Genomic DNA, 57,204 nt, shown 5'->3' with positions numbered 1-57,204 from the left:
GGACGCGGCAAACCTTACGACTGCCTTGTGGGCGTCAGCGGCGGACGCGACAGCACGTATACCCTTTTGACAGCCAAAAAACTGGGTCTGCGCCCGCTGGCCGTGCATTTTGACAACGGCTGGAATTCCGATATCGCCGTTTCCAACATCCGCAAGGCCGTCTCGCGGCTCAACGTAGACCTGCATACGGTAGTGGCGGACTGGGAAGAGTTCAAGGATTTGCAGCGAGCCTTCCTGCTGGCTTCGGTACCCGATGCCGACATTCCGACGGACTACGCCATTTACTCGGTCCTCTACCACACGGCAGCCCGCGAAAATATCGGCTACATCCTCAACGGGCATTCGTTCCGGACGGAAGGTACTTCGCCCATCAGCTGGACCTACATGGACAGCCGGTATCTGCGGGATGTGCACCAGAAATTCGGTCGCGGCGTCATCCGGAGCTTCCCGGTCATGTCGCTGCGGAACCTGCTCTGGCGCAGTTTCGGGCAAGGAATCCGGGAAGTGCGGCTGCTGGCCTACCTGGATTACAACAAACGGCAGGTAGACGAGGTGCTGGCCCGGGAACTCGATTGGGTGTATTACGGCGGCCATCACCACGAAAACCTGTTCACGCGGTTCTTTCAGTCGTATCTGCTGCCGCAGAAGTTCAATATCGACAAGCGGAAACCAGAACTGTCGGCGCTGGTCCGCTCGGGGCAGATTTCCCGCGCAGAAGCCGTGATGGAGCTGGAGGCCAGCGCGTACGAATATGACCCGAGTGTGGTGGAGTACGCCATTGCCAAACTCGGCTGGACACCGGCCGAATGGGAAGAGGTTTTCCGGCAGCCCGCCCGGTCACATAAGGATTTCCGGACGTACCTGACCCTCATCCGACGCCTCCGGCAACCCATCCGGATGGCGTGCCGATTTCGCTTTTTACCGCATATCCTGTACCTGAAATACGCCAGTTAAACCGCTGTCCGTCAGCCTCAGGCAGTCTTGACGACCAGACCGATTCGTACTTTTATGATTACCATCATCGACTACGGCATGGGTAACCTCCGCTCCGTGCAGAACAAGTTCCGCCGACTGGGCGTCGACTGCCGGATCAGTGCCGACCCGAAGGAAATTTCCTCCGCCAAAGGGCTGATTCTGCCGGGCGTAGGTCACTATGGCCGGGCCATGGATAAATTACAGCACCTCGAGCTGCTCGATGTGCTGCGCGAACGGGTGCTGGGCGAGCAGACGCCGGTCATGGGCATCTGTCTGGGAATGCAGTTACTGACCAGCGGAAGCGAAGAAGGCGACGCGGCGGGACTGGGCTGGATTCCGGGTCATACCGTTCGGTTTCGGCTGCAGTCGGAGCCGGAGCGGAAAATACCGCATATCGGCTGGAACAGCGTCCGGGCGGCGAAAAGCCATCCCGTCCTCGACGGCCTGAAGACGGAGAAAGAAATGTTCTATTTCGTTCATTCCTACCATGTTGTCCCGGAAAATGAGACCGATACGCTGCACACTACTGTGTACGGCTACGAGTTTGTTTCCGCCATTCAGCGCGACCATATTTTTGGTTTTCAGTACCATCCGGAGAAAAGCCAGGATGCAGGCGTACAGATCTTCCGCAATTTCATCAACCTGGTAAACGCGCCCGCTTATGTATAGACCCCGTGTGATTCCGTGTCTGTTATTGCAGGGAAAAGGGCTGGTCAAGAGCGTCCAGTTCAAGAACCACCGCTACATCGGCGACCCGATCAATGCCGTCCGGCTGTTCAACGACCTGCGGGCCGACGAGCTCATTTTTCTGGACATCAACGCCACGACCGATAACCGAACCATCGACCCTGAACTGGTGCGGCAGATTGGCGACGAAACCAACATGCCGTTCACGGTGGGCGGCGGCATCCGGACGCTCCAAAGCATCGAAACGCTCATTAAAGCCGGGGCCGAACGGGTCTGCCTCAACTCGTACGCGCTCGAAAAACCAACCTTCGTGCAGGAAGCCTCCGACGAATTCGGAGCGTCGACCATCGTCGCCTGCCTCGATGTCAAACGGAATTTCTGGCGAAAAGAGACTGTCTGTACCCGGGCGGGTGCCCATTCGACGGGGCTGAACCCGGTGACCTGGGCGCGGCAGCTGGCCGATCTGGGTGTGGGCGAGATCGTCGTGCAGTCGATCGAACACGACGGCATGATGAACGGCTACCACCTTGACCTCGTCCGCACGATTTCCGAAGCGGTGCCGGTGCCCGTGGTGGCGCTGGGCGGCGGCGGCAGCTTCACCGATCTGAAGCGGGCCGTCACCGAGGGCAAGGCGTCTGCCGCCTCGGCGGGCAGTCTGTTTGTCTTTCACGGACCCAGGCGGGCGGTGCTGGTCAATTTTCCGACCGCCGATGAATTGCAGGAATTAGAACGGTAACCGCCTATGCGTGCCGCAAAACCACATACCCCATGAAAATTCTCATTGACCTCGGCCACCCCGGCCACGTTCACTATTTCCGCAACGCGGCCCGACTTCTTCAGGAGCGCGGCCACGACGTGCTGTTTACGGCCCGCGACCGGGATGTTATTTTCCGGCTCATGGATGCCTATAACCTGCCCTATTTTTCGCGCGGCGCGGGTGGGAAGGGCTTTCTGGGCAAGCTGCTGTACCTTTTCCAGGGCGATCTGGCGGTGGCGAAAGTGGCCTCCCGCTTCGGTGCCGACCTGTTCATGAGCTTCGGCTCGCCTTATGCGGCGCAGGCCTCCAAACTGCTCGGCAAACCGCACCTGGCCTTCGACGATACCGAACATGCCAAATACGAGCACGCCATGTACGTGCCCTTCACCGACACCATCGTGACCCCACGGGCCTACCGGAAGGACTTTGGCGGCAAACACCTCCGTTTTGACGGCTCCATTGAACTTTGCCACCTGGCTCCCCCCTACTTTCAGCCCGACGCGCGCGTGCTTCAGGAAGTCGGCCTGACCGAATCGGACCCGTTTGTGCTGCTGCGGTTTGTTTCATGGAGCGCCAGTCACGATGCCGGGCATTCGGGAATCCGCTACCAGCAGAAGATCGACCTGGTAGAACGGCTGCGGCCCCACGCCCGGATTCTGATCTCGTCGGAAGGAGAACTGCCCGCGGAACTGGAACCCTACCGCCTCAGCCTTCCCCCCCACCAACTTCACGACCTGATGGCTTTTGCGAGCCTGTACGTAGGCGAAGGAGGCACCACAGCCAACGAATGCGCCTTTCTGGGCGTCCCCAACCTGCTGATCAATAGCCTGCTCGGAGCGGAAACCTGCCCGGGTGTGAGTACGGAACTGAAAAACCTGGGTGTGCAGGAACATTTTACGGATTTTACCGGCGTACCCGAACGGGCCGTGGCACTGCTCACCCACGACGAACGGCCCCTCTGGCGTGCCCGCCGCGATGACATGCTGGCCCGGTCTACGGACGTGACGGCTCTGATGGTGTGGCTGGCCGAAAACTACCCGTTAAGCGCCGAGTCTCTCCGCAAAAACCCCGAACTCCTGCAACGCTTCCGGCTCGTTTCGAAGGCGGTTCAATAAACCACAGTCCTATCCAGATGCAAACGCTTTTTATACCAACTGCCGACCCGTCCGCCGCCCCGCCGTCTGAGTGGCCGGAAGCGCTGTCGGCGCTTGGATACGGCCCGGAGGATGGAGATGCGCTGCCCCCGCTGCTGCAAACCGGGGCGGGTTTTGCGGTCCTGCGGTCGGCGGATGAAGTTATTTCCGGAGCAAAAACTATCTTGACGCCGCTGCTGAACCGGGTCCCCGATCTGTTTCGGTACCTGCGGACCGCTTATCTGGCCCTTCCCCTGAACGGCCACCTGGTCGTCCGGCTCGAAACCAACGAACACCGGAAGGAACGGCTGCTGCGGTCGCTGCCCGCCGGTCTGAGCCATTTTCGCTACCTGCTCGACTTCCTGCTTCACCGGATGATGCCGCGGATTTATCCGGTCAAACTGATCTACCGACGGCTTTTTACGGCCACCCGGGCACTCTCGAAAGCCGAGGTGCTGGGCCGGTTGTATCATGCCGGATTTACGGTGGAACGGGTTTGCGAACAGAACAACCATCTGCTGGTGATTGCCCGAAAAGCGGTGGACAATCACGTTCCGCCGCCGCCCTCGTCGGAAGGGGTGCTCCTCCGCATGCGCCGCATTGGCTACGGCGGGCTTCCGTTCAATGTCTACAAACTGCGGACGATGCATCCGTATTCGGAACACCTGCAGGAGTACCTGATCCAGACCAGCGGACTGGAAGCGGGCGGCAAGTTCAAAGACGACTTCCGCATCAGCACCGTCGGGAAATTTTTGCGGAAATACTGGCTGGACGAGCTGCCCATGGCCATTAATCTGCTGAAAGGCGACCTGAAGCTCGTCGGTGTGCGGCCCCTCAGCGCCCACTACCTCAGCTTATATCCGGACGAATTAAAACAGGAGCGCGCCAAAACCCGACCGGGCCTGATTCCGCCTTATTACGCCGATCTGCCGGGCAGTTTTCCAGAAATTGTCGAGTCCGAACTGCGGTATCTGCGGGCTTACGCTGCCGCCCCGCTCCGTACCGATCTGCGGTACCTCTGGAAAGTGGTTTATAACATTTTCTGGAAACGAACACGCAGCAAATAAAAGCAATACCCTGATAATCAACCCATCTGACTTTACGCTATCCCTAATCAACACCGCTTATGCTTTTTAAAGGAAAACGACGAGTGCTGGTGCTCGCGCCGCATACCGACGACGGAGAATTTGGCTGCGGCGCCACTATTGCCAAACTGATCAAAGAAGGTTCAGACGTGTTTTATGCCGCTTTTTCGGCCTGCGAACAGTCCGTATTGCCCGAGTTTCCGAAGGACATTCTGGTGACGGAGGTCAAGGCGGCCACCAAAGAACTGGGCATCCCGCCCGAAAACCTGTTTTTGTTCGACTTTCAGGTGCGTACGTTCAACTTCCATCGGCAGTGCATTTTAGACCGGCTGATTGAACTCCGCAAACAGATTCAGCCGGACACCGTCTTCATGCCCGCGCTGGCGGACCTCCACCAGGACCACCAGACCATTGCCCAGGAAGGTCTGCGGGCGTTTAAGTTCTGCTCGATCCTGAGCTACGAAATGCCCTGGAACAACCTGAATTTCAACACCTCCTGTTTTGTACACCTCACCGAGGAGCACGTGGCGACCAAGGTTGCGGCGCTGGCGCAGTACCGTTCGCAGCAGCACCGGCCCTATGCCAACGAGGAATTTATCCGCGCGATGGCACGCATGCGGGGCGTTCAGATCAATACGCAGTACGCCGAAACGTTCGAAACGGTTCGCTGGATTTTATCCTGATTTCAACCCAAAGCCATTATGCTTACGATCAAAGACATACTCGACAAAACGCCTCATCTCCAGTTTGCGGGCAACCCCGGAAGTGCCGTTGAAAAAGTGGAGGAACTCCGCCATTTCAGCGGTTCGCCGACCTCGCTGCTCTGGTGCAACAGCAAAAATCTGCCCCGCCTGAAAACGGTGGAAGCCGGAATCATCATCTGTCCCAAAGGTGTGCTCGACCTCGGACTCAATCCGGCCTGTCATTACATCATGGTCGAAAATCCCCGGCAGGCTTTTCAGCAGGTCGTCGCCACGTTTTTTGCGCCGCCCCGAAAAACCGGCATCTGCAGTACGGCCGCCATCGACCCGAGTGCCCGCATCGGCAAAAACGTTTTCATCGGGCATCAGGTCGTTATCGAAGAAAATGTGGTGATCGGCGACAACACCTTTATCGGCCATCATACCGTGATTTCGGCCGGTACCGTGATCGAGAATGACGTGTACATCGGGGCCAACAACACCATCGGCGGCATCGGTTTCGGGTACGAGAAGGACGAAAACGGCCAGTACGCCCGCATTCCGCATATCGGCAACGTCGTCATCCGGCAGAAGGTCGAAATCGACAACAACACCTGCATCGACCGGGCGGTCATCGGCAGCACGATTATCGAAGAAAACGTCAAGATCGGCAACCTGGTCCACATTTCACACGGCGTTGTGATCGGCCGAAACAGTCTGGTGATTGCCAACAGCATGCTCGGCGGCAGCATCACGCTGGGCGAAAACGTCTGGGTAGCGCCCTCGGCCAATATCCTGAACGGGCTGGAAATCGGTGCCAACTCCCTGATCGGCATGGGCGCCGTCGTGACGAAAAATGTAGAGGAAAAATCCGTCATGGCGGGTAATCCGGCCCGGTCCATTCGCAAAATGGCCTGACGATCCATAACATAACCCTTTGTTTTTTAACCGATCATGAATCCCAGTCCTGCTGATTTTACCGTAAAGATTTACCGGCTGCTGCTTCGCGCCCTGATGGATGGGTCGTATGCGTTTCAGACGTTTGACGAATTTATCCAAACTCCCGCTGAGCGGTCGGTTGTCCTGCGGCACGACGTGGACCTGATGCCGCGGAACTCCCTGGCGTTCGCCCGAATCCAGCACGCGCTCGGTATTCGGGGCGTCTACTATTTCCGGGCGGTGCCGGAGAGCTGGGACGAGCGAATCATCCGGGAAATTGCGGCGCTGGGCCACGAGATCGGCTATCATTACGAATGCCTGACCACCTGCAGGGGCAACCTGGAGCGGGCTATCGAAGATTTTGGTAAAAACCTGACCGCCCTCCGGCAACTGGCCCCGGTTTCGACGGTCTGCATGCACGGCAGTCCGATGTCTCCCTACGACTCCAAAGACCTTTGGAAAACTTATGCCTACGCTGATTTCGGCATTATCGCCGAGCCGTACTTCGATGTTGATTTTCAGAAAGTTGCGTACTTTACCGACACGGGCCGCCGCTGGGACAATGGCGGCGTGAGCGTCCGGGATAAAGTCAACGCCTCCTTCGTCCATAACTTCCGGACTACCCACGACATCATTGCGGCCCTCCGGCAGAACAGCCTGCCCAGGCAGATCATGTTCAATTTTCACCCGCAGCGCTGGAACGACAACCTGCTGCTCTGGACCCGGGAACTGGTGCTGCAACGGGCAAAAAATGAAGTCAAGCGCTACTTTTTCGTCAAAAAATAAGGTTGTCGGCATGAACAGAGACGTGACCAGATTCAGGATTACAGGCTCTCGATGAAGCACGTGCCGCCGGGGAACGCCAGAGGACGCTCCTACCCTAACTTGTCCCGCATGATTTTTGCCAAATTGATGCCCCTATCTTGGTTGCTCCTGAAATTACTTTTGGTGACGTGCGCTGCTCCGGAGCAGCGCACGACTGCCCCTACTGCCCGGCCGGCAGCACCGCCAGAGGCTTCTCCGTTTGTGAGTGCGCCCCGGCTGGAACCGGACCACTGGGTTGACTTCGAGCAGTTTGAACCCGCCGGCGACGGCCTCACGGACGATGCCCCGCGGCTGGCCCAGGCCCTCCGGCGATGCCAGGAAACGCAGGCCGGTCTGCTCATCGACCCCGAAAAAACGTATTATCTGGGTACGCCTATTGACCACCATTTTACCGGTGTGCTTTCCATCAAATCGGCCAAAGCTGGTAAACAGGCCACTTTTGTCCTGCCCGACCAGACACTGATGCCGCTCCGCTTCGCGGCGGTGGACGGGCCTCTGCAAACAGCGCCCGCCGCGGAGATCCGCCCCGGTGATTCGACACTGGTGCTGGTCAATACGGAAGGACTGGTTCCCGGAGACCTGATCCATATCCAGTCGGACGAAGTATGGCCGGTGGAACGGCTCGCCAGAAAAGGCGAATACAATGTGGTCGTCGGCGTTAGCGACACGACGGTTACGCTGCGTCATCCGTGCCAGTATGCTTATGCCCGTACCGAAAAAGTCGTCGTGACTCACGCCCGGTCGGCCACCCTGAACCTGATCGACCTTGCGTTTCACGTCCGCGATTCCGGCGATCATTCCACCGTGGCCGTGGCGGTTTATCACGTACAGCGGGGCCTAATGGATCATGTCCACCTGCGCGATGCCCAGTATGCGGGTACGGAGTGGTTTGGCTGCTACGAGTCCGAGTTCCGGAACTGCCTGCTCGAAAACGCCAATGAACAGGGACAGGGCTACGGCATTGCCCTGATTGGCGGGCTGTACGCCAATGTGCACCACAACACGGCTAAAGGCTGCCGAAAACTCTGTGATTTCTCCGGCGACAACCAGCGCGGCCCAAGCCGAATTGGTCAGGCCCTTGGCAATACGGCTTACGGAGAAGGCATCAACAGCCAGGGCAACGACCTGTTTACGGTGCAATCGTTCTGCATTGCCACGCATGGGGCCGCCGACGGCATACTTATTCAGGGAAACACCGCCATCCATTGCCAGACGGCCTTCCAGTTGCGGGGCATCAACGTCACCCTCGACAGCAATCGGGTACTCGGGCGCTGCATCACGCCCATCGCGCTCGTGGCGGGCCGTGACCATACCGTGACGCGCAACGTGTACCACAGCCAGTTGGGTGAGCTTTCGCCCGCGGACCGCGAAACGGCTGATTGGCAGCGATACCCACGGGGCGTCATCGGCCTTGGACCGGACCTGCTGCCAACCGGTCGGCTCATCATTCGGGACAATCGCTTTGATTTTGTCCGGAACTACGGCATCTACGGCCAGAATCTCCACCAGGCCTGCCTGATTGAAAACAACCACTTCGACCTCAATCTGCTGGGGGATGCCGATCCCGAGCCGGTCCTGGTGTTTCTTGATGGTCAGGCGGCACCGCTAACCGATTTTCACATGCGGAACAACACCTGGACCCTCAGCGGCCGATCCGGTGCGGCCCTGGACTACCAGAGTGTTGTCCGCGGCAAAACCCCGCCTGCTCTGGCCCCAAAGGTCATCGACTGGCCGACCTGTGAATTGCAGGGTGTGCGCGGTTCAGACTTTCTCGTTTTTAAAACCAGACTCCGTTCTCCTGTAGTGGACAAACGAATTGGCCTGAAAATCGACAAGACCGGCTCGGAGGTGCGGGTCAGCGGTACCCTTTTTTTCCAGTTCCAGTGGTCGGACACGCCGCTGCTGGAAGGCTTTCCTCCTTCCAGCAGCGGCCAGAACGTTCCCTTCACGTACCGGGTGGATCGCCAGCCCGGCAGTCTGCAGGCGATGTTGAAGGGCAGCACCGGCCAGTTGCAGTTGGGCGCGCAGGCCGGGTCGCTGGGCTCGTCTTTTGCGGGCGGCGTCCCGTTTCAGGCGGTGCTGGATTTCGGGTACCAGACCAACTAAACGCCGCTCCGGCGCTGGCGGCTTAGGCGCCGGTGGCCGGACGGGCTTCGGGTTTCAGCGTGTACGTCATCATGCGCTGGTCAAAATCCGTCGGCTTCCGCTCGACCGCTTCTTCCAGCCCGTACGCGATTTTGAGCTTTAGATTCAGCGCCCGGATGACCTCCGAGCGAATACGGCGCTGGTTATCCGGCGATTTGTCGGCAATGCCCAGCGCCTGAATCAGTTGCTCGCTGGTCAGGCCTCCCTCCGCGGCGGCCAGAGCTTCATACAGACGGCGTTCAACGGGAGTCAGCGAGGTGGGCGACAGCCCGACCTCCGGCTCAGGCCGTTGACTATCAGCAGGAATGATTTCTGCCGGTGTCGAAAGTTGCGGTTTATCTTCTTTTCTCCGCAAAATTGAAAACCCGGTCAGTCCGGCGATCACGAGTCCCGCCGTCATGCCGACATACAGCCAGTTGGACAGCGGTTTTGACTCCGGTTCGTAGAACGGGCCGATGGGCTGGGCCTCACGCCAGAGGCGGGCAAGGGGCAGTTTGAGTTTATGGGCCAGCGTATGGTCTACGTCGAGGTCCCGATCGTAGTGGTACAGCGTATCATTCAGGCAGTAGGAGCGGTACAGATTTTCGTGGGTAATTCCGGGGGCGTGGTTCAGCAACCGCTGGGCGTCTTCCCATAACCGACACTCATTGGTGACCGGGTTGACCATGATGAACTGATTGCCGGGAGCCTTGTCGTAGCCCAGCAAAAGGTACGTACCGGACCAGAACACCGAAACCGGCCGGTTTTCCGGAGAACATAGCTTCAGAACGCTCGCCGTCACCTGCCCCAGTTTCTGCCAGCGTCTTTCCCGAAAATGAAACGTCCACACGGCAGGATCCCGGTCGCTGGCGCCCCCGTTCTCGGCATCATTATGATAGATGTTGAGGGTTGAAAAATACTGATCACTGGCGGGCAGGTAGCCATTCAGTCCGCTGTTGATGGCCGCCGGTCCGGTCGTTCGCGGCACGATGCTCTCCCATTCACCTTTATCGGCCTTGTAAAAGGTAAGCAGGTTGTTGGTCCGCCAGAAGCCGTAGCCGCCGAAGCTGTAGAGCGTGTCGCGCCGAAGAAACCGGGAGGCGTGGCAGTTGAAGCCGCGAAAGAAAGTGTGGTCCTGTCGGGTCAGCGTCCGGGTTTTCCAGTCAAAACGGTAGACCTGGCCGGTGCAGTCCACCAGTAGCAGGGTCTCTTTCGGGCTTATTCCGGGAAACCGAATCATGCGGGTAACGGCCGGGAAATCCGCTTCTACCACGCCCACGCAGGTAACCTTCCCCACGATTTCCCATTTCCCGGTCATCGTTTCCCGCTCCAGTTGTTTCTGACGGGTATCCAGTCGAAAAAGCCGCCCGTCGGGGTTATCGGGCCAGATCAGGTAAGCGGCGCGGACGGGCCTGAGAGCGGCCATCCAGCAGAGAAGCAACAGAAAGCCAGCACGAAACACGTTTCGCTTCATGGGAGGACTCGTACAATAACGGTTTAGGAAAAGTCTAAGGTACGTATAGAGGTCTTGAGAAGCAAGAATACGTGAGGATGCGTGAGGAACGGGGATAACGCGGTTTTACATGACAATGTGTTTACCAAGGTGTTGGTTTGTGTCGTCCTACATAAATTCAATCACCCATGTTCTTTACAAAAAAGTCCATCCTGCCTTTATGCCTTTTCTTATCCGCGGCACTCTGCCTTCTTTCGTCCTGTGAACCGAATGACGTAACGCTGGAGGAAACCAGTCCGACTACTTATCTGGAAAAGCCTTCGGTTAATCCATCCGGCGTCATCAGCACCCGTCAACTGGGCTTGAAGTTTGACGGAGTGGACGATTACATAGAAATCCCCAAAACCCTGTTCAGCGGTCAGCCAACCGCGGAACTGACCATCGAATGCTGGGTTAAAACGAATGACCACAATCAGGAGGTAGGGCCTATCTTCAACAAATACGCTTACTGGAGCGAAGCGAAAATTGAATACCGTCGGGGTTCGTTGAACTTCTTCTACGCATGGCCACAGCCCCCCAATTATCCAGCCTCGCTATTGACGGGTCAACTGCCTGATGGAAGCTGGACCCATATTGCCGTCACCCTGAAAAACAACCTTTGTAAAGTGTACCGGGACGGCAAACTGGCAGGCAGTACATCCGCGGCTTATCCAATTTCGTGGCAAACCGCTCCGGGGGAATGTACCCTTGCCGCCGGGGAATGGGGGCGGACGATCTACTATTTCAAAGGGATCATTTCCAAATTCAGAGTTTCGCGGATCAGCCGCTACAATGCGGATTTTACGCCTAAAAACGACTTCGTAACGGACACAAATACAGAGTTGCTTTATCGGTTTACAGACACGCGCTCCCAAACGATTAAAGACCACAGCCGTAATGCGAATCATGGAATTATTCACGGAAATCCAACCTGGGTACAGGAGTAAATGAATGCTCAATCCAGCAAAGCCAGTTGCCATTTTACCTAATTCCTCCGTGCTCAAAAAAACCATCAAAGCCTACCGCTCAGCCCTGGAACAGACCATCGACTGGGCCCGGATTGAAGCGGAGCAGCAGGCAACCGCCCGCTACGACACCGCCAGTCGCACGTTTATCGGATATGGGCGGCTGGGCGCCGTGGCGGATTTGATGCCGTCCGGAAAGCTCTGGCATCTGGGCTTTACGGACGGCATCAACCAGGAGGAAATCAGCGAAGACCTGAAGTTCATCGCCGCGTTTGAGCAGGTAGCGGCCAAACGGGATATGTATCCGGGCGAAGGTGACGGCAACCCGCAGCACCTCTACCTCTCCCGCACCTTTCACCGCATGCCGCTTTTTGGCGTAGAATATGCCACGGACGGGCAACAACGGCTTCGGGTCTTCCTCCGGGAAAAGGAAGCCCGGGCCTTTGCCGCCACGCTCCGGCAGTATACCGTATTCCGGGCCCGATTTCTGGTCAAAGTCCTTGGCTTTGAGTCCTCCGGAAAAGAAAACTGGAAACTCGCCGAAAGCCGCCGGGACGTGGAATACAGCGGACCTAACCGAAAAACCGCCCTGTATACCGAGCGCGAAGATCTGAAAAATTAATTCTATTCCGTTTTGACTAAACCGATTTACCGACGATTCCGCGCTGTTTTCGTCCTCCTTGCGTTCGGGCTTCTGAGCGGCTTCGGCTACCGTTTTATGACCTACTCGCGTTTGTCTCCCACGGTAATCCAAAAGGAGCGCCTTCTCCGGCAGCAGCTGCGCGGGCAGGGATACCAGCCGAACTACTGGATCATCAGCGGCTACCGGGCTCCGTGGCTCAACCGCATGCTGCCGCTGGCGTCCAAACGCAGCGTCCACCAGCAGGGGCTGGCCATCGACATCTGGATCTGGGACGTCAACGGCGACGGCCGCAGCAACCGCCGCGACGTAGAAATCTGCGTGAACACCCTCGACCGGATCGACCGGCAGCAGAAAAGCCTGCGCGGCGGCTTGGGCACCTATTACAAAAGCGTGGGGCGCATGGTACACTTCGACGTGGCCGGGCGGAAGCGGCGCTGGGCCGAGTAGTGGAGAAAGCTTTACCAAACGGCAAACCAATTTCGGTTCTTTTCTGTTGCTCTTTGGAATAACCCCTTCACAACGTGACGGAACAGAAAGCTTCGCTTACCGATATTGACCTGACGGGCTTTGAGCAGATTGAAGTGCTCGGCGCCCGCGAACATAACCTCAAAAACATCGACGTGACGATTCCCCGCAACAAGCTGGTGGTCGTCACGGGCATCAGCGGCAGCGGCAAATCGTCGCTGGCGTTTGATACCATTTATGCCGAAGGACAGCGCCGTTACATGGAAAGCTTCTCGGCCTACGCCCGGTCTTTTCTCGGCGACATGGAACGGCCCGATGTGGACAAGATCAACGGCCTGAGTCCGGTCATTTCCATCGAACAGAAAACGACGTCCAAAAACCCGCGTTCGACGGTCGGCACCACCACGGAGATTTACGACTTTCTCCGTCTGCTGTACGCCCGCGCTGGGGAGGCGTTCTCGTACGCCACGGGCCGCCGCATGGAACGACAGTCGCAGGACCAGATCATCGACGCCATTCTGGCCCAGTATTCGGGCAAAAAGCTCGTGCTGCTCGCGCCCGTCGTGCGGGGCCGCAAAGGGCATTACCGTGAACTGTTTGTGCAGATTGCCAAACTCGGCTACACCAAAGTCCGCGTGGACGGCGTCGTGCAGGACATTGTGCCCAAGATGCAGCTCGACCGCTACAAGGTCCACGACGTGGAAATCGTCATCGACCGGCTGGTGCCCAAAGCTGAAACCGGCGACCGCTACCGGCTTTCGCAGTCGGTCCAGACGACCCTGAAACAGGGCAAGGGCGCCATGCAGGTGCTCGACGAAGCGGGTCAGGTGATTTATTTCTCCCAAAACCTGATGGACCCCGAGTCGGGAATCAGCTACGACGAACCTTCGCCGAACACTTTTTCGTTCAACTCGCCCTATGGCTGGTGCCCGACCTGTCAGGGTCTGGGTCAGGTAGAGGAAATCACGGAAGAATCGGTCATTCCGGACAAAAAACTGAGCATCAGCCGCGGTGCCATCGCCCCGCTGGGCGAATACCGCGAACTCTGGTTTTTCCGCGAAATTGAAGTCATTCTGAAGAAATTCAAGCTCAGCCTGACCACGCCGCTCGAAAAATATCCGGACGAACTCATCAAAATCCTGCTTTACGGCACGGACGAAGAAACCGCCCCGCCGCCGGGCAAAAAGGCCGGAGAGGAAACCTTCAAATTTGAGGGCGTCATCAACTTCCTCAAACGCCAGCAGGAGAACGGCTCCGACAAGATTCAGGAGTGGCTCAAGGATTTTATGGTCGTGAAGGCCTGTCCGGAATGCGGCGGCGCACGGCTGAAAAAGGAATCGCTTTATTTCCGGATGGACGATAAGAACATCGCGCAATTGGCGCAGATGGACATCTCGGAGCTTTCCGACTGGATTACCGGGCTGGAAGACCGTCTTTCGGAGCGCCAGAATGTGATTGCCAAAGAGATTCTGAAGGAAATCCGCAAACGCATCGGCTTCCTGCTCGACATCGGCCTCGAATACCTGACGCTCGACCGGCCCCTGCGGACGCTCTCGGGCGGCGAAGCGCAGCGCATCCGGCTGGCCACGCAGATCGGCACGCAGCTGGTCGGCGTCCTTTATATCATGGACGAACCGAGCATCGGCCTGCACCAGCGCGACAACGTCAAGCTCATCGAATCACTGAAAAATCTGCGGGACCTGGGCAATACGGTGCTGGTGGTCGAGCACGACAAGGACATGATGCTCGAATCGGACTACATTCTGGACATTGGTCCGGGCGCGGGCCGTCATGGCGGGCAGGTGGTCGGCCACGGTACGCCGGAGGAGTTTCTACGCAACGGCAGCACCACGGCGGAGTTCCTCAGCGGTCGGCGGGCTATCGAAGTACCGAAGAAGCGGCGCGAAGGCAACGGCCATGCGCTCGTCATCAAGGGCGCTACCGGGCATAACCTGAAAAACGTAACCCTGAAACTGCCGCTCGGCCAGATGATCTGCATCACCGGCGTGTCGGGTTCGGGTAAGTCGTCGCTCATCCACGAAACCCTGTTTCCGATTCTGAACCGGTATTTCTACAAATCGAAACGCGAACCGCTGGCCTTCAAAGCCGTCGAAGGGCTGGAGCATCTGGACAAGGTCATCGAGGTGGACCAGTCGCCCATCGGCCGGACGCCCCGCTCGAACCCGGCGACGTACACGGGCATGTTTTCGGAAATCCGGGCCTTGTTCGCGGAGTTGCCGGAAGCCAAAATCCGGGGTTACAAGCCGGGCCGGTTCTCCTTCAACGTGAAGGGTGGTCGCTGTGAGGACTGCGAAGGCGCGGGCATGAAGAAAATCGAGATGGAGTTTCTGCCGGATGTGCACGTGGCCTGCGAGACCTGCAAGGGCAAACGTTTTAACCGCGAGACGCTGGAAGTGCGCTTCAAAGGCAAATCCATCGCCGATGTGCTGGACATGACCGTCGAACAGGCCCTGGAGTTTTTCGAAGCCCAGCCCAAGATTCTGCGGAAGGTACAGACGCTGAACGACGTAGGCCTGGGCTACATCACGCTCGGGCAGCACGCCACCACGCTTTCGGGCGGCGAGGCGCAGCGGGTGAAACTGGCCGAGGAATTGTCGAAAAAAGACACGGGCAAGACGCTGTACATCCTCGACGAACCAACGACGGGTCTGCATTTTCAGGACATCGCCCACCTGCTCGACGTGCTCAACAAGCTGGCCAACAAGGGCAATACGGTGCTGATTATCGAACACAACCTCGACGTCATCAAGGTCGCTGACCACGTGATTGACCTCGGCCCGGAAGGCGGCACCAAAGGCGGGCAAATCATCGCCGAAGGCTCGCCGGAAAAAGTAGCCAAAGCCAAAGGCAGCTACACGGGTAAATTTTTGAAAATGGAGCTGGCGGGGTGAAACCGTTGAAACGGTTAACGGCACACCGGCGTACGGCCTCTTGGCCCACGGATTAATCCGTGGGCTATTTTTTGTCCTGCCGGACTCTACGATAAACTCCGTTCCGGACTCGCGGGTAAATCCGTTTGGACCCACGGATGAAACCGCTTGAACCCACCGATGAATCCGTTTGGACCCGCCCATGAATGCGTTGAACCCATTGATGAATCCGTTTGGACTCATGGATAAATCCGTGGGCTGGGTAATACGGCATTGCCCACCGATGGATCGGTGGGTAAACGGTGCTCCCGGCTGCGCCCACTAACCGTTTCAACGGTTTCCCGCTGTTACGCCGTCAAGTCCGTACTGGCGCAGAAACCGCTCGTACTCCTCCGAAAAGGTCATGCGCCGGTGGTGCTCCTCCTGGTTCTGAATGTACGCCCGCCTCCGCTCCACCTGCGACTCGCTGACCGAAAACGCGCCGTACCCCGTTTGCCAGGCGAACTTTTGCGGTAGCAGATTCCGCCGGTTGACTTCGTGCGAACTACTGCCTTTGACCTGCTTCATGACATCGGCCACGGACCATTGCGGACTCAGCAGAAACAGGATATGCACATGATCTTCCACGCCGTTGACGCACTCCATCCGACACTGCAATTCCTGCAACTGCTGCCGGATGAGGTCATACAAAACAGGTTTGACGGCCGGACGAACCAACGGCTGACGGTTTTTGGTGCTGAATACGGCGTGAATCCAGAGTTTGGTGTACGGATGGGCCATGACAGAAGGGGGATGAGCCAGTGAAACGGTTCAGCCCACCGATTCAACGGCGGGTTTGCGATTGGGACGGGACATAGCCAAAAAAATTACCGCCCCGTGTTCGGTAAACCCCGCGTTTCCTAACCGCTTTAAACACATTTCCCCCTTCAGCCGTTTAAGTATAGATACCAGTCCATTTTTCAACGCCATGGAAGACAATAATCGCGATACCGAAGCCCGGCAAAGTCCGTTCGATCCGGCGGCCCGGGACCCGGAATTTTACTCGAAAGACCCCTACCAGCACGGCACGTCCGACTATGGCCGGCCTACGGAAGGAACCAATAACGAACAGTTCAACTCCGTATCAGGAATGGACCAGAGCGTCGAAAGCGCCGATCTGATTCGCCAGCTTCGGGAGGACAGCAAGTTCAACGCTGAGCGCGAAGCGCGGCCCGACAGCCACGGCAGCAATCAGGAATGGGATGTAGACCCAGCCGTGATCGAGAAAAGCCGCCGCGATGCAGCCAGCCAGCCGCGCCACATCGAAAGCGGTCTGCCCAGCAGCATGGAAGGACTGCCGGACAACCCGTCCGATGAAGCTCTTTTCCAGCGCCGGGGGGCTACCCTGCTGGAACCCGACGACAACCCGCAGGAAGGCTATGATCCGCACGGGTCGGGTTACAACGAACCGGATTCCAAAAAATAAAATCAAACCCGACAAAGCCGCTTCTTCACCGAAGCGGCTTTTTTGTGCAGTAAAATCCGGAAACATACCGCTTTTTCGTTCGAATAGTACCAGAGTTCCGCCGGTTTTCGGATATTGCTCCCTTGACCGGGGAAGCTCCTGTTTCCCGAACTAAATCTTTATCGTTTTATGAAACGTTTTGTGAAATTCGCTGGCAGCCTGGCCCTTGTCGCCCTGGCCCTGACGGCATTCAGTCCACTCCCTTCTGAAGCTCCGCTCAAACCCAAAAAGAGCAAGTGGGTTAGCCTTTTTGACGGAAAATCGCTGGCCGGCTGGCATAATTACCTCGGCAAGGGTGTGTCTGACAAATGGGTGGTGGAAGACGGCGCACTGGCCTATAGCGGCGGCAACGGCGGCGGCGACATCGTGACCGACAAAGAGTACGGCGACTTCGAACTCGAACTGGAGTGGAAGATTTCGGAAGGCGGTAACAGCGGCATTATCTACCGCGTCCATGAAGACCCCAAATTCAGGTCTACCTACAACACCGGCCCGGAAATGCAGGTGCTCGACAACGAACGCCACCCTGATGCCAAGATGGGACGCAACGGCAACCGCACGGCCGGGTCTCTCTACGACCTGATTCCCACCTCCGACCCCACGGCCGTCAAACCCGTTGGACAATGGAACAAGGTGAAGCTGGTGGTCCATAACGGCCGCGCCGAGCACTGGATGAACGGCAAAAAAGTGGTGGACTACGCTACCTCCGGCCCGGAATGGGACAAGATGGTCAGCGAAAGCAAGTTCAAAGGCTGGGAAGGCTTCGGCAAGTTCAGCAAAGGCCGTATCGCTCTGCAGGACCACGGCGATAAGGTCTGGTATCGGAATATTCGGATTCGCGAACTCTAACCAATTGCGAATGAGCGAATGAGTGAATGAGTGAATAGCTTCGCTAAATTCAGACCCTGCGAAGCTATTCACTCATTCACTCATTCGCTCATTCGCTCATCTACTTATTATGACAACCTCCTCCCGCCGAACGGCTCTGAAGAATATCGCCGGTGGCGCTTTAACCTTGTCTTCGATTTCAACCCTCGCCTCTGGCATGGAACCGCCCAAACTGAAAGGAAATATCCGCCACTCGATCAGCCGGTGGTGTTACCAGAACATTCCGCTGGAAGAACTTTGCCAGATCTGTAAGGACCTCGGCATCGAATCCATCGAGCTGACGGGCCCCGACGAATGGAAAGTCATGCAGAAATACGGGATCACCTCGGCGATGGGACAAACCGCCTGGCCGAAAGGAACCGGTCTGCCCAATTTCTGGAACAACCCGAAAAACCACGACGTACTCGTGGAAACGTACACCCAGCTGATTCCGCAGGCTAAGGACGCCGGGGTTACCAACCTCATCTGCTTCTCGGGCAACCGCAACGGCCTGACGGAGTACCAGGGTCTGCTCAACTGCCAGAAAGGGCTGAAGCGCATCATGCCGCTGGCGGAAAAAAATGGGGTTACGCTCACGATGGAACTGCTTTCGTCGCGCGACAGCCACCCGGACTACCAGTGCGACAACGTGGAATGGGGCGCGGTGCTGGCCGAAATGGTCGGTTCGCCGAACTTCAAACTGCTGTACGACATCTTCCACATGCAGAGCATGAGCGGCGACCACATCCGCAACATCCGGCGCTACGGAAAGTACATCAGCCATTACCATACCGGCGGGATGCCCGGCCGTCATGAGATCGACGAGACGCAGGAAATCTATTATCCCGCCATCGTAAAGGCCATCGTCGATAGCGGCTACAAAGGCTTTATCGGACAGGAATATATTCCCTCGGCCAAAGACCGCCCCAGCGTTGTGGCGGGTCTGAAACGGGCCGTCGAAATCTGCGACGTATAGACGCTTCCGGACTAGCTTAAAAACGGGCTGTATTCTAGAATAGCGGAATACAGCTCGTTTTTTGGTATCCTTACTTTTGGCTCAACAGGGTGTGGTTCGCCATCTGGCGTGGGTCGCCCGGCCTTGTTGCGGCTTTATTTCCAGACACTGTTCACGAAAGAATCCTGCCGAACGGTACAGTTTTTGCCAGCTGCTTACACGCTGGTTTGGCAATAGAACCGGCGCCGTAACTTGATTCTTTCTGTATGAGCGTTCGTACATTGAGGCTGGCCAGTCTGATTTACCTGCTGCTGCCCGCCATTCTGTTTACCCTGGGCTGGTTTGATCCAATTTTTTCGATTCCGGTGCTGATCGGTTTCGGCTTTCTGACGGTGAGGGCCTTTCGGGAGCGTTCCGATGTGGGGGCAGACTTTACCCGCCAGGACCTTTTCTACCTGGCCGGGATGGGCCTGGTCCTGACGCTTTATTCGGGCATCGCCGGACTCAGTGCGCAGATGTTCGACCACTGGGGACATAACGCCAAATACTACGACCTCACGGTTCACAACTGGCCGCTGTTTTTTCCCGAACGGGATCGCTACGCCACCTACTATTTTGGCTTTTACCTCGTCCCCGCCTTTCTTTCCAAAATCACGCTGGGACGGCCGTACGAGCCGTTTCTGGCCGGCTGGACCGCCATCGGCTTTTTTCTGGGAATAAGCTGGGTCTATCTGGTGACGGGGCGCCGCAAACTCCTGCTGCTGCTGCTGCCGCTGGTGGGCGGGCTCAACAACGGGCTCAAGGAACTGCTGCTTCATAGCTTTTACGGAAACCATCCGATTACGCCCCATCTGTACGGCTTTGTTTCCTGGTTCGATCAGTTGCAGTGGGTGCCCAACCAGCTGGTTTCCTGCACCCTCATTTCGGGGATGCTGCTGTACAACGCCTTTCACCGGCGGCAGTTGGAGTCAACCTTTTTTCCGATCACGCTCTCGTTCATCTGGGCCGTTTTTCCGGGTGCGTTCTTTGTGGTTTTATACGGCTTTATCCTGATTCAGAAGTCAATCGGGCAGCCTTTTCTTAAATTTTTCCGGGAAACGCTGGCTGCTCACCTGGTCGCCGGGCTGATTTTCCTGCCCACCTTTGTTTACCTGAATTCGGGCGACGGCATGCCGGTTGCCGGTTTTATCTGGGAGTATGAGGCATTTCCGAAGCTGGCCATGCGCTATTTCCTGAGTGTGGTGCTGGACCTGGGCATTTTGTACGCCCTGTGCCGCTACGTGACCCGCCAGTTTCCGCATCTGTTCCCGTCCTGGTTTGTGACGGCGCTGTTTGTGCTGTTCTTTCTGGCGACTCATTACCGCGTCGGCTATTACAACGACTGGCTCATGCGCCTTCAGCAGCCGATGCTGACCATCACGGGTATCATCATTCTCCGCGGACTGGCCGAAGCGTTCGACCAAAGCCCGGTGGCCCGTCCGGCCATGCTGAAATGGATGGTTCCGATTTTGATTTTGTGGTCGCCGATTGCGCTGCGGCGGGCCGCCCGGACCACTTACCGCAACGCCATCACGACCGCCATTGCGGGCAAGCCCATGTACAACCCCATTCCGTACGACAAATACCCCAACACCTACCAGTTTCTGCTGCACAAGCATAGCCAGCTGGAAGCCAATCAGTATTTGGGAAAGAAAAACTCGGTTTACGAACGCTATCTGGCCAACAAGGGAGCGCACGGCCCGTTGCTCTTTAAACCTACGGTAGCCATCACGACCGCTCCGCTTCCGTCCAAGTCAGGCGGCCCTGAAAGGAAAGTACCGGGCCATCAGTAACATAAAAAGGCCAAAAAGGGCCAGCCCCGCCGCTTCGGCCATCACCAGCAGGTGGCCGAACGGCAGGTAGGAAATCGCCTGAATGACGTCGTTCATGCCTTTTACCTGCTCGGAATGTCGGGTGACAGCGGCCTGAATCAGCGAAATTCCCGACACACTCAGCAGCACCGACAGGGCCAGAAAACCGCCAAAACTGCAAACGGTGCCTACCGCTTTGCCCAGCGGCGGCAGCTGCCCTTCGTCCATCGCTTTGACGACGGCGCCGGTGAGGCCTTTGTACCCCTGAACGAGGCCCCAAAGCAGCATAATGGCCCCGATTCCGCCCACCAGCCAGCGCCCGCCCGGCGTTTCGATCTGGTCGGCAATCCAGATTTTTTTGCTGTGCTCCGGTCCGGCCTCCCGATGCAGCAGCAACTGCAAGGCTGTCCAGGCCAGCGCGCCGTACGAAATGGCGCTGATCAGGTAAGTCAGGCGGTAGATGAGTCCGCCCGGACTACGGCCTTTTTCGTAAGGGTCATTCCAGGCTTCCAGCAGCCGCCAGAGCAGGTGGCCGGTCAGAAAAAGGGCGGTGAAACCCAGCAGAAAGCGCCCGGTCAGGGTATCGTTCCAGCTTTCGAGCACCTGACGGCGGTTGGGGTGAGGCCCGCCGAGCTGGAGGGCAAAATTCCAGGCAAGCACCGATACAAACAGAAACAAAAGGCCCTTGATGACGTAGCTCCAGCGCGCCAGCAGTTCAACAACCCGTTTACTTTTCTCAATTGTCTCCTTTGAAGACGCCAGCATAGGTGGTTTGGAATGATTGGTATTCCTTAACTACCTGCGGACCCTTTTAGTCTTATTCTGATTCAGAAATCAGCCCAGAAACGTCACCCGGACGCCTTCCATCTTTTCCAGACGGCCAATTACGGCGTTCACCAGCGTCCGGCGGAGTTCAATATCGATGCGGCATTCGGATTCGAACGACTGGTTCAGCACGGTAAGCTGCTGTTCTTTAATCAGCCGCATTACATCGTTGAGCCGCTCGAACCCAACGTCGATCCGGTAGCTTTCGTTGACGGTTTTCGAGACGATTACCGCGTTCTCCAGGGCTTCCACCGTTGCCAGTTTGTAGGCATTAATCAGCCCCGGAACCCCGAGCAGCGTGCCGCCGAAATACCGGACCACCACCACCAGTACATTCGTGATTTCTCTGGAATACAGCGTGTTCAGAATGGGTCTTCCGGCCGTACCGCTGGGCTCGCCGTCGTCGCTGATGCGGTAGTGGTTTCTGTCCAGCCCGAGCCGCCAGGCGAAGCAATGGTGGTTTGCCCTGGGATGTTCGCCGCGAAGCGTCTGGAGGTGGATTTTGGCGTCTTCTTCCGTGCGGATGGGATAAGCAAAGGCCAGGAACTTGCTCCCGCGGTCGCGAAATTCGCCCGTTACGGGGCCGTCGATGGTTCGGTACGTATCGTCAAAAAGCATGGGGCAAAGATACGGAATGTCCAGCGGCGGCACGATTTTAAGTCGTGCCGCCGCCAACCGGACGCCAAACGCCAGAATCCTGCGCCTTTACAGCGTAATTTCCTGCCGCCCCGGCTTCAGCGCCACGGATTTTCCGTTCCATTTCAGGGTTCCGGTCAGGGCGCCGGGCAGGGTCACCACGCCGCGGAGGGCGCCCGTCGGTGCTTTCTCGAAGCGTACGGCGATGGTCCCCGCCGGGTGCGGCATGGAGCCTTCCGCGAATTGCAGACTGCCCAGATACGGCGTGATGAGCACCGACTTGAAGCCCGGCGAACCCGGATTGATGCCGCAGACCGTCGACAGAAACTCATAATTCGGCGAGGCACTCCAGGCGTGGCAGTCCGAGCGGGTGGGCTCGGGATTCTCGGCGAAGGTTGTCAGACCCGTGTTCAGCATATCGCGCCACGGTTGCAGCAGAGATACCAACTGGTCGGCCTGTCCGGTTTTTTTCAACGCCTGAAACAGGTAAAATTTAAAGTAAAACGTCGCCTGGGTCAGATTTTTATCCGTCGTGATCTTTTGCAGCACGGTGCGTTGCTGGGCGGCGGGAACGGCATCGGTCAGGACGGCCAGGATGTTGGCGTGCTGGCTGAAGGTCTTTTTTTCCGGCGTATCGGCCAGGATGCCGCGACCAGCATCCCAGCAGCGTTCGTAGACGGCTTTGGTCAGGCGTTTGGCCAGGGCGTTGTAATGTTCAGCCTGTTGGTTTTTTCCGAAATAATAAAACAGATTCGCCGCCCGCTGGAGGGTATACGCCTGCTGCAGCGTCAGGATGGCCGAGCCGGTTTTGCCCCCCGGCGGAACGCCGCCGATGCGTGCCTCCTCGGTCCACGGCCAGGCCCAGTCCACAAAATTCCACCATTCCATCGGGCCGTTCAGGCCGGTCGGAGCCAGCCGTTTTTCGTGCCAGTCGAGCACGGCGGCGATGCCCGGCAGAAACGACTGCACGAACGCATCATCCTGCCGGTGCATCCAGTAATCGTGCACCATCGTCACCCAGAAGAGCGAAAACGTCGGAATAACCTGAAAATCGGCGCTGGGATAGCGGCTCTGCGTCAGCCCTTCGTTGAAACGGCTGTGCTCGTAGTCGGTCAGGGCTTTGCGCATCAGCCGGTCGTCGCCGGCCACGTAGAGCGAAATCAGGGACTGGATGCGGGTATCGCCGACGTATTGCAACTGTTCGTAATACGGGCAGTCGTAGTAGGTTTCGCCCGCGCAGAGGCGGGCCGTGCGCCAGCCGACATTCCAGATGTCTTTCAGCCCGGCGTCGCTGCTGGCAAACGTGGCTTTTTCCTCGAACGGATAGGCCGTAAACTGTCCGACAATGTCCTGCAGCACCAGCGGGTCACGCTCCGTCTCGACCGTAATCTGGAGGTAGCGGTAGGTCCGGAACCAGAGCGGCCGGAACGTCCGGCTGTTGGAGCCATCGGCCACAAACTGGTCTTCAAAGCCAATCAGTTGCCGGTTCTCGACCTCGTTGCGGTTGCCTTTCTGCCGCTTGCTGTCCACCAGTGCTTCGGCGTAGGAGAGCGTCACGACGGCGTCTTTCCCGCCGCTGACGGTCAGTTCGGGATAAGCGTTTGTCAAATAACCCTGATCGAGCAGAAACACGGCGCGGGTTCGGGCCGGCACGCGGACGGGGCTTTTTCCCTGCACAAACGAATTGTCCATTTTTCCGAATTCGGCGCGGCGGACGGCCGTCAGGCGCAGGGGCCGTTCTTCCATGAGCGGAATCGGGCGCGGGACCAGATGCCAGTTGCCGTCCGACCCGAGGGCTCGGCCTTTGGCCGGATAGCCGATGGCCCGGGCGGCGGGCCAGGCCGAGTCGTCGAAGCCGGTCTGCTCCCAGCCCCAGGGATACTGGGCGGCATTGACGCGGTCGCCCGCGCCGATGACGATGTATGTCCGCAGTTTGGCGTTGTCGTTGATGACGGGCGAATAGGCCGGATTCTGGTAAACCTTCCAGGAATTATCGGTATTGGCTATTTTTTCGGCGTCCGTATCGCCCTGCACGATAAAGCCGAGGCCGTAGCTCATCTGCGAGAACGGGGCGTGTTCGGCCAGGTGCCAGACCTGCGCGGCCAGCGTGTTTTTGCCGGCGTTCAGGTACGGTGCCAGATCGACGGTTTCGTAATACCAGTTCTGCGTATCGCTGCGGGCGGGGCCGTGCACGACGGGCTTGCCGTTGACAAACAGCCGGTAGCGGTTATCGCCCGAGACGTTGATGACGAAGCGCCCCGGCTTCTGCGGCAGATCGAACGATTTCCGGAAATGATAAATGCCGTAGGCTTTCGAAGAAGTGGTCGGGTGAATGATCCAGCGGGCCTGCCAGTAGTCGGTAGCCCAGCGGGGCGTTGCATTCGGGGTTTGAGCGGTGGCGGCGTTGACAATCAGCAACAAAATCAGAAACAGACGCGTCATGTGAGCGGAACGGGGTTTGCCCGTAAAAATGCACATTTTTACCGTTCTACTCAGCCGCCACCCGCTTAAATCCGCTCAATCAGTTCCGCTACTTTCCGCACCGGCTTGCCCGTGATGTGGTCGATGATGGCTTTGGCGTGGTCGCGGCCGTTTTCGATGAACACTTTTTCGGTATAAATGCCCGCCATGACCGTCCCGCAGACGTACAGCCCCGGCACGTTGGTTTCGAACGTTTCCTTATCATAAACCGGCACCTGCGTATCGTCGTTCAGCTCGACACCGCAGCGACGCAGCAGCGACGCATCGGGAATGTAGCCCGTCAGAATCAGCACGAAATCGGCGGGGAGCTCGGTTTCCTCGCCGGTTTGCAAATTGGTCGCGTATACCTTGCCCGGCTCGATTTTGGTCACGCAGGAGCCGAAACGGGTGTGGATCTTACCTTCCTTCACGCGGTTTTTCACGTCCGGAATAAGCCAGTATTTGACCGTTTTGCGGAAATCGTCGCTCCGGTGCACGATGGTCACGTGGGCGTCGGCGCGGTACAGCTCCAGAGAGGCTTCCACGGCCGAGTTGGACGCCCCGATGATGACCACGTTCGTGTACGAATACTGAAACGGCTCGTCGTAGTAGTGCGTCACGTGCGGCAGGTCCTCGCCCGGAATGCCCAGCCAGCGGGGTTTGTCGAAATAACCCGTTGCCAGGATCACCTTCCGGGCCCGGTACTCCTCGCCGCCGGTGGTATAGACGGCAAACGTGTCCCCCGCCTTCTCAACCCGGTCGACTTCGGTAAACAGTTTAAAATTCAGGCCGTAGTAGCCGGTTACTTTCCGGTAGTATTGCAGCGCTTCGTTCCGGTTGGCCTTTACGCCCGCGATGGGGAACGGAATGCCGCCGATTTCGATGTTCTCGGCCGTCGAAAAGAAGCGCATCATTTTCGGATAGCGCCGGATGGATTCGGTCAGGCTGCCTTTTTCCAGGATCAGATGGCTCAGGCCGGCTTTTTTCGCTTCGATGCCCGCCGCCAGTCCGCAGGGGCCGCCACCGATAACAAGTACGTCGTATAACTGCATGGTAATTAGCTATTTCTCAAAGGGTATCCGGAAAAGACAAAGGTCGTCAAAGAGCGCCGGGAAACGTTTATCTCTCTGGATAAACTTTAGGATTCAACTTTTTGTCCCCGAAAAACAGTTTAAAATACGTTATCTTGCTTTAAAAAACTCGCCGCCTTGCAAACCTTGCCGCTGACATATTTTCTCGACGAAGAAGTAACCTATTTTGCCGACCTCATTCTGCCCGTCCCCATTCCGAAGCTGTTCACCTACCGCGTGCCGCGCGACATGGCCGACCTGCTCAAAATCGGGGCGCGGGTGATTGTACCGTTTGGCAAAAACCGGGTCTACACGGCCGTCGTGGGGCGCATCCACACCCAGCCGCCGAGCAATTACCAGGCAAAATACATCCTCGAACTGCTGGACGAATACCCGCTCGTGACCACTTACCAGCTGGAGCTGTTTCAGTGGATGGCGGAGTATTACCTCTGCAACATCGGCGAAGTGCTGAACTGCGCCCTGCCGTCGGGACTGAAGATTACGAGCCAGTCGAAGGTGCAGTACAACCCCGATTTTGACCACCCGCAGCTGCTGACGGAGGAGGAAACGGCGCTGCTGGAGGAACTCAAAAAACACCCGGCGCTTTCGTACGAAGAACTGGGGCGGCTCGTGGGCGAAACGAATGTGCCCACCACCATCAAATCACTCGTCGGCAAGCGGGCGGTGATCGTGTTTGAGGAAGTGCGGGAAAAATACGTCCCAAAAATGGTGCGGAAAGTGCGGCTGCACCCCAATTACGAGCAGAAAGAACAACTGCTGGCGCTCATCACCCGGCTCGATAAGCTGCCCAAACAGCAGGAAGTGGTCATGCGGTACCTCAAGTACGTGCCCATGATGCACACGCCTTCGCTCAACCGCAAGGGCCTCGACAAAAGCATCCTGAACCAGGACGACGAACTCTCGCAGTCGTCGCTGGCCACGCTGATCAAAAACAACGTTTTCGAGACGTTTGAAGTCATTCTGCCCCGTTTTGCCGAAGACGCCAACACTCCGACCGTGGAGGTGAAACTGACCGAAGTGCAGGGCCGGGCGGTGAGCCAGATCATCGGACATTTTCAGGAGAAAGACATTGTGCTGCTGCACGGCATTACGGGCTCGGGCAAGACGGAGGTTTACATCAACCTGATCCAGAAAGTGCTCGACAGCGGCTCTCAGGTCTTGTATCTGCTGCCCGAAATCGCCCTGACGACCCAGATTGTGGTGCGCCTGAAAAAGGTTTTTGGCGACAAAATGGGCATTTACCACTCCCGGTTCTCGGACAACGAGCGGGTGGAAGTCTGGAAAGGCATTGTCTCGGGACAGTACCAGTTTGTGGTCGGCGTGCGCTCGGCGGTGTTTCTGCCGTTCGACAATCTCGGGCTGATTATCGTGGACGAAGAGCACGAAACGTCCTACAAACAGCACGACCCCGCCCCGCGCTACCACGCCCGCGACGTGGCGATGATGATTGCCCAGCGGCAGGGCGCCAAGGTGCTGCTCGGCTCGGCAACGCCGTCGATTGATACGTATTACCGGGCTACGCAGGGCTTTTACGGGCTGGTGGAACTCCTCCAACGCTACGGCGACGCCCGGCTGCCGGACACGGTGCTGGTCAACACCCGGATCGAAAAACAGAAGCGCCTGATGAAGAACGAATTTTCGTCGGTGCTGCTGGAAGCGCTGCAGTCCAACCTAGAGCGGGGCGAGCAGAGCATTCTGTTCCAGAACCGCCGCGGCTATTCGCCTTACCTGCAATGTGAAGATTGTGAGTGGATTGGCGAATGCCACAACTGCGCCGTGAGCCTGACCTACCACATGCGCGACGCCGAACTGCGCTGCCACTACTGCGGCCATAAAGAACCCGTGCCGAAGGTCTGCCCGGCCTGCGGCTCGCCGAAAGTGCGGACCATTGGGTTTGGCACCGAAAAGATCGAAGACCAGTTACAGATTCTGTTCCCGTCGGCCCGCATCCAGCGCATGGACCTGGACACGACGCGCACGAAGAACGCCTACCAGCAGATTATCCAGGAGTTTGAAGGCGGCAACGTCGATATTCTGGTCGGGACGCAGATGATCAGCAAGGGTCTGGACTTTGATAAAGTGAGCCTCGTCGGCATTTTCGACGCCGACCGCATGATCCATTTCCCCGAATTCCGGGCTACCGAGCGGGCGTTCCAGATGATTACCCAGGTCAGCGGCCGGGCCGGTCGCCGGGCCGACCGGAAAGGCAAGGTGATTATACAGACGAGTAATCCGCAACAGGCCGTTCTGCAAAAAATCATAGAAAATGATTATCGGGGGTTATTCGAAGAAGAAATTTCAGAACGACAGAATTACAACTACCCGCCGTTTTCGCGGCTGATCAAACTGACCATCAAACATCCGGAGCAGCATGTAAGCCTCGGCGCCGCCCAGCGGCTTGTCGGTCGCCTGACCGAGAAACTGGGGGCCAGCCGGGTTCTCGGGCCGGAGCAGCCGCTGGTGGAGCGCATCCGCAACCAGTTTCTGTACGACATCGTCATCAAACTCGAACGGTCGATCAACCCCAAAGCAGCCAAAGATTATATTCTGGAGCAGATCACCGACATTTTGTCGGACAAGGGACTCAAGCAGGTGACGGTCGTGGCGGATGTGGATTGTTTGTAACGCCGCAGGCGCCCGGCTCAGACGGCCGCGGCGACGCGTGTTCCTCTGAACGGAATCTTCTCGTCGATGACCGCTTCGATGGTTTTCAGCACCCGGTCAAAGTCTTCGGGATAGGCGTTGGAGCCGAATGAGCGGGTTTCCTGCCCTTTCCGGTGGATGACGACCTCCCACTGTTCGCCGTCGGCTATGGCGGTGTTGTAGTACGAGCGGTTCCAGCGGGTGCAGGGTTCCAGCGCCAGAAACAGCGTCTCCATATCGCAGGAAATCACGCGGGCTTCCCGAAAAAACTGCTGGGTGCCAAACGGACGGTCGCTTCGGTAATACAGCAGTTCGCCGCGGTACGTTTTCAACTGGCAGTTGGTTCCCTGGTTATTGCCCACAAAAAGGGAAAAGGATAAGGCTCCGGTTGGTAGGTTCATGGTGGTATCGATAGCTGTTTTTGTTCAGTACAGGGCGCCGCGCAGCACAACGGCCCGCTCGCGCAATTCGTATTTTCCCAGCTCGGCATTCCACAAGCCGGAGCTATCCAGCCCGGAACTGTCCAGCCCGGAACCGTCGAGGGTGAACGCCCGCAGGTCGGGCGACAGCGTCCGGTACTTGGCCAGGGCATTCAGCCAGACCGTCCGGTCTTTGTACGGGGCCAGCAGCATGCGGGCGCGGTTGAGGTAACGGTGCTGCCGCGGCGACCACACGGGCCGCTCCCACCAGGCCGTACCGTCGTTGTTCAGAATGTCGGGCAGGTCTTCGGGAGCGGCCGTGGGCAGCAGTTCGGCCAGCACGTACAGGCCCAGTTCGACGTTCAATAGCCGGGTTGCCAGCTGACCGGGCAGGTTATGCCGGTAGCGCAGACGCGTTGCCAGGGGTTCCTGCCAGTGCATGGCATTGGCGAAGGGCGGTTGAAACGTGGTCAGTAACGGGTGCCGTGCCGGGTTCATAGTTCTTTGTTGTTTACTGTTCATTACAAAGATTTAACTCCCAGACCGTAACCTTTTTACGGTCTTCTTTTTTTCTCGAAAAATTTTCCGGAAAATTACACCCGTCGGGTCCGCCGTAGACCCGAGCGCTCAAACCCGTGGTTGTAAACGGTTTTGACCCATTTCCATTCAGGCGGTGCAGGCGGGCAAAACCGTTGAAACGGTTCAATTCAGGCATCAGGGCTATTTCCGGGTCCCCACCGTTGAACCAGGCCCCCACCGTTGAAACGGTGGGCTAGGGTGCCACAACCCCAATTCAATTTTTAATTCTTAACTCTTAATTCATAATTCATAACTCCCCTATGCCGCTAACCCGTTCCGCCTTCCAGCGTTACCGCATCATCGATGAGGTTATCAGCCGGTATCCGCGCCGGTACTCCAAACAGGCGCTGTTTGAACTGCTGCAGGATCGCTGCGGCATCCGGTCGCTGTCTTCGCTGGAAAAAGACATCCAGCGGCTGCGGGAGGACCACGATGCGCCCATCGCCTACTGCAAACGCAGCAACGGTTATTATTACACCGACCCGCAGTTCCGGCTGCTGCGCCTGATGCTCACGCCCGACGATATGGAAGCCCTCGACTACGCCCGCGAAGTGCTGGCAGCCACCCAGGGCGCCTCGTTTGCCGACGAACTGACCAACGCCCTCCAGAAAGTCCGGCAGAGCCTGGACATTATCCGGGAGGTAAAACCCGAGGACGGAGCGGCCCTCTCGCCCGGCCGGAAGGTGGTGTACGTGGAGGAAAAAGTTCTGGGCGGCAACCGGCACTACGTTCCGCTGCTGATCCGGGCCATCAACCAGAACCGGCAGGTGCAGTTTCAATACCAAAAACACGAAGGCGGCGAGCCGGACCCGAAGCTGCGCCGTCTGCACCCGATTCTCCTCCGCGAAGTCTGGGAAAGCTGGTACGTCATCGGCTACGACGAAGCGACCGGCCGCGAGCGCACCTACGCCCTCGACCGGATGACGGGCCTCCAGATTCTGGACGAGCCCTGCGCGGTGCCGCCCAGCGTCCTGACGTACGTTTCCGAGTTGTTTGAACACATTTACGGAATCACCGACAGCAGCGGCCCGGTGGAGGACATTATGTTATCGTTTACGCCCCTGTTTGGCCGTTACGTGAAAGCCAAGCCCATTCACCAGACGCAGGAAGTGGTGCGCGACGACGAAACCGAGTGCGTGATCCGGCTCCGGCTGGCCCCCAACCGCGACCTGCTGATGCACCTGCGGAGCTACGGCGAAGCCGTGCGGGTGCTGGAACCCGAGAGTCTGGTGCAGGAGGTCAAAGAATCCCTGGAGCGGGCGGCGGGGCGGTATTAACTAACAGTTCAGCCATTTTTCAACTTATTGAGCCCATGCGCTTCCTGACCCTTTTCCTGCTGCTGACCTCGCTTGCCCTCCGCGCGCAGACGCCCAAACGGACGTACTGCAACCCGATGGACATCAGCTATCGGTACAACTTCGAGCAGTTGAACGAACGGATTTCCTACCGCTCCGGGGCCGACCCGGTCATCATCAACCACAAAGCGGGAGGCCGCCCCGGCGAATACTACCTGTTCGTGACGATTCAGGGCGGCTGGTGGCATTCGAAAGACCTGTCGAACTGGAACTTTGTGGTGCCCGATAAATGGCCGATGGAAGACATGTGTGCTCCGGCGGCGCTCTCGGTGCGGGATACGCTGTACCTGTTTCAGTCCACCTTCGAACAGCGGCCGATTTTTATTTCCACCGAACCGGAAAAGGGAAAGCTGAAATTCTACAACCGCTGGCTGCCCCGTTTGCCCAAGGACATCGGCCCCTGGGACCCGGCGCTTTTCCACGACCCCGACACCGACAAATGGTACATGTACTGGGGCTCCTCGAACGTCTACCCGATCTTTGGCGCCGAACTGGACAAAAAGCGCAACCTGACCTATGCCGGGGCGAACGGCACCGACGTTTCGAACGCCTACAAGGCCATGTTCTGGCTCGACCCCTACCAGCACGGCTGGGAACGCTTCGGCCCCAACCATGCCGACTGGATCAAGCCCTTCACGGAAGGTGCCTGGATGACCAAGCACAACGGCAAGTATTACCTCCAGTACGGCGCACCGGGCACCGAATACAACGTGTACGCCAACGGCACCTACGTCGGCAAAGACCCGCTGGGTCCGTTCGAATACGCCCCTTACAACCCTTTTGCCTACAAACCGGGCGGTTTTGCCACCGGATGCGGCCACGGCAACACGTTTCAGGATAATTTTGGCAATTACTGGAACACGGGCACCACCTGGATCGGCCTCAACTGGGGCATGGAACGGCGCATCGTGATGCACCCGGCGGGCTTCGACAAGGACGACCAGTTGTACGCCAACACCCGCTTCGGCGATTTTCCGCACTATTTACCGACAAAAAAGTGGCAGAATAAGGACGAACTCTTTACGGGCTGGATGCTGCTGTCGTACCGAAAACCCGTCACGGCGACTTCGACCGTGAAAGTCGATACGGTCAGCGCCGCCCGCGTGACGGACGAAAACCCGCGCACGTTCTGGGCCACCGGCAACAACAAACCTGGGGAAGGACTGACCATCGACCTCGGCAGCGACCACGACATCCGGGCCGTGCAGGTGAATTACATCGATTACAAAAACACCGTTTTCGAAAGCGACTCGACGGTCTACACCCAGTTCCGCATCCTGACCTCACGCGACGGAAAGAAGTGGGACGTGGCCGCCGACCTGACTAAAGAACCCAAAAAGGACCACGCCTGTGCCTATGTCGAACTTGACCGGCCAACCCGCGCCCGCTACGTCCGGTACGATCACGTGTACGTGGCCGGGCCGAATCTGGCCATCAACGAGTTCCGCGTGTTTGGCAACGGCCTCGGCAAGGCCCCTCCTACCCCCACCGGCCTGACCGTCGTGCGGCAGAAAGATGGGCGCAACGCCGATATTTCGTGGCAGAAAGTGCCCGGGCGGTCAGGCGCTCCGGCGGTTGGTTACAACATCCTGTGGGGTATTGCGCCTGATAAACTCTATCAGTCGTATCAAATCTGGGATGACCAGCCGGGAAAGCTGGAACTCAGGGCATTGAACGTCGGCGTACCGTACTATTTTGCCATCGAAGCGTTCAATGAGAACGGCGTCTCGGCCGTCAGTCCGGTGGTCAGCATCAAGTGATAGCTGTTTTTATTAAAATTATCTGATTAATCGACCAAATAAGTAGTAATACGCTCCCGGACTACGCTCAAAGCTGTTACCTTACGCGTCCTTTTCTCCGACCAATACCTACCAACGCGTATGAAGAAACCGCCGTATGAGCACGCTGTCAATTGCTTACGAACTGTTCACGCGTCACCGCAACCGGGTCGTCGAAGTGCTCGACGCCCTTGAGAAAGCGGGTATCCAGCGCGTAGGTCGCCCGGGTAGCGGGGAGCCGGTCCTGCTGTTTCTGGACAAGGACACCCCGCTCACAGATGTGCAGCAGGCCATTGAAACGATGGCCGTCAACAGCCAGTCGCCCAAACTGCTGGCCGTCACGCTCGACAACCTTTCGATGTCGGTCAACTGGGGGCTTTTGCAGGCGGGAGTCGGCGAAATTATCTGCTGGCCGCAGTGGGAAAAGCCCGTGCACTCGGTTTTGTCCCGCCTCCGTTACTGGCGCGAAGTAGATCAGAAAGTCCGGCAATTGCAGAAGTTGCTGGTCGGCAAAAGCAAAATCTGGCTTCAGACGCTTCAGCAGCTGGCCGAAATGGCCGTGTCGAACTGCCCGGTACTCCTGACCGGCGAAAGCGGCACCGGCAAGGAAATAGCCGCCCGGCAGCTTCATGAACTGGACCCGCGCCCCGGCAAAAAAGAGTATGTCGTCGTCGATTGTACGAACCTGATTCCGGGCCTGTCGGGCAGCGAATTGTTCGGGCACGAAAAAGGCGCGTTTACCCATGCCGTCAGCCACCGCGACGGGGCCATTGCCCACGCGCACGACGGCACGCTTTTTCTGGACGAACTGGGCGAACTGCCGCTGCCGCTTCAGGCCGAATTGCTGCGCGTGCTGCAGGAAGGCATGTACAAACGGGTTGGCAGCGATGTCTGGCGGCGAGTCAGGTTTCGGCTCATCAGCGCTACCAACCGCCATCTGGCCAAAGAAGTCGAAAACGGCACGTTCCGGCAGGATTTGTTCTACCGCGTGTCGGGCTGGGCCTGCCATCTGCCGCCCCTCGACAGCCGGAAAGAGGACATTCCGCTGCTCGCCGACCATTTTTTCCGGAACGTATACGGACTGAAAAGCGCCGTAGACCAGCAGGTGTACGACTTTCTGATGCTCAAAAACTACCCCGGCAATGTGCGGGAACTGCAACAGCTCGTCGGTCGCATCGCCAGCAAACACCTCGGCGAAGGCCCCGTCACCATCGGCGATATTCCCCGCACCGACTGGCCGGACTTCGCCCTGTCGAGCCTGCCCCCTGCCTCCGGCGACGACCTGACGCAGGCCATCAAGCGGCTGCTTTATCAGGGCGTCAATCTCAAGGACATGAAGGATATTGTGACCGAAATTGCCAAAAAGGAAGCCATCGACTACGAAAACGGCAACCTCAAACTGGCCGCCCAGCGCCTCGGATGCAGCGAACGAATCCTCCAAATGCACCGCAAGGAAGAGCAGGAAACGTCGTATTGAGGCCCAAAAGCTGTCCTGCGAAAGAATGCGAAGGTTAAAGCTCCGCATTCTTTCGCGGGACAGCGCCAGTGTTACGGTTCCATCGCCGCGTACCGCTTTTCGTTCAGCAGCCACGGGTCGCGGTAAACCGTCGGCGGCGGGCCGGTCGGGGCGGAAGCAGACCGTCGGGACACCGACGGTTTACCGCCTTTCGGATGAGTTTCAGGAAATTCAGGGCAGCCACCTGCCGAAACTCCGCCGGACTCAGCTTCAGGGCGTAAATCTTGGACAGTTCCACGGCCGGATGCAGCCAGGGGCCATCCGTTCCGAACAGCAGTTTCCCCGCCCCGGCCCGGTCAAGGGCTTTTTGCAGAATATCGAACCGCCGCACGCCCGACGTATCGGTGTATACGTTCGGGTAGCGAACCAGGCAGTCGATCAGGCCCGTCTGCGCCCGCCAGTCGTCGGCGAAGCTGCCCAGGTGCGGAATGATAAAATTAACGTCCGGGTACTCCGTTGCCAGCAGTTCCACGGCCGACACCTCGCCGACGATGTCGTACAGGACCGGCAGGTGGTACGCCCGGGCCGCTTCGCAGACTTCGCGGGTCAGGCGGGCGTCGTAGCGGTGGGCCTTGATGCCGCAGAACCCGTGCTCCTCAACGGCTTCGCGCACCATGTCGGCAATGCGTCCCCGGTCGCGGGCGGCGTGGACGAAGGCAAAGCCATAGAACCGGTCGGGCTGCCGCTTCACCAGTCCGGCCACGGCCCGGTTGGCCAGGGCGTAGTCGGAATGGAAAGCGGCAAACAGCACCGTCCGGCCGACCCCGGCCTCGTCGGACCAGCGCAGGAAGTCCGTCAGCGGGGCGTCCGTATCCCAGGGGCCGGTGAGGCCGTCGCCTTTCCCGGCATGGCAGTGGCAGTCGATGATGAGCATGTCAGAAGATTTCCAGTTCCAGCAGTTCAATTTCCTTCCCGAAAGCGTGAGTGACGGTGTCCCGGGGGTATTTTTCCCGCAGTTTGGCAAAAATCTCGGTCAGCTTGCGGCGGCGCTGTTCGGGCGTGGTGCAGTGCTGGTAAAAAGTGCGGAGCACGTAATCGTTCCACATTTTGTCCTTTTCGCGGTGCACCCGGGGCGTCACCACCCGCAGATTGTGCCGGTTGGGGTAGGCCCGCGCCCGCGGGTCCAGATGCGACTGGGCCAGCGGAATGCCGTGGTCCACCTGCCGCCGGCGCGTGTTGAAACCCGCCGCGCGGGCCTGCCGACGGGCGTTTTTCCGTTCGGTCGATTTCTGGCTGGTGGTGAGGGCGTCTTCAAACTGCGTTTCAAACAACGCTTCTTCCGGCTCGTGGCCGCCGCAGGAGCACCGTGGTTCGGCATCCTCAACGACGAAGCGGAGTCGGTCGGCCAGGCGGTATTTGTCCAGAAACCGGATCAGCTGCTCCTGACAGGCGACGCACGGCTCGCCGGTCGTGTGGACGTACAGCGAGCGGATCATGGTCGGGAAACCCGGCTGGGCCGCCGTGGCCCCCATCAGCCAGCGTGCCAGCTGGCTTTCGGGATGCAGCGCGCAGGACGAGCAGTCGCTGCCCTCCGGCGTCCGAAACATCAGCGTCCGGGCCGGGCCGTTTCTGAAAAATAGCTGCACCACCGTCGGCGGCGCTTCTTCCCAATACGTCTCGGAATTCTTTTTGGAACACATAAGGCAAGGTGTTTAGGCGAATGAGACCTAAAGCGTGCGAACAAACAGCCCGTTTCTCCGCACGCTTCTCAACACTTATTCACCCGGAAGCTCGCGCCGAACGTGCGACCGGCTCAGGAGATTGAGACCCGGTTGGAAACCCGGCTGACGGCCCGGCGGCAGCAGTCCCAGCCGCTGGTTGATCAGCACGCCCGGTAGCTGGTAGCGCTCGGCATTCTGCGGCAGCGCAATGCGGGCGTCCGTCACGTCGGCACCGAGGTCCACGGCCGTTACGGCCTTGTAGGCATGAACGTACCGCTGGATTTCCTCGCGCCAGTAATGCGCCCAGTTGGCGGCGCTGAGGGCGGTAGCGGCCGTATCGTTCCAGTTGCCGTAGCGGATCGAGAGCAGCAGCTGTTCGCCAAACTGGGCGAGGCTGTGGAAGTGCGTCACGTTGGTCGGGTTCCAGCCCTGGAGTGCTTTCATGGCGTCTACCCGCTCCATCCAGTCCTCGGTGTACGGCATCATGACGCGCCCGCCCAGAAACTCGCGCATTTCGGGACGACCCAGAATCCACTGCTGCATCAGCATTTCGGCGCGGGCCGTGTAGGGCAGGTCGCGGAACGAATTGTGTGCGCCCTCGGCCAGCAGCAGATGCACTTCGCGCAGGTGGTTCAGAATCGGGAAGCCGTCCGGAATGACCGTCGTGTAATTGGCCTGCTGGTAAAAATCCATCGCCGTTTTCAGCAGGTTGTGGAAAGCCGGGATAAACTGCGTCCGGCTCTCGGCCGCCTGCATGTTCGGCACGGCGCGCCCGATGAGAGACAAGCCGTATTCGTACTGGTACTCAAAATTGCGCTGGGCCATGCTCAGCCGGAACCGCTCGTCCTGAATAAATCCCCAGATGAGGTTGTTCAGCGGCCGCAGCGGGTCGATGTTGAGGCCCGCCAGCGGGTCGTGGCCGTTGCCGGCGCGCACGTTCTGAAAACGCAGGCTGATGGCGTTCATCGTCTGCACCAGCCCGCCTTCTTCCTCCCAGTACGACCAGAGCAGTTCGAGCAGGGTCAGGTTCGGCACCCGGAACGGGGCGTTTTCGTGGTCGTTAAGGAACGTCTGGTCGCCCAGTCGCCGCAGAACCTGCTGGAAGTACGGCAGTATGGGCTGGGACGGCGAAACGGTCAGGTCGTCGGTCCGGCGGGTCCGGCGCTGCTCCTCGGCAACCAGGGAGGCCGGGACCCGGCTTTCGTCGTACCGGTTATCCACCAGATCGTCCGGATCGTGCACGAAATGCCTGGTCATGAAAAAATCCGTCGCCTGCTTCAGAAAATCGTAGGCGTCCGTGCGGAACAACAGACTGCGGCCCCGCTGAACCCCTCTCGACCCGTCCGGCAGCTTGTCCGTCATGACATCCGTGATGAATTTCTGGTACCGGTTGAAGTCCAGCGTGCCGTTCCGGATGTAGACCCACAGTTTCTGATCTTCGGTCGGAATCCGCTCGGGCTCCGACAGCGACACGCGGTGCACTTTTCGTCCGTAGTTAAAAATCTCGTCGTCCTCTTCTTCGTGGACAACCACCGGTTCCGGCGCTTCGCCGCCTACTTTCCGGAAGGCGGGCATCATGCCGATTTCGCCCAGCAGGGAGGTGCGGAGCTTCCCGGTGATGGTCAGGTCGCCCGGCGGCAGGGTGCGCGGGGCGGTCAGTTGCAGAACCATCTGGCGGTCCTGCGGGTCGTAGCGGGCACCGGACAGGTTGAAAATGCTTTCCCCGCTCGTTTCCAGTTCGCGCGGACTGCCTTTCTTTTTCCGGATAACCAGATTTTCTTCGATACTTCCCTTCGGGTCCCTGATCTGTATGGCAATCTGACTGAGCTGCCGGTACTGATTTTCGTTCTCAACGGGAATAATGATGGTGAAGTCGCCTCCCGGCTGTATGTCGTCAGGAAGCTGTAACTCGTTGATAGCCATTTTGCTTCAGATGTTCTAGCGTTTTCGGAATCACACAATAGTTCTTGGCGCGTTCGAGCGCCCAGTGCGTCAGCAGGTCCATCAGCAGGCGGGATTCGTCGCGGGCCGTGAGCTGCCCGTCGGCTTTGGCCTGCCCGATGACGGCAAACGCCAGCGAAGGCGGGGCCGACTTCATCCGCTCCCGACTCGCCCGCCATTGCCCAAACAGCTGCTGCAACTGTTCGGGCTGCCGCTGCTGGTACGGAAAGAGTTCGATGAGCCGGCGGCCGTGTAAAGCGGGCACCGCGTGGTACACCACCCGTTCCACAAATTCGGGCAGCGCCGCTTCGAGCTGGGCAATGAGTTGCTGTTTGTCCTGCGGGAGTTCGCTGGTGGGATAAAAATTCTCCCACTGCCGTTCGAGGGCGTCCCATTGCGGGTGCGGATACAGTTTCCGGCCAAAGGCGATGCTCGTCTTGACCCGTATCCACGGAAACGGGTGCGGGCCGTCGTTCGAAATCCGGAAAACGAAATAGCTCGGCAGGCTCACCACGCTCATCAGGCCGACGGTGGCCGTAATGCCCAGGTGTGCCATCGCCCAGAAATCGGACAGGATTTCGTTCAGCCAGCGTTCAAACAACTGCCAGGGCAGCGGGTCGTCGGCCTGCCGCAGGCGCTGCTGCAACTCCAGCTTGAGGGAAGCCGTCAGTCCGAGCAGTTCGGAGCCCTGGTGGCCCACCTCGTGCACGAGCGACGACGCAATGCCGCTGCCGACCATCCGTTCCCGCGGCACCTGAATGATGCCCACGGGGTTTTCGTCGCCGCCCGGCAGCCGGGTGCGCGCCCGCCGGATGGCCGCCCCGTGGCCGCGCTGCAGGAAGCAGATCAGCGGCGGCGGGCTGTAGTAGTTGCCCGGCAGGTTCAGCGTGTCGCTCGCCAGCACATCCAGCCCGGCAACCCAGGTGCCCGTACCGTGTTCACCGCGCTGGAGCAACACATCGGCAAAAATGTCGAGCTGGTCGAGCAGGTTGTTGAACCGCAGTTTGAGCAGCACAAAATCGGCCTGGGCTTCGGCGGACGTGCGGGCGGAGGTAGCCCCGGCTTTCAGGTTTTCGATGAACGTCCGGATGCGTTCGCTGATCTGCTGCCGGATGCGGGTCAGGTGCGAACTGATGGCATCCATCGCTTCGGCCGAAATGCCCGCTGCCTGCACCATCGGCGTATTGAGGGCAAACGGCTGCACCCCTTCAAGCCGGTTCAGCAGCGACAGCGCCTCGTTGACCAGAAACTGCGTATCGCGGGGAGACATCATGACCGGCGGTGCGCTAGATGTACAGCGTGATCCGGTTGCCGCGGCGAATCCAGCTTCCGCGCGTCGGGATGGCGCCGTTGCTGCCCGTCGGACGGCCGTTCTGGCCAGCAGGGCCGGGGCGGAGCAGGCCCGGAGCGTACTCGGCGGCGGCCTGGTTGATGGCTTTGTTGGCGACCGACTGCGGATTGATTCCGGGGTTGGTCTGGGTCAGCCGGGCGGCGTTCTGAATGGCGTCGTTGGCGAACCGGACGTAAGCGCGGGCCACTTCAAACTCGCGGTCTTCGGGGCTGAGCCCTTCCAGTTCGAGTTCAAACAGGTTGGAAGCGGCCCCGGCCAGCTTTCCGCCGATCATGGCGCCGGCCGGGCCGCCGAGCATGCCGCCCAGCGCCGAACCGGCAATCGGCAGGGCTTTTTTGGCGACGGACTTCAGCGCCCCACCCAGTGCCTTCCCGACCGAGGAATTGGCAAAATTGCGCACGCCCCGCCCGATGGATTTGAACATCTTGCCCAGGAAGTAATTCATTTCCTGTTCGCTGTTGACGTTCAGCAGTTCGTGCGCCAGTTCCATTTCCAGGCTTTCGTGCAGTTCCTGGTTCATTTCGGCTTCGTTGGAAAACTCATACGCGGCGGTTTCCTGCCCGTATTCGTTGCCGAACTCCATTTCGTTTCCGAATTCAAATTCATTGTTGTACATGGCTGTGTGGAATTAAAGAGTGAGTAATTGAAAGATCAAACGCCAAAAAGAACGATGGTTCCGCCGCGACGCTGCCAGGTGCCGCTCTGTCCGGTCGGCTCCGGTTCGTCGTCGGCCGGGTGCCAGCCGCCCACGGGCTGGGGTTGGTAGAAAAGACCGGGGGCATAGAGCCGGGCGGTGGCGGGCAGCACCCGGCGGCTGATCTGCCGGGGCGACCAGCGGGGATACCGGCGGTAGGTCCGGAAGGTGCGGCGGGCCAGGTCGTTGGCGTAGCGCAGGTACGCGCGGGCCACTTCGAACTCCTGATTTTCGGGGCTGAGGGCTTCGAGTTCGAGGTTGAAAATGCGTTTGGCCTGACCAGCGACAAAATCACCAGCTTTCTGCCCGACGTAGCCGCCCGCCTTCTGACCCAGCCAGGTTCCGCCGCGTTGCAGACCGGAGGCGAGGGCCTGCCCGGCTGCCCCGCCGATTTTGCCGCCCACCGCCTGCCCGACCCGGTTGCCGACGGCTCCCAGCGCCTGCCCGCCGTACTGGCTGGCGAGTTTGGGCAGGGTCTGTTTGCCAAAATCCATGAGATGACGGCCCAGCGCCTGTCCCGTCGGCGACTGCACGAAGGAGGAAGCCGCGTTGCGGGCCACGCCCGCCACCGAGCTGAGCAGGCCGCTCAGAAACTGGTTCAGCTCCTGTTCGGTAGCAATTTCCAGCAGTTCGTAGGCAGCTTCGAGTTCCTGCTGGGCGGGGTCGGTTTCGGCTTCGTAGCCAAACTCCTGCTCAAAGCTGGCCTCGTTGTTGGGCTGGGGCGCGTACTCGGCGGCCATTTCCTGACCGCCCGTGCCAAACTCCTGTAAAGTACGATCTATGTTGTGCATGGCATAAAAAAAGGTTGGGTTATCAAACGTTCGACGTAGATAATCCAACCTGTATGCCAGAATTTAACACCTCTGAATATCAATGACTTATCTCAGAACATTCCGAAGTTTGTTTCGTTTTCGGGCCTTTCGTGCCCGGGGCGGCGAAATGAATTTCGGCTCGTCTGGCGGTTTATTCCTTGGCGGCCGTGGCGTGGCGCCCGGTCGATTTGGGAGCCTTGCCGGTCAGAACTTTCTCGCTCATGCCCTGGCTGCTGACGGAATCTTTGACGCTGATAAAGACCATCCCGCCCGGGTAGCTCCGGTATTCCCGTTTGAGGTCCTGGGCGTTTGCCTGGGGCGTCTGGTAGTCCGGCAGCGTGCGGGTACGGCCTTTCTGCTTCGGGGCGGCCTGCTGACCGAGGTACAGCAGTTCCGGGGCGTAGGCATACACCCGGTAGCCTTTGTAAGTAACCGGAATCAGGTACAGCGACCCGACCTGGTCCTGGGTAGCCACAAAAACCGTGTCGCCGACCGGAATGTCCGGTAGCCGGCGGCTCGTCATGTAATCTTCTTCATAAATACGGGCCGGGCTGGCCGTCGTATAAGCGTGGCGTTGCACGGCGCAGCCGCCCATGAGCAACCCGAGAGTTGCAGCCAGTACAAGTTTTTTCACAGTGGGGTATTTGCCTTTGATTATGTTACTGATTCGAGCAATAATTATACCTCAATTGGCGGGTCGGACCGTAAATTCATCCTATCTTCTTTCTATCATTTGAAGTGAGTGTCAAATTTATGTGCAGTTCGAAGGGAGATTCCTGCTCAATTCTTCTGATTTCCGCTATTGGGGCAAAATTTTACCGTTAAAAAATTGCGATTCGATGCAATTCCGGATAAGCCGGTTAATTTTGCACCCGTTTAGCATCGTGCAAAGACTGTCATAAGTCCTATGTCATTTAAAAGAACTAAGATTGTTGCGACGGTCGGTCCGGCGTCCGAAAGTAAAGAACAACTGTTAGCGCTGGCCCGGGCCGGTGTCAACGTCTTCCGGCTTAATTTCTCCCACGGCGACCACGCCGAACACCTCGTCCGCATTCAGCGCATTCGTGAACTGAACGAAGAATACGGCCTGAATCTCTGCATTTTGCAGGATTTGCAGGGTCCGAAGATCCGGATTGGCAAGGTAGAGAAGGATGAGGGCGTGATGCTGCTGCCGGGCAACAAACTGGTTTTCACCAACGAAGAAGTCATCGGAACGGCCGAACGCGTGAGTACGCCCTACAAGGGCATGTACCGCGATGTACGCGCCGGCGAACGGATTCTGCTGGATGACGGGAAGCTGGAAGTGAAAGTGGTGGGTGTTGAAGGCACCGACGTCGTCACGGAAGTGGTGTACGGGGGTCCGCTCAAGTCCAAAAAAGGCGTAAACCTGCCGAATACGAAAGTGTCGATTCCGTCGGTGACCGAAAAAGACTTCGCCGATCTGGAATTTGGTCTGGAAAACGATGTCGAGTGGATTGCCCTTTCGTTTGTGCGCCAGGCGGCCGAAATTCTGGAAGTAAAGGATTACATCCGGTCCAAAGGCAAGGAGACCCTCGTGGTCGCCAAGATTGAAAAGCCGGAAGCCATCGACAATATTGACGAAATCATCGCCGCCACGGACGGCATCATGGTCGCCCGCGGTGACCTCGGGGTGGAACTGCCCGCCGAGGACGTGCCGATGATTCAGAAAATGCTGGTTGAGAAGTCCAATAAGGCGTCCAAGCCCGTCATCGTCGCCACGCAGATGCTGGAAAGCATGATCGACGCTGCCCGCCCGACCCGCGCCGAAGTCAACGACATCGCCAATTCGGTCCTCGACGGTGCCGATGCCGTGATGCTTTCGGCCGAAACGGCTTCCGGGAAATACCCCGTACTGGCCGTGGAGAACATGAGCCGGACGATTCAGAAAGTGGAAGAACTGTCGAACTCGATTTACTACCGCTACCACGCATACGTCAACGAGAATCCGGGCGAAAACGTCCTGAACGACAACGTGGTGATGAGCGCCTGCCGCCTCGCCCGCGATACGAAGGCCGAAGCCATCATCGGCATCACGACTTCGGGCTACACGGCCGTTCGCCTCTCGCACCACCGCCCGAAAGCGGCCCTGTACGTCTGCACGACCAACCGCCGCCTGATGAACACGCTGGGTCTGTACTGGGGCGTTTACGTTCTGCCCTACATTCCCGACGAGAACAACAGCGTCGATGAGACCGTCCACGAAATCCGCGACCGGCTGAAAGCGCAGGGCGTCCTGGATTCGGGCGATATCTATGTCAACGTCCTCAGCATGCCGATGTCGAAGCACCGCAAGACAAACACGGTGCGCTTGTCGGTAGTAGAATAAGGCGGGGAAAAAGTCGTAAGTCGTAAGTCAAAAAGCCCTATGCGGACGACTTAATGACTTACGACTTTTTTTACAACCCTATTTCGACCGCTATCCAGGCGCTGCGTCCGACGCCGTCTACGCCGGAGCCGTGTGTCCGGTAGGCTTCGTTGGTCAGGTTGTGCAGTTCGGCGCTGACCGTCAGTGAACGCCAGCGGTAGCCGCCGCTCAGATTGACGATCTGCCAGCCGGGCGTGCCGCCTTTCGGAATGCGGTTATCGTCCTTGTCTCCTTTTGCCAGACGGTCCTGTTTGGCGGCCAGCAGCGTTTCGGCCCGCAGCCAGTAGGCGCTTTTCTGGTAAGTTACGCCCGCCCGCCCGTTCAGGGGCGGAATGCGGCGAAACGGCTCGGCCGCCGTCACGTTCTGGCCGTAGGTATAGTTCAGATTGCCGTACACCAGCCAGTTGCGGCCCGCCTCCCATTCCACATCCGTTTCCAGCCCCCGGATAAACGCCTCCGAGCTGTTATGCTTCAGATAAACGGGATAGCCCTGAATGGAATCTCGCCCCGCCCGAACGCGGCTGATGAAGTTGGTCAGCGCATTGTGGTAGCCTAAGACCGCGGCCGAGAAGCGATTGGTCCGGATTTTAACCCCGGCTTCCTTGTTGAGCGACCGCTCGGGTTTCAGGCTGTTGTTGGGCACTTCGTACCGGAAATCCACGATGCCCAGCGTTCCCATATCATCCACGTTTGGAGCCCGGAAGGCCGACTGCACCGACGCCACCAGCCGCACCGCCGGAATCACCGCGTACGAAACGCCCGCGTTGCCCACCAGCGCCGAAGGCCGCACGGTCGCCTCGCCCAGCGTTTTCTCCGGAATGGTGATTTCGTAGGCATTGTAACGCCCGCCCGCCGTCAGTGTCAGTTTCTGAAACGTCAGCGTATGCAGTTGGAAGGCGGCCAGGCTGTTCATGGTCGCGCCGTCCGGATACAGGCCCCGCTTGTCTACGCCCGCCCCGGTCTGCACATTGACATCCCGCCGGACGCTGCTGACGCGGTCGGCGTACAGCTCCACGCCTGTCTGAATCTGCCAGAAAGTTGCCGGCTGCGAACGGGCCAGGAGCGTCAGTCCGCTGGTGGCGGTCTGGTCGCGCTCCTGCACTTCGGTCGGCGTGCCGTTTTTCCGGCTCTGGCGTCCTTCGATTTGCCGCTGCCACGAGGCCGTCACCTGCACCGATTCGAGCCAGGGCGACCCGTAAAAGCCTTCGAGTCGGGCGTAGGCCAGTTGCCGCCGCTGCGGATCGAACTGGTTGTATTGAAAATTTTCGAGCTGCACTTTGTGGAAAACCGGCACCCTGTCCTGCTCCAGGTCCTGATACGCTGCCGTAGCGACGTAACGACTGCCGAGCCGCGCCCGCGCCTTGATGTCGCCCGAAAGCTGGGTGTACCCCGTGGGCCGTTCGAAGCCCAGCCCCCGCCCGGCCAGCAGATCGCCGAACTTCCGGTAGGCCAGTCCGCCCGTCACGGCCAGCGTGGCTGATTGATAACCGGCTTCGGCCCGGCTGCTGTATTCCATGCCCGCCGAGGCCACTTTGCCGAAGGCCCGCCCGGTGAAGCCTTTCTTTTCCGAAAACTGCGGGGTCCGGGTGAGCACGTTCACCACGCCGCCGATGGCATCGCTGCCGTAACCGACCGAGCCGGAGCTTCGCACGACTTCGATGCGCTCGACGCTCTGCGGGTCGATGGTGTTCAGGTACTGGTTGGGTCCGGAGCGGAACGTGGCGTTGTTGAGCCGGATGCCGTCCACGAGCAGCAGCGTCTGCTGGCCGGTCAGGCCGCGCACGAACGGGGAGCCACCGCCGTGGTTGGTCTTCTGGAGCCAGACACCGGGAAGGCCGAAAAGCGCTTCCGGCACCGTCCGCGGGGCGCGGCGGCGCAGTTCGGTCGCCGTGAGCACGGACGTCACCTCGGGGCGCGCAAACTCGCCAGTTTCGGTGCGGGTGGTGGTCACGACGGTATGCTGGTTGAGGGTGATGGCCGTGGGTTCCAGCCGAACGTCCAGCGTCTCCCCGGCACGGATGTCGATCCGGGATTCCCTCGTCCGGTAGCCAAGCGCACTGACGAGCAAGCGGTACGATCCCGGGCGGGCGTTCAGGCGGTAGCGGCCATTTTCGTCCGTGACGGTCCCCAGCGAGCCCGGCAGCAGCCGGATGCTCACGCCCGCCAGCGGCGCGCTGGTTCCGGCTTCCTCGACCCGGCCACTCACGGACTGGGCTTTAGCGTAAATACTGATAATCAGCAGGATAAGAGTTGTAGACCAACGGTTCATTCGCTAACTTTTACATGTAAGTAGATGGAAGACAAAGTTCTTTATTGCCGGATTTTTATGAATATTAAGGCTGTTATGCTTATGTTACCAAACCAAAAGAGTCCTTCGAACGTAAGTTCGTAAAACCTTCGATTTACCAGCAACGTTGTCTCAGTTACACGACCCAAAACGCGGATTGTCCTATGTCTACAACCAGCCCAACCAACGGAAGCCTGCTCATTGCCGAACCTTTTCTGGGAGATTCGAACTTTGAGCGCAGTGTTGTTTTAGTCTGCGAACACAATCCGGACGGCACCTTCGGACTGGTGCTGAACCAGATCGCCCAGGTTCGGCTGAATGATGTGCTCAGCGACGAAATGTACCACGATTATCCGTTGTATGTCGGCGGGCCGGTCCAGCAAAATACACTCCATTACATCCACCGGCTGGGCAATTTGCTGGAAGACGCGATTGATCTGGGCAACGGTCTGTACTGGAGCGGCAATTTTGAACAACTTCGGCAGTTAATCAATGCGGGTACGGTCAAAGAAAACGACATCCGCTTTTTTGTGGGTTATTCGGGCTGGTCAGAAGGGCAACTGGAAGGCGAACTGGCCCAGAACGCCTGGATTATCTCGCATGCCGATGCCGATTTTATCTTCGATACGCCTTCGGACCAGTTCTGGCGGGGCGTGCTGCGGCGCATGGGCGGCCAGTACCGCGTGCTGTCCCATTATCCGGTCGACCCAAGGCTAAACTGAGAAGAGGTTTAGGGTTTATAGTTTAGGGTTGCTTCGCAGTACACAAAGGTTGTAATTAGCGGAGCAACGTTAAACCATAAACCCTAAACTTTAAACCTTAAACTTGCCTTGTGCCGCACACATTTCCCGGAAAATCTGACGTTATTTGTCTGATGATTGGCGTCGACCGATCCGAATGACACGTATGCTCAGACTTTCCGTTTTTTTTGCGCTTCTGCTTTCCTGTACCGTAGCTTCCGCCCAGATTTCAGGCCATTTTGCCGTTAAGGCGGGCGCGGGCCTTTCTTCCCTGCGTCAGACCGGCGAGACCTCGTTTGTCTCCAAAGGCCGGGTCGACCTCCAGTTCGGCGGACTTTACCGCCTCCGCGTCAACCGCTTTGTGGTGCAGCCGGAAATCCTGTTCTCGCAGAAAGGCGGCGTCCTCAAAAACAACACGAGCGGAGCCCAGCGGGGTGCCATTACCAAAATGGACTTCCAGTACATCAGCGTCCCGGTGCTGTTTGGCTACATCCCGACGGAAGGCATTACGCTGCAGGCCGGGCCGGAGTTTAGCTATGCGCTCTCCACGACGGCGGCCAACAACCCGTCGGTCCGGAATGATTTCGGGATTGCGGTAGGGGCCCACTACGATTTTCTGGACCTGCTTTCCAAGTTCAGCCTGCACGTCCGGTATGTACACGGCTTCACGAACGTTTCGAAGATAGACATCGTTCAACGGTATAACAGCGTCCTGCAGGCGGGGATTGTGTACAACTTTTATAAAAAGGAAAAGCGGACCGCCAAATAGCCCGCTTTTTACCCGTTATACCCAATGTACATGAAGAGAGAACACCTGAGAATCAGATGAGTTGTCGGTTCGAAAAACGCAATCGATCCGCATACGAACTCGACAAATGTAGTCTGGTTATATGTCCTCAGCGTGAAGTGGGTATGAATAAAGTGTTAAATGCATGTTTTCAATTGTTGACGTAGAAACGACCGGCGGCATCGGTGGACCAACACGCCTGACGGAGGTGGCTATCTTCCGGCACGACGGGCGGCAGGTGGTCGATTCTTTTCATTCGCTGCTAAATCCGGGCTGTCCCATTCCGCCGTTTATTCAGCGGCTGACGGGCATCACGGAGGAACTGGTAGCCGACGCGCCCACCTTTGCCGAGGTAGCCGCCGATATCGCCCGCGTCACGGAAAACTCGGTTTTCGTTGCCCACAACGCTCCCTTCGATTACGGTTTTCTACAGAAAGAATTCAACTGGCTGGAGCAGTCGTTCGAGCGCCGGAAATTGTGTACGGTCTGGCTGAGCCGCCGGATTTTCCCCGGCCTTCCCTCCTACAGCCTCGGCAAGCTCTGCCGTTCGCTGGAAATTCCGGTCAGCGCCCGTCACCGCGCCCACGGCGACGCCGCCGCCACCGTCCAGCTGTTCGAAATGCTCCTGAACAACGACCGACAGGGCCTTATTCAATTAAAAGTTAAGAATTAAGAGTTAAAAATATAAGGCTCCGCCGGAAGACATAACCTGCCTCAGCGGAGCCTATATTTTTAACTCTTAATTTTTAATTCTTAACTGAATTTAGCCTTCTTTCTCCACGGCGATGAAGTGTGTCAGTTCGCCGTCGTTGTTCCAGATGGGGTCGATTTCGATGTCGCACCAGTAGGTTTCGCCGCACTTCCGGTAGTTCAGGAGTCGTTCGCGGATGGGGCGGCGGCGGTGCTGCGGTTCGGCTCCGCGGATGCTGTCCGACAGCCGGTGCAGGGCCTGCGCGTCGGTCATGGGGCCCTGAAGAAAGTTGGGTTTGCGGCCGATGGCCTCCTGGGGCGTATAGCCGGTCATGGACAGGAAGCGGTCGCTCACCCACAAAATGGTATTCTGAATATCGGTCACGACCAGCGTATAGCCGTCTTCCAGCGCCTGGGTGTAGTTGCGGTACGTCTGCCAGTCAAAAATGTAGGAAAGCTGCTGAATCAGCAGTCCTTCGCGTTCTGCCTGCCGGGAACGGGCCTTTTCCAGCATAAAGATTTCCATGCAGGCAACCGGATACGAACGAAAAGGAGGTATCATTCCGCCGACGGACTGTGCATTGTTTGAAAACCCCTGCATGATTAGTTTTGGTTATTGTTGGTATAAACTACTGATAAACAAATAATAAGCAATTTACCCCTATTTCCTGAACGGCTAATCCATACACGTCGAAAAATAATTTCCGGCCGGGCCGGACCGAAGGCTTCCCGCCGGCTATTGGGAAGGTATGCGTTCGCTTCGTAGATTTGGCGAATTCCTTTCCATTCCTTCTTACCTTATGGCCGTTACTCGTTGGGGCATTCTGGGCTGTGGCCGGATTGCCCATAAATTTGCCCAGGACCTGCAAACCATTCCGGACGCGCGCCTGCACGCCGTTGCTTCCACTGACCTCAACCGGGCGGTTACCTTCGCGGCCGACTACGGCGCTCCCAACGCCTACGGCCGGTACGAAGACCTGCTTTCGTGCCCGGACCTCGACGTCGTATACATCGCCACCACGCATAATTTCCATTACGAAAACACGCTGATGTGCCTCAACGGCGGCCTGCCAGTGCTCTGCGAAAAGCCGTTTGCCATGAACAGCCGGCAGGTCCGGACGATGGTCGAAACGGCCCGCGAAAAAGGCGTTTTTCTGATGGAGGCGCTCTGGAGCCGGTTTATGCCCTGCATCGTCAAGGCCAAGGAACTGGCCGATTCCGGGGCCATCGGGACCGTCACCGGCCTGCGGGCCGATTTTGGCTTCCGGGCTCCGTTTGACCCCGAAAAGCGGCTTTTCAACAAGGCGCTGGGCGGCGGCTCGCTGCTCGACATCGGTATCTATCCGCTGTTTCTGTCGTATCTGCTGCTGGGAAAACCGACAACCGTGAAGGCCGCGGCCGTATTTGGGCAGACGGGCATCGACGAACAGTGCGGCATGGTGCTGACCTACGACAACGGGGCGATGGCGAACCTCTTCAGTACGCTGACGGCCAAAACCGATACCGACGCCTGTATTTATGGTTCGGCAGGCAACCTCCACATCGGCGGCCGCTTCCACGAGGGCCAGTCGGTCACCATCAAGCCCGCCGAAGGCGACCGCCAGATTTACACGTATCCGCGGCAGACCTGGGGGTACAATTACGAGGCAAACCACGTCATGCAGTGCCTGCGCGAGGGCAAGACCGAAAGCCCGCTCTGGTCGCTGGACGACAGCCTGAACCTGATGGACCTGCTGGACACCCTGCGGCAGGCTGCGGGAATCCAATACGCGGAAGACCAGCCTTTGTAAAAAATAGCCATTGTCTCTTTTACCCTCACTCCTAACTTCAATTTTATTCCTGATGAAAAAACTGTACTCAACCATGCTGGCAGCGGCGGCCTCCCTGGCAGTGGCGCAGGCGCAAACCTGGCAGCCCGTTGAAACCGGAAACGCCTGCGAACCCCGCCACGAAAACGCCGCGGCGCTGGTCGGCGACAACTTCTACGCCATCGGTGGCCGAGGCATGAAGCCGCTCGAAGCACTCAATCTCAAGACGCTGATGTGGACCAAACTGCCGACTCCGCCGGTAGAAATGAACCACTTTCAGGCCGTCACGTACAACGACGAGATTTACGTCATCATGGCTTTTCAGGGCAAATATCCGCACGAAACGCCGCTGCCGAACATCTATATTTACAGTCCCAAAAAGGGCGAATGGCGGCTGGGACCGGAGATTCCGAAAAATCGCCTGCGCGGCTCGGCGGGCGTGGTGGTGCACAACAACAAAATCTACACGGTCTGCGGCATCATCGACGGTCATTACGACGGGCACGTAGCCTGGTTTGACGAATACGACCCGAAAACGAACACCTGGAAGCAGTTGCCGGAAGCCCCCCGCTCCCGCGACCACGTGAGCGTCGGCATCGTGGGCAACAGGCTGGTGGTGTCGGGCGGGCGGCGTTCGTCGGCCAAAACGGGCAAGGTGCTCGAAACGACCATCGCCGAAACGGACGTGTACGATTTCAAAACCGGCCAGTGGACCACCCTGCCCGAATCGGGCAACATTCCGACCCAGCGCGCGGGCAACACGACGGTCACCAAAGACGGCAAGGTCTGGCTCATCGGCGGCGAAAGCCAGCAGTTGAAAGCCCATAACGAAGCCGAAGCTTTTGACCCCAAAACGGGCCAGTGGACCAAAGGACCCGCCATGCAGCAGGGCCGTCACGGCACGCAGGCGGTGGTTTACAAAGACAAAATCTACATCGTTGCCGGTTCGGCCAACCACGGCGGCGGCCCCGAACTGAACACGGTGGAAGTGCTGAAATAATCTTCGCCCCGGCCCTAAAGCCGGGGTTTTGTTTTTTTTAAAGCAAACCGTTGCCCGGTAAACCCGTACCTTTACGGCCAACCAAAACTACCGCAAGCCATGGACGTAAAAGACAGCAACGGCAATATTCTAAAAGACGGCGACTCCGTCGTGCTCATCAAAGATTTGAAAGTTCGCGGTTCTTCCGCCACTCTGAAACGCGGCACCGTCGTGAAAAATATCCGCCTGACGGATGATGAAACGGAGATTGAGGGCAAAGTGGACCGGACGATGATGGTGCTGCGGACGGAGTTTTTAAAGAAATCCTGATCGCGGCCCTCCCCCGCTTTTTCGTACCTTTGCCGGACTGACTGACTGACTGACGACTGATGACTCCCAATACCGACCGCTACGCGCAACGCGGCGTTTCGGCCTCCAAAGAGGACGTACACAACGCCATCGCCCACCTCGATAAAGGCCTTTTTCCGAAAGCTTTCTGCAAAATTGTCCCCGATACGCTGGCGGGCGATCCCGATTACTGCACCATCATGCACGCCGACGGCGCCGGTACCAAATCGTCGCTGGCGTATCTGTACTGGAAAGAAACGGGTGATCTGTCGGTCTGGCGAGGCATCGCCCAGGACGCCATCGTGATGAATACCGACGACCTGATCTGCGTCGGCGCGACCGGCCCCATGCTGCTGTCGTCGACCATCGGGCGGAACAAGAACCTGATTCCGGGCGAGGTGATTGCCGAAATCATCAACGGTACCGAGGAAGTTCTGGCTATGCTCCGCAGCCACGGCATCGACATTTACAGCACCGGCGGCGAAACGGCCGACGTGGGCGACCTCGTCCGGACGGTCATTGTGGACAGCACGGTCATTGCCCGCATGAAACGCGCCGAGGTCATCAGCAACGACCGGATTGAGGCGGGTGATGTCATTGTCGGACTGGCTTCCTTCGGGCAGGCGACCTACGAAACGGCGTATAACGGCGGCATGGGCTCCAACGGCCTGACCTCCGCCCGCCACGACGTGCTCAACCATTATCTGGCCGACCGATACGCCGAAAGCTTTGACCCCGCGGTGGACCGTTCGCTGGTGTACAGCGGCTCCAAACGCCTGACCGACCCTGTGGAAGGCACCGGACTGAACGTGGGCCAGCTCATTTTGTCGCCGACGCGCACTTACGCCCCCGTAGCCAAGGCCCTGCTGGAAGAACTGCGGCCCCAGATTCACGGTATGGTCCACTGCTCGGGCGGAGCGCAGACGAAGGTGCTGCATTTCATCGAAAACCTGCACGTCATCAAGGACAACCTCTTCCCGATTCCGCCGCTGTTCCGCCTCATTCAGGAAGAAAGCGGCACGAACTGGCAGGAAATGTACAAAGTCTTCAACATGGGCCACCGGCTGGAGGTCTACCTCCCCGAAGCCTACGCCCAGCGCGTGATCGATCTGGCCGCCGGTTTCGGCATCGAAGGCCGCCTCATCGGCCGGGTGGAAGCGTCGGAGACTAAGAAAGTGACCATTCAGAGCGAAGCCGGCACGTTTGTGTACTAACGCATGAGCCAGGTCAAGATTTACGGGATTGAAGACCAGTTGCGGCCCATTCGCAACAGGCTGTCGGATGTGATTCACTCCTGCGTGGTCGACGCCCTGCAATTTCCGGCCGACAAACGGGCGCACCGGTTCTTTTACCTCCATCCGGACGATTTTTTCATGCCCGAGGGCCGGTCGTCTCAGTACCTGATCATCGAACTGCTGATGATCGAGGGGCGGACGGTGGAAACCCGGAAGAACCTTATCCGGCTGCTGTTTGAGCGCATCAGCCAGCAACTTGGCCTTTCGGTTGTGGACATCGAAATCTGCATTCTGGAAAGTCCGGCGCACAACTGGGGTTTCCGCGGCAAGACCGGCGACGAAGCCGCTATTTCGTATAAAATCGACGTCTGACCCATGACGTTACATCTCAAAGTAAAGCCCGGCAGCAAGGTAGACCTCCTGTTCTACGATGCGGCCGGGCTGCTTAACGCCAAAATTAAGGCTCCGGCGCAGGACGGCAGGGCCAACGCCTACCTGACGGAGTTTCTGGCCCGCCAGCTCGGCCTCGCCCGGTCGCGGGTGGTGCTGGTTTCGGGTTTTACCAATCCGCACAAGAAGCTGGAAATCGACGCCGACGAGGCCCTGATTCGGGAGAAATTAAGCGCCGTACGGGTTTCCTGAAGCGGTTTTCCAACCAACCTGGTCGTCGGCAAAAAGCGAAACTCCGTGCTACAGCTGCGCCGGCAGATTCAGCGGGTGGGCAAACATCGCCGGTCCGTTCTGGTGAATGAAGGTCAGCATTCGGTTTACCTCCGTATCAAACTCGATGAAATAGTCCGGGTCCATTTTCTGGAGCTTTTTCACCGCCATTTCGGCTCGTTTGGCCACGTAGGCGCAGGTTTTCTCGTTATGCCGGTTCAGCGTCCGGAACAGGGCGGGCTGCGCGTCAAAAAAGGCATTCAGCAGGTAAATGCTCAGTTCCACTTCCCCGTATTTGTCCTTCGTGATCCGGACGTGGTGCGTGATGGCCGACGACAGCATGCGCATGGCCTTCAGCATCCAGTTGTCCGGATGGCTGTAATGCCCCGGAGCCGTGGCCGCAATGCGCTCCCGGACCTCGTTGCGGCGCTCTTCGGTAGTCGCGCCCTGTTCAATTAACTGGAAATGGAGCTGTTCGGTCAGGATTTTGTCTTTTGCCACCAGACGCAGCAACAGCTTATCTTTCTCGCCGGACGGAAGGCGCAGGATTTCTTTTTTGAGGTCTTTATCGAGGGTGGGCATACTCCGGTTTTCCTGTTTTTTTCGAAAAGTAAGAAATAGCCGGCATTCCTGAGACTATTTCCCGCTCCGCAGCAGGCGAAACACCGTCAGCAGATGGTGCGCTTCGTGCAGCAGGAAAAACTCCGTCCACTCCGGAACATTCATCATTCCAAAAAGAGGATGGCTACCCGTCCGGCTCAGTTCGTCCTCCGTCAATCCCATAAGCTGGACAGTCAGTTGCCTCCGTTGGTGAATAAAACTGTCAATCAGTTTTTGGGAATTCTGGTCGGTCCAGGAAGGGACGTAGGCATCCTCTTCTGCCCGATACCGCGCAAACATAGGCTCTTTGCCTTCCAGAATCATTGGAAGACGCTCCTCGCGAAATACCTGGCTGTACCGCCCGAGATGTGCCAGATTCTCGTGCACCGACCAGCGGCCCGGTTCGGGTTGGTGGCGCACTGCCTCCTCCGGCTGCTGGCGGACCAGCCGCAGAACCGTTTCGTACTGCGATTGCAAGCGCGTTACCTGTGAATCATCCAGCCGAACCATGCTTTTATTTTTGTCGAATGAATTGAATGATCCGTTCGGCCCACTCGTCTCCTTTTTCTTCCTGCACAAAATGACCCGCGCCGGTCAGCGTCACGTGCGGCTGTCCCTGAGCGCCGGGGATCAGCTTCTGCAAAAGACGGTCGCCGCCCGCGGTGATGGGGTCGCCGTCCGAAAAAGCCGTCAGGAAGGGCTTCTGCCACGTTTTCAGCACGTCCCAGGCCGCCCGGTTGGCGGGCGCGGCGGGGTCGTCGGGGCGGGTCGGCACCAGCGAGGGAAACATCCGGGCGGCGGCCTTGTACCTCTCGTCGGGAAACGGGGCGTCGTAGGCGGCGACCACTTCCGGAGGCAGTGGGTTTACGCAGCCGCCGCTGACAATCGTGCCGACGGGCAGCGTGGGCGTTTCGCGGGCAAAGGTCTGCCAGGCGGTAAAGGCCGGGTTGGGGGCCTGGTCGCCGGTAGGCAGGCCGGTGTTTGAGGCCGTGATGCGGGCAAAGCGGTCCCCATTTTCCGCCGCCACCCGCAGGCCCAGCAGCCCGCCCCAGTCCTGGCAGACGAGCGTGACGTTCTGCAAATCCAGCTTTTCGACGAAGGCCGTGAGCCAGTCCACGTGCTGCTGGTACGAGTAAGCGCCCGGCTCCGTCGGCTTGTCGGATTTGCCGAAGCCGATGAGGTCGGGTGCCACCACGCGGTAGCCCGCAGCGGCCACGACCGGAATCATTTTGCGGTAGAGATACGACCAGGTGGGTTCGCCGTGCAGCATCAGGACGGTTTCGGGCCGGGGATCGGGCAGATCATCGGCGGAATTTTCGTCAACGTAATGCAGGCACAGCCCGTCGATGTCGACGTAGTGTGGCGCGAACGGATAGTCCGGAAGGTGATGGAAACGGGCGTCGGGGGTGCGGAGGAAGTGCATATTTCTGAACCGGGATTACACGGATTTATGGATTTACCGGAATATTTCACCATTGCGTTTATACCACCATTTTTACGCCCTCGTCAACCATTCACCCTGATTTTATGAAGGCAACGCAGCTTAGTTAATCATTAAATCCGCACAATCCAAGTTCAGAAAATGGAAAGTCCCGATATTTGCGGCATGAATCTACAAAACGACTTACTGCTCCGGGCGGCCCGGGGCGAACAGGTGGAACGCGTGCCGGTCTGGATGATGCGGCAGGCGGGCCGAATCCTGGCCGAATACCGCGCCGTCCGCGAACAGGCCGGCAGTTTCATCAAACTGGCTACCACGCCCGAACTCGCCGCCGAGGTGACCATTCAGCCGGTGGACCTGCTGGGCGTCGATGCGGCCATCATCTTCTCCGATATTCTGGTCGTCCCGGAAGCGATGGGCCTCCCCTACGAAATGATCGAGCAGCGCGGGCCGGTTTTCCCGACGACCGTCCGGACTTCGGCCGACTTGGACAAACTCCGCGTTTCCGACCCCGAAGAACACCTGGGTTACGTGCTGGACGCCATCAAAATCGTCAAGCGCGACCTCAATGGCCGCGTGCCGCTGATCGGTTTCGCCGGGGCACCGTTCACGATTTTCTGCTACATGACCGAAGGCAAAGGCTCCAAGACTTTTTCGGTTGCCAAAAAACTGCTGTACACCGACCCCGCATTCTCGCACGCGCTGCTGCAAAAAATTACCGATTCGACGATTGCCTACCTGAAAGCGCAGGTGACGGCCGGGGCGAATCTGGTGCAGATTTTCGATTCGTGGGCGGGCATTCTGTCGCCCGAGCAATACCGGACCTATTCGCTGCCGTACATCAAACAGATCTGCGACGCCCTCAGCGAGGCGGCCGACGTGTCGGTGCCGGTGACGGTTTTTGCCAAAGGGGCGTTCTTTGCCCGGCAGGAAATCGGCCGGTTGAACTGCTCGGTAGTTGGTCTCGACTGGAACATGGACCCCGCCGAATCCCGGCAACTCGTGCCGGACATAACTTTGCAGGGCAACCTCGATCCCTGCGTGCTCTACAGCAGCTTCGACGGCATCCGCGCGGAGGTAAAAAAGATGATCGACACGTTTGGAAAACAGCGCTACATCGCCAACCTCGGCCACGGCGTTTATCCCGACACCAACCCCGACAACGTGCGGTGCTTCATTGAAGCGGTGAAGGAGTTCGGGGCGGTTTAGCATGAAAAAAGTAACGGAGATTCCCTCGGTCGCGAAGCCGTCTGCCCAGGTGGATGCCTTTGCGAAGCTGGGAACCTTCTACGGCATCTTCAGGCGGTTGGGCCTGCAATCGCCGAATCTCACGAAGGCCTTTGACGACATTCAGCGTCTGAAGCTGGAACTGGACACGACGAAGGCGCACCTGAACGAATTTGTGGAACGCTTCTCGCCGCTCGGCTGGGTGCTTTACGAAACGATGAGTTTGGAGACGATCTCCCGGGCGCTTCAAACGGCCCGGGAGGAATCCCTTTCGCATGCCGAAAAAGTGCTGGCCGAAAGTTACCGTTCCGAAGAAATTCAGGCTCTTATTCTCAGTCTGTCGGCCATCAAAGCTTTTGAAGGGCGGGAACGGCTCGCCGCGGAGGCGTTGAAGTGGTATTCGGAAAAGGCGTATGGGCCCTGCGTCCTGCTGTTACTGACCCTGCTTGACGGCTTTACATCCGATCTGAGTCCGACCAACCGGGGCTTTTTCGCCGACAGCACGGACCTGTATGCCGACGACTCCATTGCGGGTCACGAAAGCGGGCTTCCGGCGCTGAGCCGCCTTCTCTGCGCCACCATTACCAAAACGACCCCGGAGGCCGTCACCATTCCCTATCGCCACGGCATCCTGCACGGCAAAATCCTGAACTACGACAACCGCATCAACGCGGCAAAACTTTGGGGAGCCCTGTTTGCCATCCGCGACTGGCAGTTCAGGAAGAAAAGCCCGGCCCGGCAGGAAGTCCAAATCACCCTGAAGAAAGCTTTTCAAAACTACGCTCATTGGCACCAGACCAAAAAACAGATCGACAACTGGCAGCCGCGCCTGATTACGGAACCGGATTATTTGCAGAACCTGCTCGCGGCCTCCTCACCGGACTTGCCGGAAGTCGCCGTCGTGCAGTTCTTCGAGCACTGGAAGGCGAAAAATTACAAGGACGTCGGGAAACTGCTGGCGAATTTTGTGGGCCATTCAGATTCCAAAATGGCGGGCAGAGCGCGGCAGTTGCTGAAGGGAGTGACCCTTCTGGATTACACGCTGAAGCAAATCAAGGACGTCAACCTGATGACCAGCCATGTGCTGGCAGCCTGCACCTACTCGAAAGGCAAAGACCCTGAAAGCCAGGAAATCCGTTTTGAGCTTCTGTACGTCGATGGCAAAGACGTCACCCTCCGGCTGAACGGCGGTGGTCGCTGGATCATTCTGGACCGCTGCGTGGAGGAGTTGATAATGAACCGCGGCGGCGGGCCGCAATTAAGAATGAATAATGAAGGCTTCGCAGAGGACTAGTCCGCCCGCGAAGCCTTCATTATTCATTTTTCATTCTTCAACTATTCATTTTTCATTGCGGCCCGCCGCGCTTCATTCCCTTCACAACCCCCAGCGGTCGTCAAATTTCTGCATGAAGAGCTCG

Annotated in this window: 54 protein-coding genes (2 of these 54 cut by a window edge); 33 read left to right on the top strand and 21 right to left on the bottom strand. The window is 58.3% G+C overall.

All coding sequences use genetic code 11. From position 1 onward, the window contains the following. The 9 genes from ORG26_RS15290 to ORG26_RS15250 form a co-directional block, all read left to right on the top strand. Positions 1–954, top strand: the 3' portion of a protein-coding gene (locus tag ORG26_RS15290; protein ID WP_266363224.1) for an N-acetyl sugar amidotransferase. It extends 201 nt beyond the left edge of the window; 954 of the gene's 1,155 nt are visible here — the last part of the coding sequence; its start codon lies off the left edge, out of view; the stop codon is at positions 952–954. A gap of 54 nt (positions 955–1,008) precedes the next feature. Further along, positions 1,009–1,644: an imidazole glycerol phosphate synthase subunit HisH gene (gene hisH / locus ORG26_RS15285; protein WP_266363222.1), complete on the top strand. Its 636-nt coding sequence runs from the start codon at positions 1,009–1,011 to the stop codon at positions 1,642–1,644. Then, a complete protein-coding gene (locus ORG26_RS15280; protein ID WP_266363220.1) occupies positions 1,637–2,398 on the top strand; it encodes an AglZ/HisF2 family acetamidino modification protein in 762 nt (253 codons plus the stop codon). The genes hisH and ORG26_RS15280 overlap by 8 nt, the downstream gene beginning before the upstream one ends. A 32-nt stretch (positions 2,399–2,430) precedes the next feature. Further along, entirely contained in the window at positions 2,431–3,534 is a 1,104-nt protein-coding gene (locus ORG26_RS15275; protein ID WP_266363218.1) for a DUF354 domain-containing protein, read from the top strand. A 17-nt stretch (positions 3,535–3,551) separates the two neighbouring features. Beyond that, positions 3,552–4,619, top strand: coding sequence for a sugar transferase (locus tag ORG26_RS15270; protein ID WP_266363217.1), 1,068 nt, complete (start codon positions 3,552–3,554; stop codon positions 4,617–4,619). 59 nt (positions 4,620–4,678) lie between these two features. Continuing rightward, entirely contained in the window at positions 4,679–5,320 is a 642-nt protein-coding gene (locus ORG26_RS15265; RefSeq protein ID WP_266363215.1) for a PIG-L deacetylase family protein, read from the top strand. 18 nt (positions 5,321–5,338) lie between these two features. Continuing rightward, entirely contained in the window at positions 5,339–6,235 is an 897-nt protein-coding gene (locus tag ORG26_RS15260) for a DapH/DapD/GlmU-related protein (RefSeq protein WP_266363213.1), read from the top strand. Positions 6,236–6,271: 36 nt separating this feature from the next. After that, positions 6,272–7,042, top strand: coding sequence for a polysaccharide deacetylase family protein (locus ORG26_RS15255; protein ID WP_266363211.1), 771 nt, complete (start codon positions 6,272–6,274; stop codon positions 7,040–7,042). Between the two features lie 240 nt (positions 7,043–7,282). Then, positions 7,283–9,187, top strand: coding sequence for a right-handed parallel beta-helix repeat-containing protein (locus ORG26_RS15250; protein ID WP_266363209.1), 1,905 nt, complete (start codon positions 7,283–7,285; stop codon positions 9,185–9,187). Positions 9,188–9,209: 22 nt separating this feature from the next. Here the strand turns inward: ORG26_RS15250 and ORG26_RS15245 are convergent, their stop codons facing one another. Continuing rightward, entirely contained in the window at positions 9,210–10,679 is a 1,470-nt protein-coding gene (locus tag ORG26_RS15245) for a hypothetical protein (protein WP_266363207.1), read from the bottom strand. 167 nt (positions 10,680–10,846) lie between these two features. Here ORG26_RS15245 and ORG26_RS15240 point away from each other — a divergent pair, with 167 nt between their 5' ends. The 4 genes from ORG26_RS15240 (at position 10,847) to uvrA (ending at position 15,682) form a co-directional block, all read left to right on the top strand. After that, a complete protein-coding gene (locus ORG26_RS15240) occupies positions 10,847–11,644 on the top strand; it encodes a LamG domain-containing protein (RefSeq protein ID WP_266363205.1) in 798 nt (265 codons plus the stop codon). Between the two features lie 49 nt (positions 11,645–11,693). Further along, complete coding sequence (locus ORG26_RS15235) at positions 11,694–12,284, top strand: hypothetical protein (protein ID WP_266363203.1); 591 nt, start codon at positions 11,694–11,696, stop codon at positions 12,282–12,284. 12 nt (positions 12,285–12,296) lie between these two features. Next, positions 12,297–12,752, top strand: coding sequence for a peptidoglycan L,D-endopeptidase MepK (locus ORG26_RS15230; protein ID WP_266363202.1), 456 nt, complete (start codon positions 12,297–12,299; stop codon positions 12,750–12,752). Between the two features lie 74 nt (positions 12,753–12,826). Next, on the top strand, positions 12,827–15,682 hold the full coding sequence (gene uvrA, locus ORG26_RS15225) for an excinuclease ABC subunit UvrA (protein ID WP_266363200.1): 2,856 nt from the start codon (positions 12,827–12,829) through the stop codon (positions 15,680–15,682). Positions 15,683–15,991: 309 nt separating this feature from the next. Here the strand turns inward: uvrA and tnpA are convergent, their stop codons facing one another. Beyond that, positions 15,992–16,441 carry an IS200/IS605 family transposase gene (gene tnpA, locus ORG26_RS15220; RefSeq protein ID WP_266363198.1) on the bottom strand — a complete coding sequence of 150 codons (450 nt, stop codon included), beginning with the start codon at positions 16,439–16,441 and terminating at the stop codon, positions 15,992–15,994. Between the two features lie 187 nt (positions 16,442–16,628). On the opposite strand from tnpA, the gene ORG26_RS15215 reads away from it, so the two are divergent. The 4 genes from ORG26_RS15215 (at position 16,629) to ORG26_RS15200 (ending at position 20,819) form a co-directional block, all read left to right on the top strand. After that, positions 16,629–17,126 (top strand): hypothetical protein, encoded by a 498-nt coding sequence (locus ORG26_RS15215; protein WP_266363196.1) that lies wholly within the window; start codon positions 16,629–16,631, stop codon positions 17,124–17,126. A 168-nt stretch (positions 17,127–17,294) separates the two neighbouring features. Continuing rightward, positions 17,295–18,014, top strand: coding sequence for a 3-keto-disaccharide hydrolase (locus ORG26_RS15210; RefSeq protein ID WP_266363194.1), 720 nt, complete (start codon positions 17,295–17,297; stop codon positions 18,012–18,014). Between the two features lie 109 nt (positions 18,015–18,123). Next, the gene (locus tag ORG26_RS15205; protein WP_266363192.1) at positions 18,124–19,008 is read left to right on the top strand and encodes a hydroxypyruvate isomerase family protein; all 885 of its coding nucleotides are present in this window, start codon (positions 18,124–18,126) and stop codon (positions 19,006–19,008) included. 245 nt (positions 19,009–19,253) lie between these two features. After that, positions 19,254–20,819 carry a hypothetical protein gene (locus ORG26_RS15200; protein ID WP_266363190.1) on the top strand — a complete coding sequence of 522 codons (1,566 nt, stop codon included), beginning with the start codon at positions 19,254–19,256 and terminating at the stop codon, positions 20,817–20,819. Here the strand turns inward: ORG26_RS15200 and ORG26_RS15195 are convergent. From ORG26_RS15195 to ORG26_RS15180, 4 genes are all read right to left on the bottom strand, one after another. After that, complete coding sequence (locus ORG26_RS15195) at positions 20,781–21,602, bottom strand: DUF1206 domain-containing protein (RefSeq protein ID WP_266363189.1); 822 nt, start codon at positions 21,600–21,602, stop codon at positions 20,781–20,783. The two genes, ORG26_RS15200 and ORG26_RS15195, sit on opposite strands and share 39 nt — an antisense overlap. 69 nt (positions 21,603–21,671) lie before the next feature. Beyond that, entirely contained in the window at positions 21,672–22,280 is a 609-nt protein-coding gene (locus tag ORG26_RS15190) for an IMPACT family protein (protein WP_266363187.1), read from the bottom strand. Positions 22,281–22,367: 87 nt separating this feature from the next. After that, entirely contained in the window at positions 22,368–24,740 is a 2,373-nt protein-coding gene (locus tag ORG26_RS15185) for a family 78 glycoside hydrolase catalytic domain (protein ID WP_266363185.1), read from the bottom strand. A gap of 65 nt (positions 24,741–24,805) precedes the next feature. Continuing rightward, positions 24,806–25,810 carry a YpdA family putative bacillithiol disulfide reductase gene (locus ORG26_RS15180; RefSeq protein WP_266363183.1) on the bottom strand — a complete coding sequence of 335 codons (1,005 nt, stop codon included), beginning with the start codon at positions 25,808–25,810 and terminating at the stop codon, positions 24,806–24,808. 156 nt (positions 25,811–25,966) lie between these two features. On the opposite strand from ORG26_RS15180, the gene priA reads away from it, so the two are divergent. After that, positions 25,967–28,474 carry a replication restart helicase PriA gene (gene priA, locus ORG26_RS15175; RefSeq protein ID WP_323134265.1) on the top strand — a complete coding sequence of 836 codons (2,508 nt, stop codon included), beginning with the start codon at positions 25,967–25,969 and terminating at the stop codon, positions 28,472–28,474. A 17-nt stretch (positions 28,475–28,491) separates the two neighbouring features. On the opposite strand, the gene ORG26_RS15170 is transcribed toward priA, so the two are convergent. Then, positions 28,492–28,893, bottom strand: coding sequence for a hypothetical protein (locus ORG26_RS15170; RefSeq protein ID WP_266363181.1), 402 nt, complete (start codon positions 28,891–28,893; stop codon positions 28,492–28,494). Between the two features lie 24 nt (positions 28,894–28,917). Next, complete coding sequence (locus ORG26_RS15165; protein WP_266363179.1) at positions 28,918–29,409, bottom strand: pPIWI_RE_Z domain-containing protein; 492 nt, start codon at positions 29,407–29,409, stop codon at positions 28,918–28,920. 341 nt (positions 29,410–29,750) lie between these two features. Between ORG26_RS15165 and ORG26_RS15160 the strand changes: the two genes are divergently transcribed. The 3 genes from ORG26_RS15160 to ORG26_RS15150 all read left to right on the top strand — a co-directional run bounded on the left by ORG26_RS15160 (position 29,751) and on the right by ORG26_RS15150 (position 34,100). Further along, positions 29,751–30,767 (top strand): helix-turn-helix transcriptional regulator, encoded by a 1,017-nt coding sequence (locus ORG26_RS15160; RefSeq protein WP_266363177.1) that lies wholly within the window; start codon positions 29,751–29,753, stop codon positions 30,765–30,767. Positions 30,768–30,802: 35 nt separating this feature from the next. Further along, positions 30,803–32,605, top strand: coding sequence for a family 43 glycosylhydrolase (locus ORG26_RS15155; protein WP_266363175.1), 1,803 nt, complete (start codon positions 30,803–30,805; stop codon positions 32,603–32,605). Between the two features lie 136 nt (positions 32,606–32,741). After that, positions 32,742–34,100 carry a sigma-54-dependent transcriptional regulator gene (locus ORG26_RS15150; RefSeq protein ID WP_266363173.1) on the top strand — a complete coding sequence of 453 codons (1,359 nt, stop codon included), beginning with the start codon at positions 32,742–32,744 and terminating at the stop codon, positions 34,098–34,100. A 103-nt stretch (positions 34,101–34,203) separates the two neighbouring features. Here ORG26_RS15150 and ORG26_RS15145 read toward each other — a convergent pair whose 3' ends face one another. The 7 genes from ORG26_RS15145 to ORG26_RS15115 form a co-directional block, all read right to left on the bottom strand. Continuing rightward, positions 34,204–35,013 (bottom strand): amidohydrolase family protein, encoded by an 810-nt coding sequence (locus tag ORG26_RS15145; RefSeq protein WP_266363171.1) that lies wholly within the window; start codon positions 35,011–35,013, stop codon positions 34,204–34,206. A gap of 1 nt (position 35,014) precedes the next feature. After that, positions 35,015–35,779, bottom strand: coding sequence for a hypothetical protein (locus ORG26_RS15140; RefSeq protein ID WP_266363168.1), 765 nt, complete (start codon positions 35,777–35,779; stop codon positions 35,015–35,017). Between the two features lie 75 nt (positions 35,780–35,854). Next, positions 35,855–37,723, bottom strand: a complete 1,869-nt coding sequence (locus ORG26_RS15135) for a hypothetical protein (protein WP_266363166.1) — start codon at positions 37,721–37,723, stop codon at positions 35,855–35,857. Beyond that, entirely contained in the window at positions 37,695–39,014 is a 1,320-nt protein-coding gene (locus tag ORG26_RS15130; protein WP_266363164.1) for a hypothetical protein, read from the bottom strand. The genes ORG26_RS15135 and ORG26_RS15130 overlap by 29 nt, the downstream gene beginning before the upstream one ends. 13 nt (positions 39,015–39,027) lie before the next feature. After that, on the bottom strand, positions 39,028–39,708 hold the full coding sequence (locus ORG26_RS15125; protein WP_266363162.1) for a hypothetical protein: 681 nt from the start codon (positions 39,706–39,708) through the stop codon (positions 39,028–39,030). A gap of 35 nt (positions 39,709–39,743) precedes the next feature. Then, positions 39,744–40,577 (bottom strand): hypothetical protein, encoded by an 834-nt coding sequence (locus ORG26_RS15120; protein WP_266363160.1) that lies wholly within the window; start codon positions 40,575–40,577, stop codon positions 39,744–39,746. Positions 40,578–40,749: 172 nt separating this feature from the next. After that, complete coding sequence (locus ORG26_RS15115; RefSeq protein WP_266363158.1) at positions 40,750–41,232, bottom strand: hypothetical protein; 483 nt, start codon at positions 41,230–41,232, stop codon at positions 40,750–40,752. 273 nt (positions 41,233–41,505) lie between these two features. Between ORG26_RS15115 and pyk the strand changes: the two genes are divergently transcribed. Further along, entirely contained in the window at positions 41,506–42,945 is a 1,440-nt protein-coding gene (pyk, locus tag ORG26_RS15110; RefSeq protein ID WP_266363156.1) for a pyruvate kinase, read from the top strand. Positions 42,946–43,015: 70 nt separating this feature from the next. Here pyk and ORG26_RS15105 read toward each other — a convergent pair whose 3' ends face one another. Next, on the bottom strand, positions 43,016–45,253 hold the full coding sequence (locus ORG26_RS15105; protein WP_266363154.1) for a TonB-dependent receptor: 2,238 nt from the start codon (positions 45,251–45,253) through the stop codon (positions 43,016–43,018). Between the two features lie 182 nt (positions 45,254–45,435). Between ORG26_RS15105 and ORG26_RS15100 the strand changes: the two genes are divergently transcribed. The 3 genes from ORG26_RS15100 (at position 45,436) to ORG26_RS15090 (ending at position 47,471) form a co-directional block, all read left to right on the top strand. Beyond that, positions 45,436–45,993, top strand: coding sequence for a YqgE/AlgH family protein (locus tag ORG26_RS15100; RefSeq protein ID WP_266363152.1), 558 nt, complete (start codon positions 45,436–45,438; stop codon positions 45,991–45,993). Between the two features lie 184 nt (positions 45,994–46,177). Then, a complete protein-coding gene (locus ORG26_RS15095; RefSeq protein WP_266363150.1) occupies positions 46,178–46,780 on the top strand; it encodes a porin family protein in 603 nt (200 codons plus the stop codon). Between the two features lie 163 nt (positions 46,781–46,943). Then, entirely contained in the window at positions 46,944–47,471 is a 528-nt protein-coding gene (locus ORG26_RS15090; RefSeq protein WP_266363148.1) for a 3'-5' exonuclease, read from the top strand. Between the two features lie 90 nt (positions 47,472–47,561). On the opposite strand, the gene ORG26_RS15085 is transcribed toward ORG26_RS15090, so the two are convergent. Next, positions 47,562–48,050 (bottom strand): PAS domain-containing protein, encoded by a 489-nt coding sequence (locus ORG26_RS15085; RefSeq protein WP_266363146.1) that lies wholly within the window; start codon positions 48,048–48,050, stop codon positions 47,562–47,564. A 238-nt stretch (positions 48,051–48,288) separates the two neighbouring features. On the opposite strand from ORG26_RS15085, the gene ORG26_RS15080 reads away from it, so the two are divergent. The 6 genes from ORG26_RS15080 to ORG26_RS15055 all read left to right on the top strand — a co-directional run bounded on the left by ORG26_RS15080 (position 48,289) and on the right by ORG26_RS15055 (position 52,500). Next, positions 48,289–49,278, top strand: a complete 990-nt coding sequence (locus ORG26_RS15080; protein ID WP_266363144.1) for a Gfo/Idh/MocA family protein — start codon at positions 48,289–48,291, stop codon at positions 49,276–49,278. Between the two features lie 52 nt (positions 49,279–49,330). Next, complete coding sequence (locus ORG26_RS15075) at positions 49,331–50,296, top strand: Kelch repeat-containing protein (RefSeq protein ID WP_266363142.1); 966 nt, start codon at positions 49,331–49,333, stop codon at positions 50,294–50,296. Positions 50,297–50,395: 99 nt separating this feature from the next. Next, positions 50,396–50,605, top strand: a complete 210-nt coding sequence (locus ORG26_RS15070) for an alkylphosphonate utilization protein (protein ID WP_266363140.1) — start codon at positions 50,396–50,398, stop codon at positions 50,603–50,605. A gap of 59 nt (positions 50,606–50,664) precedes the next feature. Then, a complete protein-coding gene (locus tag ORG26_RS15065) occupies positions 50,665–51,837 on the top strand; it encodes an AIR synthase related protein (protein ID WP_266363138.1) in 1,173 nt (390 codons plus the stop codon). A gap of 3 nt (positions 51,838–51,840) precedes the next feature. After that, positions 51,841–52,230: a tautomerase family protein gene (locus ORG26_RS15060; RefSeq protein ID WP_266363136.1), complete on the top strand. Its 390-nt coding sequence runs from the start codon at positions 51,841–51,843 to the stop codon at positions 52,228–52,230. 3 nt (positions 52,231–52,233) lie between these two features. Beyond that, positions 52,234–52,500: a DUF167 domain-containing protein gene (locus ORG26_RS15055; RefSeq protein WP_266363135.1), complete on the top strand. Its 267-nt coding sequence runs from the start codon at positions 52,234–52,236 to the stop codon at positions 52,498–52,500. A 48-nt stretch (positions 52,501–52,548) separates the two neighbouring features. Here ORG26_RS15055 and ORG26_RS15050 read toward each other — a convergent pair whose 3' ends face one another. From ORG26_RS15050 to ORG26_RS15040, 3 genes are read right to left on the bottom strand one after another with little or no spacing between them, the layout of a single operon-like run. After that, positions 52,549–53,100: a hypothetical protein gene (locus tag ORG26_RS15050; protein ID WP_266363133.1), complete on the bottom strand. Its 552-nt coding sequence runs from the start codon at positions 53,098–53,100 to the stop codon at positions 52,549–52,551. Between the two features lie 54 nt (positions 53,101–53,154). Then, entirely contained in the window at positions 53,155–53,628 is a 474-nt protein-coding gene (locus tag ORG26_RS15045) for a DinB family protein (RefSeq protein ID WP_266363131.1), read from the bottom strand. A gap of 4 nt (positions 53,629–53,632) precedes the next feature. Beyond that, positions 53,633–54,541 (bottom strand): haloalkane dehalogenase, encoded by a 909-nt coding sequence (locus tag ORG26_RS15040; RefSeq protein ID WP_266363130.1) that lies wholly within the window; start codon positions 54,539–54,541, stop codon positions 53,633–53,635. A gap of 183 nt (positions 54,542–54,724) precedes the next feature. On the opposite strand from ORG26_RS15040, the gene hemE reads away from it, so the two are divergent. Then, complete coding sequence (gene hemE / locus ORG26_RS15035; RefSeq protein WP_266363128.1) at positions 54,725–55,768, top strand: uroporphyrinogen decarboxylase; 1,044 nt, start codon at positions 54,725–54,727, stop codon at positions 55,766–55,768. 1 nt (position 55,769) lies between these two features. Next, positions 55,770–57,080, top strand: a complete 1,311-nt coding sequence (locus tag ORG26_RS15030) for a hypothetical protein (RefSeq protein WP_266363126.1) — start codon at positions 55,770–55,772, stop codon at positions 57,078–57,080. Positions 57,081–57,161: 81 nt separating this feature from the next. Here ORG26_RS15030 and ORG26_RS15025 read toward each other — a convergent pair whose 3' ends face one another. Then, positions 57,162–57,204, bottom strand: the end of a protein-coding gene (locus ORG26_RS15025; protein ID WP_266363124.1) for a GNAT family N-acetyltransferase. 395 nt of this gene lie beyond the right edge of the window; only the last 43 of its 438 coding nucleotides appear in the window; the start codon falls outside the window, past its right edge; its stop codon occupies positions 57,162–57,164.

Origin of the sequence: Tellurirhabdus rosea, from assembly GCF_026278345.1 — a bacterium.
In the GTDB taxonomy this organism is placed as follows: Bacteria; Bacteroidota; Bacteroidia; order Cytophagales; family Spirosomataceae; genus Tellurirhabdus; species Tellurirhabdus rosea.
The sequence above is the reverse complement of the archived record's forward strand: the minus strand, read 5'-3'. Positions and strand labels throughout refer to the sequence as shown.

Bases quoted from the DNA above. Each gene is read 5' to 3' on its own strand.
- ORG26_RS15105 (WP_266363154.1), bottom strand. From the start codon at position 45,253: ATGAACCGTTGGTCTACAACTCTTATCCTGCTGATTATCAGTATTTAC.
- ORG26_RS15060 (WP_266363136.1), top strand. From the start codon at position 51,841: ATGAGCCAGGTCAAGATTTACGGGATTGAAGACCAGTTGCGGCCCATT.
- ORG26_RS15075 (WP_266363142.1), top strand. From the start codon at position 49,331: ATGAAAAAACTGTACTCAACCATGCTGGCAGCGGCGGCCTCCCTGGCA.
- ORG26_RS15205 (WP_266363192.1), top strand. From the start codon at position 18,124: ATGACAACCTCCTCCCGCCGAACGGCTCTGAAGAATATCGCCGGTGGC.
- ORG26_RS15120 (WP_266363160.1), bottom strand. From the start codon at position 40,577: ATGCACAACATAGATCGTACTTTACAGGAGTTTGGCACGGGCGGTCAG.
- hisH (WP_266363222.1), top strand. From the start codon at position 1,009: ATGATTACCATCATCGACTACGGCATGGGTAACCTCCGCTCCGTGCAG.
- ORG26_RS15255 (WP_266363211.1), top strand. From the start codon at position 6,272: ATGAATCCCAGTCCTGCTGATTTTACCGTAAAGATTTACCGGCTGCTG.
- ORG26_RS15145 (WP_266363171.1), bottom strand. From the start codon at position 35,013: ATGCTCATCATCGACTGCCACTGCCATGCCGGGAAAGGCGACGGCCTC.
- ORG26_RS15210 (WP_266363194.1), top strand. From the start codon at position 17,295: ATGAAACGTTTTGTGAAATTCGCTGGCAGCCTGGCCCTTGTCGCCCTG.
- ORG26_RS15065 (WP_266363138.1), top strand. From the start codon at position 50,665: ATGACTCCCAATACCGACCGCTACGCGCAACGCGGCGTTTCGGCCTCC.
- ORG26_RS15140 (WP_266363168.1), bottom strand. From the start codon at position 35,779: ATGTGTTCCAAAAAGAATTCCGAGACGTATTGGGAAGAAGCGCCGCCG.
- ORG26_RS15190 (WP_266363187.1), bottom strand. From the start codon at position 22,280: ATGCTTTTTGACGATACGTACCGAACCATCGACGGCCCCGTAACGGGC.
- ORG26_RS15150 (WP_266363173.1), top strand. From the start codon at position 32,742: ATGAGCACGCTGTCAATTGCTTACGAACTGTTCACGCGTCACCGCAAC.
- ORG26_RS15040 (WP_266363130.1), bottom strand. From the start codon at position 54,541: ATGCACTTCCTCCGCACCCCCGACGCCCGTTTCCATCACCTTCCGGAC.
- ORG26_RS15215 (WP_266363196.1), top strand. From the start codon at position 16,629: ATGGAAGACAATAATCGCGATACCGAAGCCCGGCAAAGTCCGTTCGAT.
- ORG26_RS15155 (WP_266363175.1), top strand. From the start codon at position 30,803: ATGCGCTTCCTGACCCTTTTCCTGCTGCTGACCTCGCTTGCCCTCCGC.
- ORG26_RS15030 (WP_266363126.1), top strand. From the start codon at position 55,770: ATGAAAAAAGTAACGGAGATTCCCTCGGTCGCGAAGCCGTCTGCCCAG.
- ORG26_RS15050 (WP_266363133.1), bottom strand. From the start codon at position 53,100: ATGCCCACCCTCGATAAAGACCTCAAAAAAGAAATCCTGCGCCTTCCG.
- ORG26_RS15265 (WP_266363215.1), top strand. From the start codon at position 4,679: ATGCTTTTTAAAGGAAAACGACGAGTGCTGGTGCTCGCGCCGCATACC.
- ORG26_RS15130 (WP_266363164.1), bottom strand. From the start codon at position 39,014: ATGATGTCTCCCCGCGATACGCAGTTTCTGGTCAACGAGGCGCTGTCG.
- ORG26_RS15095 (WP_266363150.1), top strand. From the start codon at position 46,178: ATGCTCAGACTTTCCGTTTTTTTTGCGCTTCTGCTTTCCTGTACCGTA.
- ORG26_RS15180 (WP_266363183.1), bottom strand. From the start codon at position 25,810: ATGCAGTTATACGACGTACTTGTTATCGGTGGCGGCCCCTGCGGACTG.
- ORG26_RS15280 (WP_266363220.1), top strand. From the start codon at position 1,637: ATGTATAGACCCCGTGTGATTCCGTGTCTGTTATTGCAGGGAAAAGGG.
- ORG26_RS15045 (WP_266363131.1), bottom strand. From the start codon at position 53,628: ATGGTTCGGCTGGATGATTCACAGGTAACGCGCTTGCAATCGCAGTAC.
- ORG26_RS15085 (WP_266363146.1), bottom strand. From the start codon at position 48,050: ATGATACCTCCTTTTCGTTCGTATCCGGTTGCCTGCATGGAAATCTTT.
- ORG26_RS15165 (WP_266363179.1), bottom strand. From the start codon at position 29,409: ATGAACCCGGCACGGCACCCGTTACTGACCACGTTTCAACCGCCCTTC.
- ORG26_RS15055 (WP_266363135.1), top strand. From the start codon at position 52,234: ATGACGTTACATCTCAAAGTAAAGCCCGGCAGCAAGGTAGACCTCCTG.
- hemE (WP_266363128.1), top strand. From the start codon at position 54,725: ATGAATCTACAAAACGACTTACTGCTCCGGGCGGCCCGGGGCGAACAG.
- ORG26_RS15270 (WP_266363217.1), top strand. From the start codon at position 3,552: ATGCAAACGCTTTTTATACCAACTGCCGACCCGTCCGCCGCCCCGCCG.
- ORG26_RS15245 (WP_266363207.1), bottom strand. From the start codon at position 10,679: ATGAAGCGAAACGTGTTTCGTGCTGGCTTTCTGTTGCTTCTCTGCTGG.
- ORG26_RS15275 (WP_266363218.1), top strand. From the start codon at position 2,431: ATGAAAATTCTCATTGACCTCGGCCACCCCGGCCACGTTCACTATTTC.
- ORG26_RS15200 (WP_266363190.1), top strand. From the start codon at position 19,254: ATGAGCGTTCGTACATTGAGGCTGGCCAGTCTGATTTACCTGCTGCTG.
- ORG26_RS15125 (WP_266363162.1), bottom strand. From the start codon at position 39,708: ATGTACAACAATGAATTTGAATTCGGAAACGAAATGGAGTTCGGCAAC.
- ORG26_RS15185 (WP_266363185.1), bottom strand. From the start codon at position 24,740: ATGACGCGTCTGTTTCTGATTTTGTTGCTGATTGTCAACGCCGCCACC.
- ORG26_RS15080 (WP_266363144.1), top strand. From the start codon at position 48,289: ATGGCCGTTACTCGTTGGGGCATTCTGGGCTGTGGCCGGATTGCCCAT.
- ORG26_RS15160 (WP_266363177.1), top strand. From the start codon at position 29,751: ATGCCGCTAACCCGTTCCGCCTTCCAGCGTTACCGCATCATCGATGAG.
- ORG26_RS15090 (WP_266363148.1), top strand. From the start codon at position 46,944: ATGTTTTCAATTGTTGACGTAGAAACGACCGGCGGCATCGGTGGACCA.
- ORG26_RS15070 (WP_266363140.1), top strand. From the start codon at position 50,396: ATGGACGTAAAAGACAGCAACGGCAATATTCTAAAAGACGGCGACTCC.
- pyk (WP_266363156.1), top strand. From the start codon at position 41,506: ATGTCATTTAAAAGAACTAAGATTGTTGCGACGGTCGGTCCGGCGTCC.
- ORG26_RS15195 (WP_266363189.1), bottom strand. From the start codon at position 21,602: ATGCTGGCGTCTTCAAAGGAGACAATTGAGAAAAGTAAACGGGTTGTT.
- ORG26_RS15170 (WP_266363181.1), bottom strand. From the start codon at position 28,893: ATGAACCTACCAACCGGAGCCTTATCCTTTTCCCTTTTTGTGGGCAAT.
- ORG26_RS15260 (WP_266363213.1), top strand. From the start codon at position 5,339: ATGCTTACGATCAAAGACATACTCGACAAAACGCCTCATCTCCAGTTT.
- ORG26_RS15135 (WP_266363166.1), bottom strand. From the start codon at position 37,723: ATGGCTATCAACGAGTTACAGCTTCCTGACGACATACAGCCGGGAGGC.
- ORG26_RS15240 (WP_266363205.1), top strand. From the start codon at position 10,847: ATGTTCTTTACAAAAAAGTCCATCCTGCCTTTATGCCTTTTCTTATCC.
- tnpA (WP_266363198.1), bottom strand. From the start codon at position 16,441: ATGGCCCATCCGTACACCAAACTCTGGATTCACGCCGTATTCAGCACC.
- ORG26_RS15100 (WP_266363152.1), top strand. From the start codon at position 45,436: ATGTCTACAACCAGCCCAACCAACGGAAGCCTGCTCATTGCCGAACCT.